Raw genomic sequence first — 57,671 nt, forward strand, 5'->3', positions numbered from 1 at the left:
CCGGGAGCGCCGAGCTGACCACCCATGACGTGGGGCTGGCCATACTCGGCCCGTTGCAGGAGCTCGACCTGGTCGCTTATCTGCGATTCGCCTCCATCTACCGGGCGTTCGACTCGCTCGACGACTTCGGCGAGGCCACCATTTCCTGGCGCGACCCGGCATAAGCGGATCAAACGCGCATCACGGGATGATAGTACGGGAGGAAATGACCTCTGAGCCGTCCGCTGGGAAGTATGATGCGGCCACGTGCCGACCGGGGGGAGGCAACGATGCACGAACGTCTTCATCCGTTACTGGGCGTCAGATTGCTTTCCGGCGGCCCGAACACCACCCGGACCGCAAACGCACGGGTACGAGCTCTGTCCGAACGACAAGGCGATTCCGCCCCGTTGGGGGGGCCGTCGGGAGAACCAGCGGACGTCCGCCCCTGCACGGAGATCGCTGGGGCGGCACGTAGACGCCCTCTGTGGGACGTTGCGATGAAACGTACGGTCTACGTCGTCTCGGATCAGCGGGACAGGGATTGCGTCCTGAAAGTGGTGACACCGCTCAAGGATGCGGACTTCGACGTCGTGCACAACGAGGCCGTGGGCGTGGGCGATTCGTTGATCGGTACTGCGACCAGACATCTCAGCGGCGGGGTTCCGGTCGTTCTGTGCGCCACTGTGTATGCCGTCGCCTTCAAATGGGCCAGGAAGATCGTCGAAGCCGCGCACGCCATCGACGACAGCAAGGTCTTCGTGGTGGAGATGGTTCCGGGCCTCGATCTCGACCGCTTCTCACTCGGGACGGTCCACGCCCGGCATTACGAGGATCCCTCCCTCGAAAGCTTGATAGCCGCTCTGGATGCGCATTTCCCGAAGGAGGCCGCTCCGTCGGACCCCGCGCAACCACAAGACGCCGTGGACTACATGGACCAGACCACGTCGTCGACCACCCCGAGTATCGAAGCTCTTGCCGAGTTCCGTGGCCAGTTGCGGCAGGACATCGCCGCGGCCTACCCCAAGAGCCTGAGCGCCGCGGAGTTCCTTCGATTTACCTCCCTGGTCCGCGAGGACAGGCTCACCAGGGTCGGCGTGCTCATCGTTTTCGAGTCGGTTGAAGCAGCGTTCGATGACGTTGCGTTGGCGGTAGATCTGCCGGTCGAACGTTGGCGGTCGCCCGCCGCGGCGGCCGCGGTTGTGGCGGTGTCGCTGCTGGTCGGTCTTCTCCGGGATGGTCTGCGCGATGCCGCGTTTGCGCAGCGGGCGTGGAGCGGTGGAAGGAGCTATGGGAGCAGGACCGCCGCTTCGAGCCCCTCCAGGACGCCGTGGGCCGGATGGACACCCGTGCCGCCGGCCACGCGGACGCCGTGACCATTCTGCGGCGGCACGGTATTCCGGCGGTCAGCTGCGATGCCTGCGGGCATGCCGTAACGAACCGTCACCCTGCTTGGCGCGGTATGTGGGTTGACTTCCAGGGCGATAAGTACGGGCCACTGTGTCCCGCGTGGGATGACTCAGCCCTGGAGACGGAAGACGAACTGGACAGCCTCGCCATCGGCGGCCCTCACCAAGTCGATGAAGCGGCCCTGAACACACGGTAGGCGCAGACCAGCCCAACTCCCACGCCCGTGCCGCCGGTCCCCTCCCCGCTGGCCGACGCCTCCGGAGGACGCTCGGCCGCACTGCCGACCGCGTCGGCGCGGTGAATGCGGCGAGCCCAATTCGCGCAGACGGCCACCTCGGAACAGGGCATTCCAACTGGCGGTGAGGGAGGCGGCCAGCAGGGGCACCTCGGCGCGGAAGTCGGGCCGGGTAAGGCGGGCGCCGGCCATGCTTCACAACAATCAGCAGTGATCAGCACCCTAACCAGCGGCCTGGGTGTCCCAGATCGGACTCAAGGGGGCCGCCCTCCACTCGGCCGGGTGATGACATGGCAAGGGCGGAACCCTCCCAAGACGCCGGGCGTAGGGCCGTACATGGACCCCAATAACGAGGCGCACGTGGGTGAGTCCGGCCTCCTGGTCGTCGACGTGGCGGCCGCCGACGACGCCACCGCCGTCACCTTTCAGCGGCTGCTCGTCGAACGGTGGGCGACGGCGGTAGCGGAGCGGACGACGCGGGATGCGGGGGAGCCCGGCGTCCGGCTGCGCTGCTACCTGGACCTGTCCCAGACAGTCGGCTCATAGCAGCGGGGCTTCTGTCAGCGCCCAGTGCTAACCCCTCGCCCAGTGCCATCTACCAGGGGATTCACCACGTCGTCAGCCCAACCGCCGTACCCCAAAGGCAAGTTGAAAAGGGGTCCCTGGCTCCAGCATTCCTTTGCTTAGTCAAAGAATTCGATGGTTGTCGATCCGGTCCCCCCGGACGGTCCGCCGCCCTATGCTGATGGTTCGTCAACAACACTGTTGATGCGAGGTTTCGCACGCATCGGGGGACGCGGCGTGAGTACCACACCACCGCACGCCAGCGAGGCGACCAGGCTGCTCTGCGCGGGCACCTACCTGGATCCGCGGTACCGCGACCAGGTCATCGAGCAACTGCATCTCAACGAACAGCGGATCGTGGCGCCCTCGCTGGGCCTGGACGCGGCCCGCGTCCTCGCCCACGCCCTGCGCGCCCGCCGCCAGGAGCTGCTGTGGGCCGGGCTGATCCTGGGCTTGTGGGTGGTCGGGCTGCCGCTGACCGGCGGACTGCTGTTCATATTCCTCGTGCCCAGCCTGATGCTCGCCCTCGCCTCCCGGATCCGGGGCCGTGCCGCGCAGCCGCCGCTGTACCGCTGGCTGCCCGCTCTCTGGCTCCGCTGGTCGGGCCGGTTCACTTTCGCGTTGTTCCTGCTCGTCACCCTCGTCGCCGCGTTCGGGGCCGGGAAGGAGAACGATCCGTACGACTCGTCGAGCGGCGACGTGGACGGCTGGGTCGACGGGCTGTTTCGCGCCCTGGCCGCGGCGGCCGGAGGTATCGAGGTCTGGCGGGCCTGGCTCGTGCTCGTCCTCTTCGCGCTGATCGCCCTGTGCATCGCCGTGCAGCGCGGCCGGTTCGCACGCGCGCTGGACGCCGAGCTGTCCCCGCGGCGCTTCCCGGACACGGCTGGCGACCCCGCCGAGCAGGACGAGTCGCCGCGGTTCCAGCGCCTCAAGGAGCGCATCCGGATCGAGCAGCACGCCCCGCTGGTCATGTACCACGAGCAGCGCCCCTTCTGCGGGGCCGGGCTCGCCTTCGACACCTGGGTGATCGCCGTCGAGCTGAAGCCCGACAAGGAGAAGAAGCAACTGCCCCTGAACAACCGGGCGATCCTGGAGAAGATCCGGCCGCTGCTCGAACAGCTGCGGCTGCCCTCGGAGTTCGCCGGGTATCCGGTCCGGGACCGGCTGCGTCGGCTGGAGATCGACGAGTGCGTGTTCCTGCCCGTCGAGGGGCTGCGCCGGCGCGAGGAGGCGCCGTACCACCCGCAGGTCTTCGAAGAACACCGGGCCCGCGCGGTCGAGGAGGGCGGCGAGCGCCGCCGGCACTTCCTGCGTGTGCGCGTCGGCGGCTGGGAGGAGGAGCTGGTCGTCACGGTGTTCGTGCGCGTGCACACCCAGGGCCGGATGCTGATGCTGGAGATCGCCCCGCATGTACTGCTGCCGGTCCGCGAGGACTTCAAGGACGCCGACCGCACGGCACACAACCACCGGCACAACAACGTGCTCGGCAAGGCCGTCTGGGCCCTGGTGCGGGTGCCCGGGTCCGCGGTGCGCTCGCTCGTCGTCCTGGGCCACTGGCTCGGCTCCGTGTGGCGGCTGCTGACCGGCGGGTACGCGGGCGCGCTGCCCGATGGTCCGGCGCTGTCGGTGCGGGAACTGGGCTCGGCGGAGGACTCGTCGCTCTTCCAGGGGATGGACCGCGCCCGCTACCTCCGGAGCATCCAGGACCGGGTGGCGAACGGAGTGACGACCGCGCTGGCCGAATGCGGTTACGAGACCGGCGAGTTCGTCCAGAGGGTCGTGCACAACTACGGCATCTACAACGAGGGCGACGTACACAACAGCAGTCTCGCGGCGGGCGACGGGGCCACCGCGATCTTCAACTCATGAGCGGCGGCACGGGAGTCGTGTCACGGGGCCGCGTCACGGAAGGAGGCGGGTATTGATGGCCAGGGACGAACCGGGCATCCACATCAGCGGCGGGGTGCACGGCAGCGCGTTCGCCGTCGGCAACCACGCGCGCGCCGAGATGAACCAGGGCGCGGCCGTCCCGCGGGACCAGGCCGCGGAGGAGCTCCTGATCGCCGTACGAGAACTCCGCGCGGATCTCACGAGGTTGCGGGCGTCCGAGGCCACGGCCGCCCTCGACAGGGCCCTCGCGGAGACGGAGGAGGAGATCGTCACGACCGGCCGGGCGGCGCCGACGCGACGTGAGCGGCTGCGTCAACTCCTGGACGACTCGCAGGCGTTGGTGGGTCTGGTCGCGTCGGCCGGGGCGGTGGCCGGGTTACTGGGGATGTAGGCCGGCCTGCTGCCGGCGCGGAGCGAAGGGGGACGGGATGGGCGGGGCGCGGTACTGGAACGACGAGACCCAGCGCTGGGAGGAGCCCGACGGCGGGGGCGGCTCGGCGGCGCCGACGGCACCGCCGCCGAGCCGGCCGGGGTATGCACCGCCCTCGCCGAGCGGGCCGTGGCAGGCATCGCCCCCGCCCCCGTCCCCGTCAGCGCCCCCGCCTCCTCCTTCGGCCGACTGGCCCGGAACCGGTGAGGGGAGCACTTGGCAGGGGCCGAGAGCCCACGACGGAGGCGACGGCGTCTGGTCGCCGGACGAGCCGATCGTCGGGCAGCCCGCGTTCGTCCCGGGACCGGCCCCGGCGGCGGCAACCGCCGGCTCGTGTGGTCCGTCGTCGGTGGAGCCGTCGTTGTCGGGGTCGCCGTGGCGCTGGTGCTGACGACCGTCGTCGGGGGCGGTGACAAGCCGTCGACCGCGGCGAGTTCGTCGCCGGTGGCCACCGTCTCGCAGCGGAGCGATCCGTACACGGCGTCGGAGTCGGCATCGGCATCGACATCGGCCGAGCCGACCGTGGGGGCGTCCGCCTCGGTGCCCGAGCTGGACGCCGGGTACGAGCTGTACGACGACCAGGAGGGTTTCCGCGTCGGGCGCCCCGTCGGGTGGTCGCGCACGACCGCGCCGTCACAGTTCGGCATCGCGGTCGTCACCTACGACAGCCCCGACCGCGAGCACCGGATCCAGGTGTACCAGGTGGAGGAGGCCACCCCGCAGGCGTCCTTCGACGAGTTCCTGTCCGACCGGGTCGGGAAGGCACCCGGCTTCCGGGAACCCGACCTCCAGCCCCTGACCGACGGCCGGTTCACCGGCCTGCGGCTGGAGTACCTCGCGAATTCCGTCAAGGACGCCCCCGACGTGGGCATCTGGCACGTCTACGACGCGCGCTTCGTCGTGGACGGCGGCGACAGGTTCGCGATAGCCGTCTACGGCCCGCAGGCGAACGGCGGCACGGACGAACTGGAACTGCTGGACACCGCGCTGGAGGGCTTCTGCCCACCACACGTCTGCGAGCCCGTCTCCCTGGACTAAAGAGTGCCGCGCAGGGAGCTGTGGCGGGCGCCGGCGATCGCGTTCCGGATCAGGCTCGGGTTGGCGAAAGCCGAACCGCCGGTTCAGGCGGCATGTTCCCACTCGTCCCGGCGTGGGTCTTCGTCGTCGGCCGGCGGGTCGTCGGCGTTCTTCTCGCAGGCTCGCAGTGCCGCCCAGGCGAGGGCAGCCGCACCGGTCAGGAACCAGGGGGTGGGCCAGGTGTAGGGCCACCAGGGGGTGCGGGGGTCGAGCAGGAGGTCGGCGGCGGCGGTCGCCATGGCGGTGGCGAGGCTCCAGCACAGCAGGCGGCCGGTGTACTGGACGGCGCGGGTGAGCCGGCCGGGCGTGGTGCGGCGTGGGCTGCGCGCGCGGCATGCGGGCGTGGGTCTGCCCGGATCGGTCATCGCGGGAAAGTCCTCTGCTCGAGCGGCGGCTGCTGCCGCGGATGCGGTCGGGCTCACCGGACGCCGTAAGTGTGCATTCGGTGAAGTGCCGTGCACAGGGGCGTTCTTGGGGCGGGCGCGGCCTACGAGACAACTTTCCTCTCGGGATGTTTCCGCATGAACCAGGACACAGTGTGTCGTCTCTTATGGTCGAAGTCGCAGTCGAGCGGACTGAACTTGTCTGGAATCCGGCGGAAAGAGGCAGGTCGGAGTGCTCAAAGCAGGGAAAGGAAGCGCTTTCAGTCAAGTCGCCTGTCACATCCAAGGCTGGAACTGAGTATTCCTCAGGTTTTGGGCGCAGGTTCGTGCCCGCTTGCCCTGTTCTGGCGTTCTGAAGAGGTAGGGCCGATTCCGGCCCGTATCAGAACGCGTTCGGGGGGCACATAGCGCCGTTTTGTGTGTCTCCTGTGACAGCTTGTGCGTCGTCTGTGACCGCTGGGGTCACGGTTTCTGACTTCCTGTGGGGGGAAGCTGATGCAGTCACGTGCTGCGCGCACGCCTTCTCGGCATGCCCGGAGATCATCCAGAACCATCCTCACCGCCGCCATCGCCACCGCGGCTTTAGTCGTGGCCGCCGCACCCGCTGTGGCGGCCCCGTCCGAACCCGAACTGCCCAGGCAGGAAAGCCCGTGGACCAGCCCGACGAAGGTCGACAAGCCTGCGACGCCGACGGGCGTGACGAAGGCCCCGGCCTCCGAGGCGGAGGCCGGGGTGCCGGCCGAGGTCTCCGCTTGGCGGGCGGCGCAGAAGGCCCGCACCACCGGCACCGCGGCCTCGTCACGCAACGCCGCAGTGGCCACCCCGTACCTGCCGGAGGGGCAGGGGCAGGTGCCCTGGCACCGCATTCTCGACACCCGCCTCGACGATGCGCTGGTAGCGCGGGTGAACCTGTCCAACGGCAACCTGATGCTGGCGGCCACCGACTTCGACATCGCCGGCGTCGGCCACAAACTCCAACTCGCCCGCACCTACAACTCGTTGGAAGCCCCGTGGGGCAAGGTCTCCCAGCACTGGTGGCAGGGCTACGAACGCTACCTCCAGGTCAACGACGGCGAGGTGGACGTCTTCGACGCCACCGGCGACCTGCTGCGGTTCACCGCGAAGACCGGCGGCGGCTACACCACCCCCACCGGCTACTCCAAGGACCTGACCAAGAACGCGGACGGCACCTACACCCTGACCGACCGCAAGTCCGGCAGCCGCGACACCTACGACGCCAACGGCACCCTGACCAAGGTCACCGACAAGAACAAAGGCACGATCACCGTCGACCAGCACGACGAGACCGGCGAGCACAAGGGCTTCAAGCTCACAGAGACCCGCTCCGGACGCTGGATCGACCTGGTCAAGACGTACCCGAACCAGTGGCAGGCCAAGGACCACACCGGCCGCACCGCCGTCTTCGACCTCGACCCCTCCGGCTATCTGGCCAAGGTGACCGATACGGCGGGCAAGGCCACGGCTTACGGGTACGACGGGGACGGCCGGGTGACAAAGGTGACCACCCCGGAGGGCACGGTCACGGTCTTCACCTACGACGACCACAACCGCGTCACCTCGATGCTGCGCGCGACGGAGTCCACGAGCAGCGGTCACACCGGCCCGACGTGGCGCTTCGACTACTCCGCCGCCCCGGCGGCCGCGGGCACGACGACGGTGACCGATCCGGACGGCGACGACACGGTGTACACGTACAACGCGGACGGCGAGGTCACCAAGGTCACCGACCCGCTGCAGCACTCGCGCCACACCAAGTACACCAACCACCTGACCCAGACGGCCACCGACGCCATGGGCACGGGCGCGGACGGCACCGGCGGCAACGTGACGACGTACGGCTGGGACTCCCGCAACAACGCCACCTCCGCCAAGCTCCCGATGGGGGCGACGGCGTCCGTGACCGCGTACCAGTCCGTCGCGGGCACCGACCTGCCCAACGACTTCACCAGCGCGGACGGGCGCAAGGACAGCTTCACGTACGACACCAACGGCAACACCATGTCGGTGACCAGCTCAGGCACCGCCGGCGCCACCCGCTCGTACACCTACAACAAGGCCACCCCCACCTGCGGCGGCTTCGAGGGGCAGCGCTGCACCGCCAAGGACGGCAACGGCAAGACCACCTCCTTCACCTACGACGCCAAGGGCAACCTGTCCAAGGTGACCCCGCCCGCTCCGCTGGGCACCACCACGTACACCTACGACGACCTCGGCCGCGTCGACACGGCCACCGACGGCCGCGGCATCAAGACCGTCTACGTGTACGACACCCGCGACCGGGTGAAGAAGGTGTCCTCGACGAACGGGGCCGTCACCTTCGACTACGACGGCGACGGCAACCTCAAGTCCCGCACGGACGCTTCCGGTACCACCGGCTGGGACTACGACAAGCTCAACCGCGAGCACGTACGAACCCTGCAGAACGGCGCGCAGACCGCCCTCGCCTACACGCCAGGCGGGGACGTCGACCACTACACCGACCCGACCGGCAAGACGGACTACACCTGGGACAAGGCCGGCCGCCTGGACTACCTGACCGACCCGGCCGGCAAGAAGACCGACTTCACCTACGACAACAACGACAAGCGCACCACGACCATCTATCCCGGCGGTACCACCCAGTCGTTCACCCTCGACAAGAACGGCCGCCCCTCAGCCATCAAGACCACCTCGGGCACGACGACGCTGGTCGACCTCGCCTACAGCTACGCCAGCGCGGGCAAGGACACCACCAAGATCCGCACCCGCACCGACAACGCCACCGGACGCAAGACGAGTTACACCTACGACAGCCAGGAACGGCTGTCCTACGCACTGGAGGCCGACGCGGCCGGCGCCCGCACGGCGTCCTGGCTGTACTGCTGGGACAAGGCCGGCAACCTCACCGCCCAGGACGGCACCGCCACCACCTGCCCCACCACCCCCACCTGGACCTACAACGACGCCAGCCAGCTGACCGCGCAGAACGGCTCCACCACCGGCTGGTCCTACGACAAGGCCGGCAACGAGACCGCCGGCGGACGCACCGCCGCCACCGCCCGCAGCAACGAGACGTGGACGGATTACAGCCAGCTGTCCGCCATCACGCACGGCGGCACGAACCACGACCTCGTGCACGCCGGAACCGATAACTCCGAGCGTACGAAGCTGGGTTCGACGTGGTTCCACCACACCGCGCTCGGACTTGCGTCCACGACGACCAACGGCGCCGACACCGGATTCATCCGCGAACCTGCGGGCACGCTGAATTTTATGACGACTGGGGGGAAGTCCTACTACTACCTCACCGACGCCACCGGCAACGTCCTCGGCCTGGTGGACGACGCGGGCAAGCGCACGCACACCTACGCGTACGGCCCCACCGGCCTGCCCCGCGGCACCACCACCGAGGCCATCCCCCAGCCGTTCCGCTACAGCGGCGCCTACCTCGACCCGACCGGCCTGTACAAGATGGGCCACCGCTACTACGACCCCCAGATCGGCCGCTTCACCCAACCCGACCCCTCCGGCCAGGAACCGAATCCCTACCTCTATGCAGGGGGCGACCCGGTGAGCAACAGCGACCCTTCGGGTCTGTTTTCCCTCGGTGGTGCCCTGGAAGTGGCGGGTATTGCCCTAACGGTCGGCGCACTGGCGGCCTCCGGCCCGCTGGGAATCGGTCTCGGCCTCGCGGCGGCCGGTACGGACGTCGCCGGTGCGGCCGTCAGCGGGGCGTCCGGTTCCGAGATCGCTGGGGTGGCCGTAGTCAGCGCCTTCACACTCGGTGTCGGAGGCGGCGCCAAGGCCCTGTCGAAGGGGAGCGCGGTCGCCGGCCGAGCCGCCACAGGTGTGGACGCTGGATACGCGCTCCTCGGATATGGGGCCAACAAACTGATCACGAGCTAAGGAGTCAGCACTATGACCTTTGCGGCGGGCGGGGCGAGCAGCGGCAGCGCGGTGATCAGCGTCATCTTGGGCATCGTGTTCATCGCGGCGGTACTGCTGGTGGTGAAGGCGAAGAACCGCAAACGCTGACGCAGCAGTCCCAATCGGTCACTGCGGGGGAGAGCGTGGATCAACACTCTCCCCCGCGGTCTCGCCTTGGAGGGCTACGTCGCTGTGTGGTGGCTCAAACGCCGCACTGGCCATGGTGACTGACCACGAACTCATCAAACGAAAGCGTTGATCTGCGGATCTGCGCAGAATCGGGGAAGGCTGACAGGTTCGCAACCGTACGCAACTTTTGCGGGCTGGCTGTGGCCATCATCTGTGCACCTGTCACATCCTGACCTGCTCGACTGGGTCGGCCTGTCTTTCGGCGGGCACGCAGGCCATCGCCCTACTGCCGACGTCCGGCAGCCGGCCGAGCTCGTGACCTTGGACTCCGATGACGACGCGCCCAGCCGGATAGCTCCGGGTCACCCTGGCTCGGTAGTACTCCGTTGGGAGGCGGCCGCGCTGGTGTCGGCCGCCTCCGGGCGGCACGCTGCGTCATGATGAGTGGGCACGGCTCTCAGGCGAGCCCCGTGCCGGCCATCGTCCGATCCGATGTGCCGGGCGCAAGGAGCGTAGGACTGCACCGGCCTGTCCCAGAACACCATTTGCCTCGTTGAGCGTGACCTCCTTTCGTGTTCGACGTGGTTCCACCACACCGCGCTCGGCCTCGCCTCCACGACGACCAACGGCGTCGACACGATGCGGTTGATCGGCAGGAGTGTGCCGTCGAGGATCACGAATGCCTCCGTCGATGGGACCCGGATCGCTTCGGTCAGGGTGGGCGCGAGAGTTGCCAGGAGTTCGACAGCCTCGGTGGCATACCGGTCGGCGGTCGTGGTTCCGATACCGAATCCGGCCGCGAGCTGGGCAAGTGCGAGCAGGGCCTGGCGGACGGGGTTCAGACGCCTCCAGCGGGAGCCGATCGCGCGACGGTGCTGCGGCAGACGGGCGGACAGGAAACGCAGGGTAGAGCTGGACACGTCGACGTCCGACGGGTAGGCAAGCATGCGAAGCCTCTGGTGGAGACGGTTCTCTTGGTCGAAAGCCCATCTACCAGGGGCTTCACCACGTTGTCAGCCCAAACGTCTTGCTGCTGCTGAAAGTTGGAAAGGGATCCCTCTCTGCCTGGGTGGCTGGTATGTTGGAATTCTGTCGCTGACGGTACATCAGCTTGATCCTTTACAGCACTTGTGCACTAGCCAAATGAACAGCTACGGCGACGGTTCGGAGGGCACCATCTATGAGTCCAGATGAAATGCGCGCAAGGATTGCAGAACTGACTGCCGAGGCTGCGACCCTGAGAGAATTTGCGGAGGCTGCAGAACGGGGCGAGCACGACGACGAACAGCGTATTGCTTCTAGTGTTGCGCGAATGCTCCCCATCCCCGAGGCGAAGAAAGGACTTTTTGGGGGAGTAAAGGGAAAGAGCCGACAGGAACAAGAGCAGGAGTGGATTGAGCAGGTTCGACAGGTTCAACGGAGCACTCTCGCACTACGGGCGATCAACCGAGTGACCGAAGAAATCTATCCGGAGATCCACGAGTTGCAGTTCAAGCTCTCAGGTCAGTAGCCAGGGACGCCACAGACCGTTCTCGAAGGCCACGAATATCCAACTGATCAGCTCGGCGCGCTCGGGATCCACACCGACCTGGGGCATCGACCAAACCGAACCGCGATGCCACAACCGCCTCCCACCCCTGAACTACAGTCAGATCAGCAGGTAAGGGTAATTGGGGTAAACCCGGGTGGTGCACGAGGTTGACAGATCATCGAACCGGCGACCGGGGATCACCCCGTCCCATTCTTCGGCAGGGTCAAGCCGAAACGCCGAGGCTAGTCCCGCCAGTCCCACCCGTGCCGGCCGAATAGGTACGAATCGCAACGCTCGAACCAGAGGATGGAAACCAAAGATGGCACTTGAAGGCTGGATCGAACCGCGGAGTCATTACAAGGCAACGGGACAGGTCAGTGGCGGCAAGATGACTGGCGCGACCGTGAATGATACCAACGGGAGCACGATCGATCGGAACGCGACCTTCGATTCGAAGGATGCTTTCTTCAGTTGGGCGAGGAAGCGGGCTGGTATCAGCTAGGCCATGCCGACACATGGAGCCGTGAGCCGGGTTGGCGATCGAGCTAACCCGGCCCTTTTGTTAGTTCAGCGTGGTCGTGCCAGGGGGCCATGCACGGGTGACGGCCAGTGCGAACTGTCGTTGCTCCTTAGGCCACCACGTGCCAACCGGAGCAGACAACACTATCTCTACTTGCCAACTCGTGAGTGTGATCCGGGTGAACGCCGATTCTGAGCTTGTTCTTTATCTACCAAAATCTTCCGGGCTTGCCGATCAGGGCCCCGACGTTTTCCTGGCTCGCACGGACTTGGGTGTTGATGCCGGCGGCGTGCCCCAGAAGTAGGCGGCCATGCGCGGTTGGACGCCGGGCAGATCACGCTCAACGCCGACGGCCGCCAGCTGATCGCCTATCCCTGGTCGACAACCGTGGACGCGGTTCTGGGAGACCTGCTGTTCATCGACGGGTTCAGCTATGTACGTGGTTGGGGAGCAGAGCCGGTACAAGAAGCTCGCGGGCGCTGCCGGAAGCCGAGCACTGTATCTGGCGGCCGCCACTGCGCTCGCCGTCGTGGCGGAGGTACGGGCCGCGGCCTTCCTCGAAGCCAGGAGCCAGCCAGCCACCGCCACAGGCCTGCCGCTTGCGTGAACCGGTCCGGTCCCGCTCGGACTTCCCGCAGGTTCTCACCGGAATCCCCAGCTCACAGGAGGGTGATCAGGAGAGCGAAGGTCAGAAGCGCTGGCTGTTGCAGGGCCTGATCGGTTGAATACATGCCGTTCATCCCCGCTGCCTTCCGCTCCGCGAAGCCCTTCGGCCTGATGTGCTCCAACCAACCAGCGCACCGGCCATCGGCGATCGAAGAACGTGTGCGTCACTGCGGACAGAGCGAACCCTGCGGCCAAGACGGTCCAGGACATCTGGAGCGGAATAACGGCCGAGACCAGTGCCAGCGTCACGGCCATTACCAGGTGGTACTGGGCTACGTGTCCCCGGCACGCGCCCCAGCCCCGCTGCGGGCTCACGCCGTCGGCGACCTCGGCCGCCGACGGCGCCGCCTTCTCCTCGGCCTGCTGGTCAGTCTGCCCGATCACGTGGTCCACGAGGTTGTGACCGACGGAGAGAACCGCCCACACCGCCCCGAAGGTCGCCAGGGTCGCCGGCGAGCTGCTCGATGGAGGTCATCGGGCACCTCCTGCCGTCAGGAGACCGTGGTCCAGAATCAGGGCATGGACGTCCCCAAGCTCCTGGAAACCGCTTCCCTGCTGGTTCCTGAGAAGATCGCCACTGAGAACGACATCACGGTGAGCGACGTCTGGGAGTACCTCGCTCACGACGAGTGGGAAGTGGCCCTCGATCTGCTGGAAGAACTCGGCGACGTCCGCCCGCTTCCGCTCAGCTTCTGGGAAACCCTAGCCACCGCTGCCGAGCAGATGCGGCTGGAGAAGAGCGCGGCCTGGTGCCACTGGCGCGCCTTCGAGACCCGCCACGGGATTCTCCGAGCCGACCTCACCCTCCGCCCGGCCACCGAAGCGCGACGACAGACGCCCATCTCTGGCGCTGGCGTCCTGCGACCGATGTGGGACATCGGCCACCGGACCGCGACCGGCGAACCGGTTCTCAACATTGCCCGGCTCTGGGTGGAGTTCATGCCTCTCCTGGAGCCCGGGGAACATGCCTCGGTACGACTCGCGCCCCTGGACCCCGCGCAGTGGCAGCACCTTCAGCCCGGACAAGTGATCACCATGCACGAGGACCAATCGGTGGCAGGCACGGCAGTTGTCCTGGAGATCCAGCGTCCCCCGGCCCCGTTCGCCACATAAGAAGGAGCGCAGTCGACTCGTGCCGTTGGTGCAGAGAAGGTCAGTCAAGTACGTGCCGTTCAGCCCGGCCGTCTGCAGCTCCGCGAAGCCCGTCGACCCGGTGTGCTTCGTGTCGGTAGGCTCGGATATTCATCTAGGTGGCCTAGCGCTTCAGGTGGTGTCAGTGGGCAAGGGCAGACTGAGCGCATGACCGCATCTCGCAGCGTTTCTACCGATCAACCCCGCTAGCGCTGCGTCCATGTCACCCCCGGCGGTGAAACGCCGTTAGCTCTCGAATGCCCTCTCCAAGCGCCGGCACAAACGCCGGGCCACGCTCTTGTGGCCTGCTCTGGCAGGTTCGTTGGGCTCAGGCACAGCTCCTGTTGTAGCAGTGCGCGCGTGCAGGGACTGCCAATGCTGCCGTGCGTGGCAGCGGAGCGCCACCGGTGCAACGAGGCCGCTGCCCCGCCACAGCCCCGATCAGACGGGCGAGTCCAGGGAGCGTCAGCAGTACCCGATTGCTGCCGCTGGAAGGCTCCTTGACACGCCAGTTCGGCGTGGACCCGCTGCGGCAGGACGTCGGAGGAAGCCCACTGTCTGAGACACGCTGAGGCTGAAAGACCCGTACTGTGTACGGGACACATAACGCAGTCGACAGCCGTGTCGTCGAGCAGCTGCCGCCCCTCTTCCTCGATCGTCGGGAACGCGGCTGTCAGGTCGTTTCCGTTACGGCTGCGCACGGCGACGTGGCCGTCGGCCCACCGGTCGGCCAGCGCCCGGTGGCAGTGCCATTTGGGCTGCGTCGCGTGGACCGCGGGCAGCGCCGGGTCGCTGACCGGCACGGCGCGCATCGGCTGGGGGAGGACCTGGCGGGGGACGGTGAGGGCATGGTCGACGTGTTCCATCCCCAGCACCGTGGGACGGCACCCTGGCCCCGGACGGCCGATGCAGATCCTCTGGGGGATGCTCGCCCCGGCTTGGGGGTCTGGATGGCTGTATCACGCCGGGCGGTGAAGAACCGGGGGTGGACCGGGGACCTCCGGCCGCCCTGTGCCCGCGGGAGGGCCCGGCATTAGAGTGCCCGTATGAACAGGCAGGCTCCGACGCTGGAGGATGTCGCGCGGGAGGCGGGGGTCTCCCGCGCCACTGTGTCGCGGGTCGTGAACGGCGTGCGCAACGTCGATCCCAGCATTCAGGAGCTGGTCCGCAGTGCGATCGAGCGGACGGGCTACACGCCGAACCGGGCCGCGAGGGCGTTGGTCACCCGGCGCACCGGGGCCGTGGCTCTCATCGTCTCCGGTGCGGGCGACGCCTTCGCCAGCCGCGTGTTCGCCGACCCGTTCTTCGGCCGTGTCGTCAACGGCGTCGTGGGGTATCTCCGGGCGCGCGCGATGCAGCCGGTGCTGTTGTTCGCCGAGTCGCAGGTGGCCAAGGAGCAGGTGGTCGACTACGTGCGGCAGGGCAGTGCGGACGGTGCGCTGGTGGTGTCGGTGCAATCGGACGACCCGCTGCCGGACATGCTCCTGGATGCCCGTGTTCCCACGGTGCTGTTCGCAGGTCCTGCCCGGTCGGCGCCGGTCAGTTGCGTCGACCTGGACCACTACGCGGGCGGACGCCTGGCCGGAGAACACCTCCTGGCTCGGGGCTGCCGCCGTATTGCGGCGATCAGCGCTCCGCTGGCTCTCAGGGCCGGGCGGGAGCGCCTTGCCGGATTTCGCGATGCCCTGGCGGACGCTGGGCATGACAGTCCTCCGGTGGCCGAGGGCGTCTTCACGCTGGACAGCGGGGCGGCGGCCATGGCCACGCTGCTGCGGGATCACCCTGCGGTAGACGGCGTGTTCGCGGCCAATGACCTGATGGCCCAGGGCGCCTGCCAGGTTCTGCGAGAACTGGGCAGGCGCATACCGCAGGACGTCGCCGTCGTCGGGTTCGACGACTCGAGCATCGCCGTGACGTGCCGGCCGCCGCTGACCACGGTGCGCCAGCCGGTGGAGGACATGGCGGCGGCCATGGCCAGGATGCTGGACGAGCAGGTCCAGGGCGCCTGTACCGAACCCCGTAGCCTCGTCTTCGCACCCGAACTGGTCGTACGCGAGTCCGCCTGACCCGGCACGCGTTCCGCCGGGCGCAGATCGGGCGTGGCCCTGCCGACGGGTGTGCCTTCGCGGCAGCCGGCGGCAGGGCCATGCCCGGTCGGTGCGGTCAGGTGAGGGACTCCCGGTGGGCGCGGATGATCTCCGCGTAGCGCAGGCCGCTGGTCTTGACGGTCCGGGTCTGGGTCGCGTAGTCGACGTGGACGAGGCCGAAGCGCTTGTCGTAGCCGTAGGCCCACTCGAAGTTGTCGAGCAGGGACCAGGCGTAGTAGCCGGCCAGGGGTGTGCCCTTGCGGACCGCCCGGGCGCAGGCGTTCACGTGCTGTTCCAGGTAGCGGGCCCGGTCGGGGTCGTGGACCTCGCCGTCGGGGCCGACCGTGTCCGAGAACGCGGAGCCGTTCTCGGTGACGTACAGCTTGCGCACCCCGTAGTCGTCGGTCAGACGCAGCAGCAGGGCCTCCAGGCCGCCGGCGTCGATCTGCCAGTCCATGACGGTGCGCGGTACGTCGGGCAGCCGGACCTCGCGGGCGTGCGGGACGGGGCCATCGGGGTCGTCGGTGACGGTGGCCGGGAAGTAGTAGTTGAGGCCGTGCCAGTCGAGCGGCACGGCGATGGTCTCCAGGTCACCGGGGCGCTCCGGGAGGTCCACTCCGTACAGCTCGCGCATGTCGGTGGGGAAGCCGCGGCCGTAGACCGGGTCGAGCCACCAGCGGTTGGTGTGGCCGTCCATGCGGGTGGCCGCCGCGATGTCCTCCGGGCGGGTCGAGGCGGCCTCGACGGTGGAGTGGTTGGTGACGAGGCCGATCTGTGCGCCCGGTGCCGCCGCGCGGATCGCCTGGGTGGCGAGGCCGTGGGAGAGCAGCAGGTGGTAGGAGGCGTGCACGGCGGCGGTCAGGTCGGTGAGGCCGGGTGCCATCCGGCCCTCCAGGTGGCCGATCCAGCCGGAGCACAGGGGTTCGTTCAGGGTGGCCCAGTGGGTGACGCGGTCGCCGAGCCGGCCAGCGACGACGGAGGCGTAGTCGGCGAGGTGTTCCGCGGTCTCGCGCACGGTCCAGCCGCCGCGGTCCTGGAGCGCCTGTGGAAGGTCCCAGTGGTAGAGGGTGACGTTGGGTGTGATGCCCGCGTCGAGGAGACCGTCGACGAGCCGGTCGTAGAAGTCGAGGCCGGCCGCGTTGACCGGTCCGTCGCCGCCGCGTATGACGCGGGGCCAGGCGATGGACAGGCGGTAGGCGTCGGTGCCGAGTCGCTTCATCAGGGCGATGTCCTCGGGCCACCGGTGGTAGTGGTCGCATGCCACGTCGCCGTGGTCGTCGTTGTCGACCTTGCCGGGGGAGTGGGAGAAGGTGTCCCAGATCGACGGTGCCCGGCCGTCCTCGGCGACGGCGCCCTCGATCTGGTAGGCGGAGGTGGCCGTGCCCCAGGTGAAGTCGGCGGGGAAGGCGGCGAGGTCAAGCGAGTCGGACACAGAGGGCCTCTCTCGGGTGGTCGGGCGAAGCAGGGCGATGTCGAGACCGCGGCGGCTGCCCCTCCACCGCATCGGAGAGCGCTCTCCCAACAGTCCGACGAACGCGCTCTTTCCGTCAAGTCCCTCCGTCCGCCGGCGAGGTGAGGGTCTTGGGCAGCCGGAAGGGGCCCGGCGACACCCGTGCTGAGCGGGTGGCCGGGCCCCTGGGAACCGGCAGGTCAGGGCAGCCGGTGGTCCGCGTTCAACACCGCGCCGCGCTCCGGGTGGTTCTGGTCGTAGCCGCGCGTGTCGCACTGGAGGCCGCCCACGATGCAGTGGTCGACCAGCGCCTTGAGGGTCCGCTCCTCCCAGGCGTTGAAGAAGTCGTAGTGGAAGGAGTAGCCGCGTCCACTGGCCAGGCGGACGTCGCTCATGTCGCCGTTGACCGGGAAAGCCATCTTGAACTCGATCATCGGCAGGGCGACCGGGTGGGAGGCCGGGCACATGTTGTCGTTGGTGCCGGGTTTGACGACCGTGTACGCCATGTGGCTCTTGTGGTCGGGGGTGTCGAGGTACTTGCCGTCCCAGCAACTCGGCGCCTGGAAGCGGATGTTGAGCTGGACGTCGGGCCGACTCGGGCAGCTCGCCGGGAAGTCGACGTTGAAGAAACTGTCACCGCATTCCCAGCCCTCGACGAACCCCTTGTGGCTGCGGAACTCCTGGGCGCTCTGCATGGGGTCGCCGACGACGAACCGCAGTCCCGTGGGGAAGGGCCGCACGCTGGTGTAGTCGGTGACACCGGCCTTGTAGTAGATGACCTGCGGGCCGACGGGGAGGATCTTCTTGTCCCCCTTGTACAGGGACGGCATCCAGTACGCGGAGGCGTCGGCCGGTGCGAGGCAGGTGGTGTTGCCCCCGTAGAGGCTCGATGTCGTGCTGCCGGCGTTGGTCGTCGTGTTGCCCATGAAGGTGTGGTCGTGGGACTTGCCCGGCTGCCCCGGGTACACGATCGGGTCGTCCGGCGCGGTGTGCGTGACGGAGCAGTTGGCCTGGAACTCCTTGTGGTAGCGCGGCGGAGGTGTGGCCGTGGACGGGGTCACTCCGGTGACCTGGGGCACGGCCGGTATGTATCCGTCGCCGTCGGGGTCGTCGGCGGACGCCTGGTTGGACACCGCCATGGTGTGCCCGGTGTGAGTGCCGGCCGAGGCGCTACTGCCCGGATCGGCCGCGGTGGCGACCGTGCCCAGGCCGAGGATCACGGAGAGGAGAGAGCCGCCGACAAGGAGTGTGGGGAGTCGTTTTGAACGCCATCTCATGGAGGGCCTCCAGCCCTTGGGTGGGGAGGGTGGGGACCCGGCAGGGGGCTGAGCGCAGCCCCCTGCCGGGGTTTGGCGTGGTGCGTCAGCTGTAGACGCCGAACTCGTGCAGCGAGTAGCCCCAGCCGGTGCCACGCGCCGTCAGGTGCAGTCGTACGTGTCGTGCGGTCGCCGCGACGTCGATGGTGTCGATGTCACCGTTGCCGGTCGTAGTGGTGTGCACCGTGCGCCAGGTGTTTCCGTCGTCGGACACCTGGACCTCGTAGGACTTGGCGTAGGCCGGGTCCCAGACCAGCTGCAGCTTGCGGATGGCGGTGGGGGCGCCGAGGTCGACGCGGATCCACTGCGGATCGCTCCAGTCGCTGGCCCAGCGGGTGTCGGCTCTGCCGTCCGTCGCCTTGGCGGGCTCGCACGGGCAGTCGCCGTACGACGCCTGGAAGGAGGAAGCGGTGGTGGGCTTGTTCAGCGCCACGTTCGTGCCGGTGACCGGTGGGGCGACGACCTTGACGGACTTCGTCTCGATGCCGGCGTTGCCGTGGCCGTCCTCGGCCTGGATGTACACCTTCCACACGCCGAGCTTCTCGGGGGCCGTCACGGCGAACGTCCCGGTGCCGGTGGAGCGCCACTTGGCCTCGACCAGGCGCTTGTCGCCGTTGGCGTAGTTGCCGCTGAGGAAGACCTTGTAGGTGATCGGGTCCCCGTCGGGGTCGCGGACGTCGGCGCGGACGGTGAACTCTCCGCCCGCCGGGGCGGACGAGGCGGGGCTGACGGCCATGTTCGTGATGACCGGGGGCGTGTTGTCACCGCTGGTCGATCCGGTGTAGGCCCGCTTGACCGCGTAGTAGGACAGTCTCTTCAGCCCGTCGGGCACGAGGTTGAACCAGATGCCGCCGAAGTCGTGCTCGACGCCGTAGTGGAAGAGGGTGGCGCCGAGGGCGACGCCCCGGTGCCCGGTGACGCACTCCCAGGCTTTGGTGTAACCCGCGGCCTTCTGCACGTCGGTCGGCTCGTCGGGGATGCCGTTGGCGTCGTCCGGTACCTCCCACTCCCCGGCCGGTCCGCCCTCGGTGATGATGTACGGCTTGGTGTAGCCGCCCTCCTCCCAGTCCTCCTGGACGCCGCAGATGTCGCCGTAGGAGTTCATCGAGTACAGGTCGAGGTCGGGCGCGTTGCGCTTGTAGTACGGCCAGGCTCCGGTCCAGGCGTCGGTCGAGGTGACGGGGTGGTCCGGGTCGATGGAGTGGATCTTCTTGGCGACGTCGTTGACGAAGCCGGTGTAGGCGTTGCGCTGCGTCTCCAGCTCCGTGCCGCTGTAGCAGTTCTGCAGGCCGAGGACCGACTCGTTGCCGACGTTCCACATGAGGGTCGCCGGGTGACTCTTGTACGCCTCCACCCACTTGGCGAACTCGGTGAGCATGTTGTTCTTGTACGTGGTGTCGGTGACGTAGTTGACGCAGCCGCCGGAGCCGGGGCCGCCGCCGGGCTGCAACCAGAAGCCGTTGACGACGCGGATGCCGTTCGCGGCGGCGCTGTCGAGCAGTGGCTTGGTGCCGCCGTCGGTGCCCCAGGTGCGGATCGTGTTGACGCCCATGGACTTCACGTCGGGCATGTACTTCGGGGCGTCCGCGATGGCGGGACCCCAGGTCAGGCCCTTGACGGTGTACGGCTGGCCGCCGACGGTCAGTTGCCAGTTCCCCTGGGAGCCGGTGACCTTGACCGCTCCTCCTCCTCCTCCGGCGGGCGGTGTGCCGTCCGTGGTCCCGTATACCTGGAACTCCCACAGGGAGTAGCCGTAGCCGCCGGAGCGTTCGGTGCCCAGCATGCGTACGTAGCGGCCGGCGCCGGAGACGGCGACCTCGTCGGTGCCTCCGTCGCCGCCGGTCACGGTCTTCAGGGTGCGCCAGTCCGTGCCGTTGTCGGACGCCTGGATCTGGTAGCTCTTGCCGTACGCGCCTTCCCAGGTCAGCACGACACGGCTGAGGTCGGCGCGCTGTCCGAGGTCGACCTGGAGCCACTGCGGGTCGCTCCACTGGCTGGCCCAGCGGGTGCCGGTGAGGTTGCCGTCGACGGCCGCCGAGGCTGCGTACCCGGCGCCTTCCTGGGAGGAGGCGGTGGCGGGCTTGCCCTGGGAGAGCAGGGTCTCCGCGGCCTGGGCGGACGGAGCGGTCAGGACGAGCGACGACGCCAGCAGGGTGCCGAGGGCGAGCAGGGGCACGCCGGCACGGCGGCCGACTGGTTTGCGATACGAGGAGGCTCTGAACACATCTGCTCCTGGCGGGTTGGGGAGAGCCGATGGGACGGGGCTGTTGGAGCACCGCGTGATGGCCCTTCCGGGCCGGGTCGCGGGGATGTCATCCGGCCCGGAAGGGAGTTGTGGTGGCTCGGTCAGGGGTAGGACACGACGGTGGACGGCACGGTCGAGGTGCCGGCGGGCACCGTGGAGGCGCCGGTGTCGTTGATGACGTGGTTGTAGTGGCCCATGCCGCCGAGGGAGACCACGAGGAGGCTGTGGAACTTCACCCCCGGTTTGACAGGCGTCTTGAAACCGTGGTCCTGGCGGATGTTCGGGTCGACGTTGTAGTTGCAGTAGCTGCCCAGGCCCCATGCCTCGTGGGTGTTCACCGAGTCGTCGACCCGGTAGGCGGCGTAGCCCTTGGTGTCACCGTTCTGGATCGCGGCCTGGTTGGGCGCGTCGTACGCCTTCTCGTTCTGGTAGAAGATCGTTCGGCCGCGTTCGCCGTACCACTCGACGTCGTACTTGTTGAAGTGCTCGACGAACAGGCCGGTGGCCAGCACGTCGTCGCCGTTGACACGCACGCCGTAGTCGGCCCGGTTGGTCTCCCAGCCGACACCCTCGCCGTGGTCGGCCCGCCACACCCAGGTGTGATCGATGATCGTGTCGTCGCTGTTGACGACGATGCTGGTGGTCGCCTTGCCGGCACCCGCGCCGCCGATGCGGACGTAGACGTCCTGCACGGTGGTCGGGTTCGCGGCGTGGTCGGCGGACGCGCCCTGCGGGCCGACCTCCAGCAGGGTCGGGGAGTTGACCGGTCCGGCGTCGATCAGGAAGCCGGCGAGCCGCACGCCGTCGACGTCGGCGACCTTCATCGCGGTCACCCCGTTGTCCGGGATGATCGTGGCCAGGCCGAGGCCCAGCACGATGGTGTTGGCCCGGTTGACGTTGATCGTCTGGTCGACGTGGTAGATGCCGGGGGTGAACAACAGGTGCAGGCCCTGGGCGAGTGCGGCGTTGATGGTGGCGGCGCTGGCACCGGGCTTGACGACGTAGAACTTGCTCAGCGGGATCGACTCGCCCTGCGGGGTGCCGCTTGCCCAGGTGGTACCGCGGGCGTTGGTCCGCTTGGCGGGGGCGAAGACCTTGTACTCGGTGCCGTCCAGGTAGAGGAAGGGCTTCTCGCGGGAGATCGGCGTCGTGTCGAGCGTGGTGTAGCGAGGCTCCGGGAAGCTGGTGGCCGGGGCACCCTCGACGCCGGAGAAGACCTGGTTCCAGACGCTGTTGGACCAGCCGCCGATGGAGCTGTCGCGGGTGTACCACTGCTGCTGCGAGTAGTTGCCGACCTGGCCGTCGATCTTGCTGTCGGCGATGTAGCCGCCGCTGGCCCAGCCGTAGCCGTTGGGAGCGAGGTTGAGACCGCCCTTGACGTGCATCCGGCGGAACGAGGCGGCCTGTGAGACCGCCCAACGATTGGTACCGCTGACCGGGTTCACGGCGAGGTTCTCCGCGGCGCGCCAGAAGTTCTGGGTGGCATTGCCGTTGAACCAGCCGGCGTCGACGGTGACGTCACCGTTGATCGTGGTGTCGTCGGGGCGCAGGCCGAGGCCGGCGATCTGGGTGTAGAAGCCGATCTGGGCGTTGAGGTTGTTGTAGGTGCCCGGTTTGAAGAGGAAGGCGTGTCGGCCGGAGCCGAACTGCGCGGACTCCTGCGCATTGAAGACCTGGTCCAGCTTGGCCTGGATGCCGGGCGTGGACGGGTCGAAGATGTGGACGTTCGGGCCGAGGTCGCCGCCGCCGGGGATGACCGGTCCGGGATCGTCGCCGGTGGTGCCGTACACCTTGAACTCCCAGAGGGAGTAGCCGTATCCGGTGGCGCGGACGGTGCCGAGCATGCGGACGTAGCGGGCTGTGCCGGAGACGTTCACGGTCTCCGTGCCGCCAGTACCTGTGGTGGTGGAGTAGGCCGTCGACCAGTCCGTGCCGTTCTGGGACGTCTCGATGCGGTAGGCCTTGGCGTAGGCGGCCTCCCAGCGCAGTTCGACCTGGGTGAGGGAGGCGGGGGCGCCGAGGTCGACGCGGATCCACTGCGGGTCGGCGGCGGCGCTGGACCAGCGGGTGCCGTTGTCGCCGTCGACCGCCGCGGTCGCCGGGGTGCCGTAATGCTCCTGGCTGGAAGCGGCGACCGGCTTGCCCTGCGACAGCAGCACAGGCGCGGCCTGGGCCTCCTTGGCGGGGGCGAGGGCGAGAAGGGTGGCGGCCAGTGCGGTGACCATCACGCCGACGAGGCCGCGGCGGCGGCCGGGTCTGCGTGGCAGCGCCGCTGGGGGTATGCCGACTGTGTGCATGAGGAGACTCCTCGACATGGGACTGAAACGGGAGAGCGCTCTCCGGAACCTTGCCTGTCACGCCAATCGCGGTCAAGGTTCCGGACACGACTTTTCTTTTGGCTTTCATTAAGTGCGGGTGCTTGGGGGGACGGACTCCCTGAGAGGCACCGGGGCGCGTCTCAGCGTTGCGGGAGGAGGGGCTTGACCGTGCCCCTGAACCCGCGCAGCATCCGGTCGGCGCTCGCCCGCTTGGCCGAAGGGAGGGGAGATCAGCCCGCTCACCCGTGGGCCTGGGCGAGCGCATTGGCGCGTCGAGCGTCGGGCGCCTCGGCGGCGAAGGTCGTGCTGTGCAGGCCGGACCGTGGACGATGCCGGTCGCCGCGTGTGCGACCAGGGATCGGGCGATCCAGGCGATCATCTGGAAGCCCGCCCGAGATCGGTAGAACCGTGGTCGTCTCCGGAGTTGATCACAATTCAGGTGCCCGAGCATGACTGGCGTCCGGGCGGGACCGTCACCCTCCCCGCCCCTTCTGCTAAATCAGGCCCAAGTCCTCGCCAATCAGAACCCTGGCAGCGGCAGTTTGGGCACGTGCGGACGCCGCAGGCGCTGCCCGCGTCGTATCCGTGCAGAGTGAACATCTCCGGCCACGGGCGGCCCACCTCGTGGGAGGCGCTGAGCCTGGCATCCTCCACAGCTTCACCGCGTTGCCTTCGCTGACCTCACACCGGCCCTCGGAGTGAGTGTGGCGGCGGAGCCGGTGACCACGTCGACCAGATACACGACCTCACCCGCGGTGCAGGAACCCGTCGACCTCGCCCCCGGTGGCCGACTCGTCTTGCTGGTGGACCGGCTCGCCATGGTCTGACACACCGCCCCGACGCCACACAGCCGGGTCGACGCCGCCCACTGATGGCCCGAAACATAAGGGTGCCGTCACCGAACCCCCGGCGGTGGCGCGCCCAGGTGCGCATGGCGTCTGCTTCGTGCTCGTTGTCCCGGACGGTGATCAGGCTCAGGTCGAGGTGCAGGCCCGCCGCGAGCGCCATCTCGAGGCCGCGGGTGAAGCGGTCGAATCCGCTGCGGCGGCGCGTCATCTGGTCATAGGTCGCGCCGTACTGGCTCAGTGTCAGCTTGGTCGGCGGGTGGGTGCGCAGCAGGTTGAGGATGCGGTCGCTGTGCAGCCGGGGAAGTCGGGGTTGATCAGGGGCTCCCCGGCCCTCCAGGCCGCGTGACCAAATTTGCCACCCAAACCTGCACCAGACCCCTGTCTTTTGCGGCGTCGAGCACGCGCCAGAACGCTTCGGTCTCCATGGCGGCCTCCTCCGCATGTGCGCGAAGTTTGAAACTCAAGGTCAGCTTGTCGCGCAACTCCATCAGGGACTGATGTAGTCGCCCCACCAGAAGGTTGCGACGTAGGCCCGTCCAAGTGCCTCGCCGCCTCGCCCGCCCCTGATGTGGACGACGATCAACGCCAGGACGAACCAGGCGGTGAAGCATCCCGCGACGATCAAAGTCCACCGTGGACCTGAGGCAAGAGCGATGACGATCAAGGCAATGATCGTCAGGGCCAGTCCGATGTGGCCGTCGCTGATATCCGTGCCGGGCTTGTTGCCGCCTGCCATGGGTGCCCCTGCTGAAGATCGCGTCGTCCTGCGTCCGAGCAGCTTACGGGGCTCTGCCTGTACTGTCGGTGCCGCTTGAGCGACGGGGCCTGGTGCCCTTTGGCAGGCTCACGGGATCCGCCTGGACCTCATGCACGGCACCCGTCGCGTGGCCACCGCCACGCTGGAAGTCTCCCCGCAGCTGGCCGACGACTGCGCCTCGGCCAGGCCCGGGGCGGCGGCAAGCAGGGCCAGGCGGCACCCCTCCGACGGGCGTCGACTGCCTGACCACCGTCAGCCATAGGACTCGAGCGCCAGCGCCAGGGCGAGCAGGAGCAGCAGCAGCTCAATCACCGTGCCACCCCCCATTCGCAGCTCGTCGGGCGGGGTATGGCACGGCTCGTACTGGGAGGTTCACCCATTGCGGGTCTGCTGCTCCTTCATCACTCACCCGCCCCCGGGCGCGGGGGCGGAACGTCTTCGGCGGGAGAGGAAGTCTCCTTCACTTAACGGCAAAGGGCCGCTAAAGTCCTTGGGGGTGGCTGGCCACAGCACGTTTCTGGACTTTTCTGTTCCCCTTTTGGTCGTCGCTGTGCAGAGCTGCGGAGGGACGGGCTCAGTCCCCGACGTGGATGCCGGGGCGGCGGTCGGGGTCGGGTTCGTTCCTGCGGATGATCTCCCGGGTGACGGGGGCGGTGTCGCCGCGCCCGAGGAGGAAGTAGCGGATCATGTGCACCAGGGGGCTGCCTTCGGCCCAGGCGAAGTAGCAGTGCGGCCGCACACCGGTGCCGTCCCGCAGGGCCAGCAGGATTGCGGCGATGGCGTTGGGCGCTGCCGGGGCCTGGGCGCGCAGGATGCGGTAGCCGTCGACTTCGACGCCGTGGACGGTGAGGGTCTCGCTGAAGTCGGACGGGTCGACGACGTCGATCTCCAGGAAGAGCACGTCGGCCGGGCCGGGTACCGGATTGGTGCCGCGCTGTTCGCGTTCCTTGGCGCTGTATTCGGCGGCGTCGCCGGCCTGGCGGCGGTTGGCGATGATGTTGATGGACTGGTCGTGGGCGAGGGTGTCGCTGATGAACCGGCGGGCGGTCTCGTCGAAGACGAGGCGGTCGGCGCGCAGCTCGGTGGTGCGCGATACGCGGGAGACCAGTGACACGGCGATGATGCCGAGGATGAAGAAGCCGGAGATGGCGATGCCGTCGGGCTTGTCGACGATGTTGGCGATCAGCGCGTAGAACAGGACCGCGGTGAGCGCGGCGAACCCGGTGGTGGCCGCGCGCCGCCGGTGGCGGGCGACGAAGACGGTGACGGCGAGGGCGCCGGAGACCATCATCGCCAGGATGCCGGTGGCGTAGGCACCGGCCTGTTTGTCGACGTCGGCGTCGAACGTGATGGTGATGATGATGCATAGGGCGGTGTAGACGAGGACGACCGGGCGTACCGCGCGTCCCCATTCGGGGGCCATGCCGTAGTCGGGCAGGTAGCGGGGCACGATGTTGATCAGCCCTGCCATGGCGGAGGCGCCGGCGAACCACAGGATCAGGATGGTGCTGATGTCGTAGACGGTGCCGAACGCCTCACCGACATGCTCATGGGCCAGCCAGGCCAGGGCGCGGCCGTTGGCGGCGCCTCCGGGCTCGAACTCGGCTTTGGGGATGAGAACGGTGGCAACGAAGCTGGCGGCGAGCAGGTAGACGCTCATGATGAGCGCGGCGGTGGTGAGGAGCTTGCGGGTGTTGCGGATGCGGGTCTTGAGACGCTGTTCGGCATCGGCGCCGTCGGCGGCCACCAGCGGCATCATGCTCACACCGGTTTCGAAGCCGGACAGGCCCAGTACCAGCAGGGGGAAGGCCAGCAGGGCAGGGCGGGCCAGATCACCGAAGCCGCCCAGGTCGGTGAGGGAGCCGGTCCACGCCGACCAGGCGTCGGGATCGGTGAGCACATGCGCCACGCCCACGCCGATGACGATGGCGTTGAGGGCGAGGAAGACAACCACCAGGGGGATGGCCACCTTGACCGCCTCGCTGAAGCCCAGCAGGAACACTCCGCCGAGAATCAGCAGCAGCGCTACCGTCATCGCGACCTCATGGCCGTGCAGTACTGCGGGGAAGAAGGGGTTTTCCACCACGTGCACCGAGGCGTCCGCTGTGGACAGCGTGATGGTGATGATCCACGAGGTGGCAACGAAGCCGAGCAGGACCAGCACGAACAGCTTGCCCCACCAGAACGGCAGCAGATCCTCCAGCATCGCCACCGACCCCGCACCGTGTGGGCTTTCCTTGGCCACCCTGCGGTACATCGGCAGCATCCCCAGCAGCGTCAACGCCACGATCAGCAGTGTCGCCAGAGGAGAAACGGCTCCTGCGGCCACGGCGGCGATCGCCGGTACGTAGGCCAAACTGGAGAAGTAGTCGACACCGGTCAGGCACATGACCTTCCACCAGGCATGCGGCTCGGCATGACTCTCACCGGCCGCGGGTCCCACCGGCTGCACTCGGTGACGCAGCAGCCACCGTGCCGCTCTGCCTGTCGGCTCGGCCCGCAAGGCGGGACTGTCCACCGTCTCCGGCATCACCGGCCGGCTCGCCTCACTCATGTCCCCGTTGTCCTTCCGCTGCTTGATCACTGAAATGGCACTCGGAGCTGCCAAGGGCACCAGCGATCATCGCGTATGCGGCACCGGATCCCTCATCCGGTACTGAGGTGCACCTGAGTGAGCCGAGGGCGGCTGGTCATGCCATTTGCTGCAACGCAGGACGCGGTGCGCCCTGGACGCACGACACGCCTTCGGTGCCCTCGACGGTCACCGGCCCGCGCTCCTGGCCGTGCACGACGCCGTCGACGACGGCATCGCCTACCGAGCGGAGCTGTCGGTCCGTGTCGATGGCCCGGTCCTGTCCGGCGACCCGATCCTCCAGCAGGAGGCCCAGCTGCCGGACTCATGGTGGAACGACCTTGCCGGGACGCTGGAGAAAGTGGCGGCCGTCGACACCGGCCGCGTCGCCGTACGGCAGCAGTACGTGGAGCGGGTCATCCCCGAGTTCGTGGGCATCCCGGCCCCGGCCGTCTCCTGCTGGACAACAGCCCATGCGGATGTGCACTGGGCGAAGCTCACCGAACTGGTGAGCCTGCTGGACTGGGAAGGATGGGGCAATGGCCCCGGAGGGGTTCGACGCCGCCACTCTCTACGCCTACTCGCTACTCCAGCCGGACACTGCCGCCCGCGTCCGCGCCGTCTTCCCCGTGCTGGGCAGTCCGGTCGGCCTCGCCGCCGAAGCGACCGTGTGCGCTCAGCTGCTCCAGACCGTGGCCCGCGGAGACAACCTGGTTATCGAAGGACTGCTTCGGAACGGGGCTGGGGAACTCCGCCGCCGCTGAGCCCGCGCGGTCGCCCCGACCATGAGGCCGACCACGCCGGGGCGACCCCCGACTTCGGCCCCGAGTGGCGTGTCGAAGTGACACAAGATTCGAACAAGCGATCTAATACCGGTATGGACGAGACCGACTTCCCCGACGACCTGGTGCAGACGCAAGCAGCCTGGAACACCACCTACCAAGCGCTCGCCGCACCCCGCCCCCGCGACACCACCGCCCTGCGCCGCCGTCTGCTGCGCCTGTCCGTACGGTTGTGGTGGCACCCCTACTGGGAAACCGTCCCCTCGGCGCCGGCGGCGCGCTCCGAGCTGCGGCAGCTGGCCCGCGCCCGGCGGGCCGTCCAGGCGGCGTGACCGCATGCCTGGGTCGACCAGGAGCACGGGGGCGCGCCAAGGGTTGCGCCTATCTGTTGCGCTGGATGTTGCGCGGCCCGCAGAACCGTCCCCGTGTCCTCGCAGGTCACCACGCGGTTTTTCCGTGGTCGGCCGCTGACATCCCCGTTGCGGCCGCTCTGCCCATGTCCCTTGGCTGGTGTGAAGGAGGAAGGCATGGGCGGCGCGGCCGCGGCCGGGGATCGGGGCGCGCTCGGCCGGTTGCGCGTCGGCCGGGGCCGCCGCGCCTCGCCGCCGTCAGCCGGGCGGCGGAGGCCGGGACGGAAATCGCCGGCGCCTCGACCTGGCTTCGGGTCAAGAGACCGACCTCCTGCCGGAGTTCGACAATTGGCCGTGGCCGGGACGGGCCGTCCTCTCGCCGATCCGTGGGGACGCCACGCTGTGGTTCACCGGTGACGAGCGAGGCCACTGCCCGATCTTCCGTCGCGACGCGGACGGCACGATCACCCGCCTGACCGCCTCCGGCGCACACGCCTCGCTCTGCGTGTCGCCCGATGGAACCACCCTCTATGCACTGCGCAGCACGATCGACAGCCCGCCTCGAGTGGTCCGGCTGGACGCCGTCACAGCCGATCAACAACCCGCCTTCCTTAGGGCCCCCGGCGACCTCGACCCGCTTCCCGGCACGCTGGCCGAAGTGCACGTCGAGGCGGACGACGGTTTCCCGTTGCGCGCCTGGCTCGCGCTGCCCGAGGGTGCGTCGGCCGGGCACCCAGCGCCGCTGATCATCGCCCCGCACGGTGGACCACAGATGTCCTGGAGCGCCTGGACGTGGTTGTGGAACCCATGGCCGTTCACGGCCCGCGGCTACGCAGTGCTGCTACCCGATCCGGCGCTGTCCACCGGCTACGGGCAACGCATGCAGGAGCGCGGCCGGGGCCAGTACGGCGGTCAGCCCTACCGTGATCTCATCGCGTTAGCGGACGCGGCGCTGGCACGCGACGACCTCGACGCGACCAGGACCGGCCTCGCCGGCTGGTCCTACGGCGGCTACCTGGCCAATCGGGCCGCGACCGTCTGCCCACGAACGAGCGCCTGGAGTTCCTCGGGGACTCCGTGCTCGGCCTCGTGGTCACGGACACGCTGTATCGCACCCACCCCGACCTGCCCGAAGGCCAGCTGGCCAAGTTGCGGGCCGCGGTGGTCAACTCTCGTGCGCTGGCGGAGGTGAGCCGTGGGCTCGACCTGGGCGCCTTCATCCGGCTCGGTCGTGCTGAAGAGGGTACGGGCGGCCGGGACAAGGCATCCATCCTTGCCGACACCCTCGAAGCGGTGATCGGCGCGGTCTATCTCGACCACGGCCTGGACGCAGCCTACGAATTGGTGCGCCGCCTGTTGGACCAGCTGGTCGAGAAGTCCTCCAACCTCGCCGTCGGTCTGGACTGGAAGACCAGTCTCCAGGAGCTCACCGAGACCGAAGGCCTCGGCGTGCCCGAGTACCAGGTCTCGGAGACCGGCCCCGACCACGAGAAGACCTTGACTGTTGCCGCCCGCGTCGGAGGCGTCTCGTACGAAACCGGCAGCGGCCGCAGCAAGAAGGAGGCGGAGCAGCAGGCCGCCGAATCTGCATGGCGGTCCATCTGGGCCGTCACGGATGAGCGAGCCAAGGCGGCGGAGAAGCATGGCGACATTGGGAGCCAGTGGCGGTCATCTTCGTGACAATGACGTTCTGTCAGTGCGACGTTCCCTTCCATGGAGCCGCACCCATCCCATTTCGCGGGCGAGTTCTATTTGCTCGCAGCCGATGAAGCGGCCCACGCGACCTGTTCGCCTCCGGCACCGTCTCAGCTTTTCCTTCGATGGGGCTGAGGCCCTCGGGACCTGCAAACTGTCTGCAGGTCAGTATGCGGCAGGAACCAGGCGACCTCACCCGGATGGAGGTCACGCTGGACAGCCCGTCGTCCGAATCGACAAGGCGCGGGTGCCAGGTGTGTGAAGACGGCAAACCGTCGGTGACGGTGTCGCCGCCGACTTCCATGACCAGTTCGGGTTCGACCAGAGTGACCGGCGGGCCCGGTGATCGGTGGCGGCCAGCCGAAGTTCACTGGAGGTGGCCGACGTTGTCGGTGGCACGGGTCGATCAGCTGGAGAGCGGTATCGTAGTGGCGGTCGTTTCATGCCGGAAACCCGAGGAGGGGCGGGCGTGTTGTCCGCCGTTGTTGACTCTCGACGAGCAGGAGACCGGGCCTGTCGCCTTGGTTCTCGATGTGGACGTGCGGGATACCGATGCTGGGGCCCGGCAGGATGCGGCGCATCCGGGGCTCCAAGAACACCATCGACCCCAACTCCTCGTCTCCCCTGCCAGCTTGGGCGGACTTCGCCCGTACACCGCTCAGGACTGACCCTGGCATGATCGGAACGATCTTTCGGAGCGACGACGTGTCCAAGGAGCACCGGTTCGAGTACTGGTGCGAGTTGATGCACCGGGCGATCGCGCCCAGTCACATGAGCAGCCGGTTCGCCGGTGACTTTTGGGCGCAACAGCGACTGCTGGAGCTGGGTCCGGTGTTGGTGTGGCCGACGTCGCACCTGCCGACGGGTTTTCGGCGTACCGAGAAGCTGGTGCGGCAGTCCGATCCGGAGATGTACCACCTGTCACTGGTGCTCGGCGGCGGCCTGGGGTTCGAGCATGCGGGGCGGTCCGACGCGTACGGGCCGAGCGACCTTTGGGTGAGCGACACGTCACGGCCGTACGAAGTGCACCCGCCGGCCGACGGATGCCGCCAGGTGAACAGGGGGGTGGGCGTGGACTTCCCCAAGGCACTGGTGCCCCTGCCGTCTGCCCGCATTCAGCAGCTGCTGGGGCGGCGGCTGCCGGGTCGAGAGGGGGTGGGTGCCCTGCTGACGGGCTTCCTCACCGGACTGGAGCAACAGGCCGACGTACTCCAGCCGTCCGACGCGCCCCGCCTCGGCACCGTCCTGATCGACCTGTTGTCTACCTGGTTCGCGCAGGTGCTTGAGGCGGAAGACGCGCTGCCCCCGGAAACCCGCCAGCGGGCGCTGACGACGCGCGTACGGGCATTCATCCGTCAGAACCTGCACGACCCGGGGCTGTCACCGCCCGCGATAGCCGCCGCACATCACATCTCGCTGAGCTACCTGCACCAGATCTTCAAGGACGACGCTCCCGGTGAAACGGTCGCGGCCTGGATCCGCGACCTGCGCCTCGAGGGCGCCCGACGCGACCTGGCGGACCCCAACCTCGCCTCCACGCCCGTCCACACCATCGCCACGCGCTGGGGCATGGTCCGTGCCTCCGACTTCGGGCGAGCCTTCCGGCGCGCGTACGGAGTGTCGCCCATGGAGTACCGCGCACGGATATAGCGAGGGCGGCGCGCGATCGGTGGGGATGAGCTGATGCGTAGAGCGCAGGTCCACATGAGGGGACTGTCTCGACTGCTTGCTGGGCAGCCCCTCCACGCAGCTTCCTCGGCCGGCTCGCGCTCTTCGGCAGCAGGCTGCGCCGGGGACGGCTGGGGTTCGCGTGACCTTGTGAATTGAAGGGCCCGGACAGACCGGAGCCCGCACAAGAGGGTGTTCACGACCCCTCGTACAGCGTGCCAGAGGCTCTTCGAGCACCGTCCCCGTCAGTACCGCCGGTCGGGCAGCGGCTCGGCGTTGTTGTCGCTCTGGGGGAGGCGCTCGACCGGCTCGGACACCGGTCCCGCACGATCGTCACGACGAAGTCCACGTTGCTACTCCCGGGCGGAAGGTGAAAGCGGTGTTGGCCTGGCTGCAGGCACCTTTTCCACTGTTGGCAGGCGCCTCTCCGGCGTGGACGCATTGCATAGGAAGCCGTGGACGGAGTGCGCACCACAGCTGTTCAGGTCCATGGCAACGTTGATCATGCGCAGCCCCTCGCCCCCGGATCACCCAATCCGTCCGAGAGGCAGCGCGCGATCAGGTGATCACAACACCTTCCACCCAGCACCACCTCTCCGCGCGCCGGGGAGGTTGGCATATGCAATACATCTAAGGGGATCCCATGCGCCGCAGAGTTGCCAACGCCACTCTCACCGCTCTTGCTCTCGCAGCAGGTTCTGTCATGGTCAGCGCGCCGACCGCCTCGGCCGTCACCTACTGTGACAGTGCTGGCTTCACCGCCTCGAGCGAGCCCATGCATCGGTGTACCACGCTGACCAACGGCATCCTGGCCATCAAGCAGGCTTCGAGCGGCATCATGACCACCGAGTACTACAAGGAGAGCGGATCTGCCGTCTCCATCAAGCTTGGTTACTCGCGCTCGGGGACCAGCCACTACGCCAGCGCCGTCTCCATTAGCTCGGGCCAGACGAAGTACCACACCTGGTCGCTGGGGGAAAGCGCCTACTGCTCGAACATAATCGGCCTGATGAGCGCCACTGGCAGCACGTACCAGACGCCTACCTCGCACTGCTGAACCAGAGCCTCATAGGCCCCGCCTGCCAGGGCGGGGCCTTTCCCCCAGTCTTGACCTGACCATGCAAGGAACCGCGCCGTGTTTTCCGCGATCTTCCAGCACCACATTGGCTATTTGGCCGTGTGCACATTGATCGGCCTCGTTTGCGGCGGTGCAGCGTGGACGCTAGCCAATAAACGAAGGAACCCTCACGGCGTATGGTGGTTCGGACTCGCCTTTGTTCTCACCGGCGTCCTCGGTGTCACGTTTATGGGCGCCGGCTCGGCCAGCGGCGCATGCGTCCTTAACCATAGGTTCGCCGAGCCCTTCCTCACCACGCAAGGGTTGTGGAACCTTGCCATGATGGTCCCCGTTGGCGCATGTGCCCTCTTGGCCATCCGTCGCCCGCTACCTGTCCTGTTCGGCGTCATCGCACTGCCCCTGGCCATTGAGTTCACTCAGGCCACCGTCAATGGCCTAGGGCGCGTATGCGATAGCTCAGATGCCGAGATGAATATTGTCGGAGGTTTGATTGGGCTCGCCATTGTTGCAATTGTCCTCGCGATCCGCCACTCGCTCGCCTGGGAAGCGGGTATAAAAGGGACGTTGATTGCCTTCGCGGCACTGCTCCTCTTGGGATCGGGATTCGCGCGTCCGATGCTCGACCTCACGAACGTTGACGGCACAAGCCTCGCCGGCACAGACTCCGAGCAGAAGCGGGCCGTTGAGGCCGCCGTGAAAGAGGCATTCGGTGACCGTTACAAGATCGGGCAGCTGTACGAGCAGCCGTGTGGGGACTCCTCATGCACCAACATCATCTTCCACCTGCACAGCCGTGAAGAGGAACACTCCGAAGACTTCGGCACTGGCAGCCTTTCCTGGCCGGACAAGAAGCACCTGAACGTACAGCTGGAGAACAGCGACCGGTCTACCGTTATGGGATACCCGGTGGAAGGCGTGAAAGTCCCCTCCAGCGATGCAACAGCCTCTCGTATCACGAATTCGTACGCCCAGCGAAAGTATCCGTGGGCGATGGGTGCGACCATGACAGAAACGGTCCCCGTGGGTGAGAAGGCCGAACTTGGCTGGATCACGGCCTGGAGATGGACGCACAACAACGTTCTGATGCCCAGGATGTTGGACGTTCAGGTAGACAGGGCCGGACGTGTATCTCAGATTGACGTCACCCTTGGCCCGACCCGGGCAAAGTTTCCCAAGGTCAAACTCGACGCCGGGCAGGCCGAAAAAGCAGTAGACAAAGCGGTAGCGGCACAACTTCGATCCAATGGAAAAACTGGCGCAGAATGGCACAGCAAAGCGGTCACTGTGAAAGCAGTCGAGCAAGACGGTGCTTTGCTGCCGAATTGGCTTGTGAACGTGACGTGGCCCAGCAGCGGAAGGGGCGAGGCTCCGCAGGAGGCGGCAGCGGTTGACGTGTACCGCGTGAACGCCGTCACCGGCCAGGTGTACGACAGCGGCGGGCACCTTCTCAAGACCAGCTGACTCTGCCGTTGCGATGCGCAGCTGTCCTGGTGAGGGCGAACAACTCCCCCAACCAGGTGCGGCGGTCATACGGTGAGTGAGCGTTTTCAGCGTTGACGCTCCAGGGTGAGGATGGCAGCGGCGATGACCGTCATGCGGTTGGGGCTGCAGCGGGCTCCGCGGAAGACGCGCCAGGACTTCAGTCTCGCGACGCTTCGTTCGACCGGTGCTCGTGCCGCATGCCGCATGCCGCATGCCGCATGCCGCATACTGCGGCTGCCCACCATCCGGTCCCAGTTCACCGGCGGCGGCCCGACCACGACCAAGACCGTCCGGGTGTACTGGCTGCAGCCCTCAGACGTTAGCGTCCTAGTCGATGGTGATGCCCAGACCGGGCGCGGCCAGGCGGTGGATGTAGCCGTCGCGGAACGTGAAGGGCGTGGTGCCGGCGAGGTGGTCCAGCAGGCCGCTGCTGTCGCCGTAGCTGATGCCCAGTGCCTGTTCTTGGATGAGGAGTCGGCGATCGCGAAGTCGAGTTGCAGGCTGGCCGCGAGCGCGATCGGGCCGAGCGGGCAGTTCGGGGCCACCATGCGGTCGTACGCCTCGGTCATCGCGGCGATCCGGCGGGTCTCGGAGATTCCGCAGGCGTGGCTGATGTCGGGCTGGGCCGCCTGTAGCGCAGAACAGAGCCCAGGTCTGCGCGGTCACCGGCGCGCTGGGCGCTCAGTTTGATCGCGGGTCGTGCTCAGCAGAGCTCGCCAGCGCGGTAGCTCGGTGAACGGCACGACCAGACACAGGAGAGTCACCGTTGCGGCGATCCACGTCCCCCACAGTGCCCACGCAGACGCTGCCGCCGCCACCAGATGGAGCACGACCAGCAAGATGGTGACGATGCCCGGCACCGCAACGGGCGCGTCTGCGCCGGGCCGGTCGCCCGGCGTGCTGAAAACGGCAGGCAGCCCGATCAGCAGCAGAACGGCGCCGATCGCCAGCGGGACGGAGTGCGACCACAGAGCCCACGGGCTGCCCACCCAAGCAATTACCTCAGCGGCCACGCGCACGCCGCCTCGGACATAGTCGTGCCCCGGCCGTTGCGTCCTGGTCCTCACGGTGCTTGATACCTGTGGAGGGGATGGGGAGGGATCGGTGGCGGCCATGTCATCCTTCGGAGGCGCGGTCAGGAGGGTCGGCCTGGAAGCCGGCGATCAGGGTGTCGATGAGAAAGTGGAAACTCCGCGTGACATCGCGGGGCATCTGAAAGCCGGCGGCGGCCTCAAGGGTGACGAACCCGTGGAGTGCTGATCGCATCGCCCGTGCGGAGTCGACCACGCGCGCGTCGGGCAGGCCGAAACCGGCGAGGACGTCGAGCAGCACCTGCAACGCCTCTTCGCTGACGCGGCGGTCCTCCTCGTCATCGGCTGCTGGCGCGGGGACGGTGGCGGCGTAACGGCCGGGATGCTCCAGGGCCCAGCGGCGGTAACTGTCGGCGAAGGCCCGGACAGCGTCCGGACCGGAACGGCCGACGGACTCCCGGGCCAACTGATGGGCGAATTCGCGCTTGGCCTGGACGGAGATACCGTGCCGCAGTTCGTGCAGGGAGCCGACGTGCTTGTACAGGGACGGCGGCCGTACGCCGAGCCTGTCGGCCACCAGGCCCATGGTCAGACCCGACAGACCGACCTCGTCGGCGAGGGCTGCTCCCGCCGCGACGACGGCGCTCTTATCGAGGCCCGCCCTAGGCACGGACGTGTGCTTCCAGGAAGGCCAGCATCAGGGACACCGTCTCCTCGGGGTACTGGTCGTGCGGGTAGTGGCCGGCTCCCTCGACCATTGCGAGTTCTCCGACACCGGCCGGCATCGCAGCCACGATCGCCTCGCCCTCGGCGCGCGGATCGACCCAGTCGGGGTCGAGCGAGCCCTGCACGATCAGGGCGGGGCACCGTACGTTGCCCAACTGTGCGCCGGCGTCCGTCGGCGCCGACTGTCCCATCTTCTGCAGCGCCCGCATCCGGCCGGTCTCGCCCAGCATCGCCTCGATGCGGGCCAGCCGGTCGGTCCAGTCGGCCGGCTTGCGGCCCGGGTAGGCATGGTCGAGATAGCGAGACCACAGTCCGACCCTTCCGAAGAGGCTGGCGCCGAGCAGTCGGAAGGCACCCTGGCGGTAGCTCTTCGAGCGGAAGTCGCCGAGCTTGATCGACTGCGCGCGAGTGAAGGGGCCCAGCTCGATGATGCCCCTGACCAGATCGGGATCGTGGGCGGCCGCGATGGTGGCGGCGCCGCCGGAGATCGAGTGGCCCACCAGGACGGCCGGACCGCTGTCGATGTGACGGATCACCGCGAGCAGATCGCCCGCGATGTCAGTGCGCGAGTAGGAAGGCCATTGCGCGCTCGACTCGCCACAGCCCCGCAGGTCGACCGCGGCCACTCGATACCCCGCCGCCACTAGACGCGGCATGACGAACCTGTACGCCGTGCGACTGTCCCCCATGCCGTGGGCCAGGACGACCAAGGGGCCTTCTCCAGCGGCCTCGTAGGCGATGGTGCCGCCCGGGACGGAGACAAGCTCAGTCATGACATCTCCCTGCTCGTTAAGCGCAATAGCTATAAGCTAATGCGACTAGCTAAAAGCTAATGTACATAGCCAACAGTGTCAACCCTGGCCGGGTACCGGGTGAGAGCGAGCGAGAGGAAGGTCCAGCTCAGTTCGAGGTGGAGCGCCTGGACACCTTCGACGTCCGCGATGACGACGATCCCGAACTGCACGAGAAGATCAAGGAGCTGCACCGTCGCCGCAACGAGCTCAACCCCGAGGCCGCCGGAATGCTTGCCGACTCGCCCGCCTGATCCGTACCGCCAACCTGGCCGCACTGCGCATACGGTGCAGACCCTGCTGCCGACCCCGTTGGTTGCCGCGGTATCCACGTCCCCGGCCACACGGAGTGCCTCGCCCACCTGGCCGACGCCGACCGCGACGCCTACCTGGCCGGCCTGACTCCCGGCGCCAGCATCGACCACCGGGGCACCACCTTCACCGAACCCTCCTCAACGCCCTACTCAACGCCCTCCGTGACCCCGCAACCAGTAACGCCCGCGTAGGCGCCGCCGGTTTCGACTCGGTGATCTTCGAGGGCTCTGCCGGGTTCGGCTCGGCGATCTTCGAGGGCTTCGCTGGGTTCGGGTCGGCGACCTTTAAGGGCTCCGCCGGGTTCGAGTCGACGACCTTCAAGGACACCGCCTGGTTCAGGTCGGCGACCTTCCAGGACGTCCGTAACCGCGTCAAGCGCTGAGCGCTCTGGCCCGGCTCAGCCAAGCCCTGTGGACGGTGTCCGAACCGTGTCGCCGGCTGATGCCTCCGGAGCGGAGGGTCCGCCGGTGGCGAGCCAGCGGTCGACCCAGGCGGGCACGGGGAGGGCGAGGTGCTGCTGGGCCGCGTAGATTGCTGGACGGTGCTCCTGGATCCATTTCAGTCGGTCGCCGCGCCGCCGGATCGCGCGGACTTCCAGCGTTCCTGGCTGACGGGCCGGGCCGGCGGTGATGGTGGTGCACTGGTCGCTGCAGCCGGGTGGCAGATGGCAGTTGCATGCCTCGTCCACGGGAGCGAGGGGCAGGCCCCATCCGGGCGCTGCGAGCAGCGCCGTCAGCCGTCGGTGGCCGGTTGCGCCGTCACCTGCGGCGAACGTGGGGTCGATGACCCAGCGCTCGCTGCCGCCACGTTCGCGGTCGCCGAGCCAGCCGGTCACGGCCAGCGGCACTCCCAGAGTGCGGATCAGGCCGATCCGCCGCAGCAGCCCGCTGGTCAGCCAGGCCGAGGCCGCAGCGCCCCGGCGGCCTTGCCGCCGGGAGGGACGCTCGGCCGGGTGCCACTGGTCCGGTGCCTGGCGATGACAGGGCGTCATGCCGTAGGGGCGCAACCGCTGGTCCGCAAGGTCGACCGCGCGCAGCCACTCCTCGGGGTCCAGACCCGACAGTGTGACGGAGGCGGAGGTGTCCAGCACGCGCAGCACCACGTTCTCGCCCTCGATGCGGGCACGGGCCCCGGGCACCCCCAGTACGTCGCCGTGCTCGTCGGCGCGCGGCAGCAGCGTCCCGGCCAGGTCCAGGGCCTGGGTGTCGTCCGGGTAGTGCCGCTCGCTGGGGCTGGTCTCGAAGCGGATCAGGAGGCGGTCCGGGCGGGGGTCGACGTATTCGATGCCCCACGGGTGCACGGTGGTGATCCGGCGCCAGGCCGGTGCGGCCATCACTCGGGCCTCCAGCAGGAGCTGGTCGGCGTCCGGCTGTGGGATCAGCAGTGTGCCGGGTGCGGCGGCCTCGACCCGGCGCAGGGCGGACTGCCAGGGCAGCCCGGTGTACAGACGCAGCAGGACAGCGCGACGTTCGATGGCGGTTGTCTTCACGACTCGAAGCCCCTCAGCACCGCGGAGCCGTCCCGACACAGCGCGCGCGGCAGAGAGCCACGAGGAACATCCGGACCATGCGGCGGTGCCAGCCGAGTTGGCTTCTCCACGACGTGCTCGATGTCGGGTCGGGCACAGGGCAGGGGCCCCGCCGGGCCCGCTTCGGATTCCACCACCTCGACAGCGGCAGGCCCTGGATGACACGCCGCTGTGTCGCCGGATTGCCGCACCCGGGCTTTCAGCCGGACGGCCTCTGACGGCGAAGCTGTGCCAGCCGTCACGGGTGTGCCTGACCGAGCGCCATCGCCGTCGCTCCACTCTCGGATCCACCCAGCCTCCGCCTCTGCGCACGACGTCCTCGTGCCCTACCAGGACGACCCCCATGAGTCAGGAATTTCAACTCCCGCAAGACGACCTATTCACACGTAGCGTCGATGAACGCCCGCTGCATCTGGTCCGGCCCATCGATACGGACCGGCCCAGCTGGGCCGCCTACGATGACGACCGCTACATGGGCACTCTTCACGCACAGACCGACCTCGACACAACCTGGAACGTTCAGTCGACACGCGAGCGGCACCTCCGCCTCGACGACGCCGTGCGCGCCCTGCGCCGCCCGCAGACGCCTTGCAGTACATGGCCGCAACCGCCGACGGCTGACGCGGTGGCTTGAGCCGGTGGAAGGTCCTCGCACCTCCCCAGCGGTGTCAGTGCTCTGCGGAATCATGGTCGTATGCGTCAGAAGAAGCCTCGTGTGACATCTCCGTTCGACTTCTTGGAGCGATCGGGAGTGGCCGACGTGCTGCGGTCGCCCGTTGTTGCGGCGATAACGCGGCCGATCAACGTGGGGACGGGCGTTCAGAAGGTGATTGACCGGATCGCCGAGCAGAACTCGCTGACAGCGACCGTTGGCATCAGGGTTGATGTTCCGGTTCTACGGACCAGCTACCTTGGTCGAGGTATCGACCTGCACGCTCGGCAGAGCGCCTGGGCGCGAGACATCCTGGGGCCTGGCCCGTTCGGAACAGCGTTCTTCGACGCGGGTATCGCTGATGCGCTGAGGCGTACCACCGCCCGAACCGCACGCTTCGACCGTATCGGCCAGGGATTCATCACCTCCGTGCCATACGGCGTCGACGCTCGACTGCCGAACCTCTTCGGAAACCTGGTGCGTCCGCTGTCACCAGCGGTCCCAGGACTCGCCGAGAGGCTGGCGGAGCTGCTCTTTCCGCCCAACCTGCAGGGTTTTGACGAGACCGAGTGGCGACAGCTCATCGACATGGCGACGACGGACGGCATCGGCCTCATGTGGGCGCCGAGCAGGCGACATCTCCGTGCCCTGCTCGACGCACCGGACCGTAAAAGCCGGTACTCCTACTTGTATGCCCAGCGTGAGGCACTCTTCGTCGAGATCGCTGATGGCCTCGACGAGGTCCAGCAGGAGGACTTGCAGGAACTGGCTTGTCTGGGACAGCGTGCCATCGATGCGGCGCGCGCCGACCTGTGGGAAGCAGCCCTGTCGTTGGCCACTGATGTCATCTATACCGCGATGGAGACAAAGGCACTGCACTGGTACCGCGACGAATTCAAGGACGTCGTCGACGCTACCGGTGGCAAGATCGGCCAACGCGGGCCGGGCAAGGCGGTGACGTTCGTCATCAGCCATGCGCCGCTACCGCCACGGAGTGTCGGCATCTTCGAGCTACGCGCTCATCTCGTAGTCCGGCCGCTGTCGGAGACCTTCGTCGACAGCACCACCGTGCAGGGGAAGCACAACCGACACGCGATCTGCCACACCGCCTCGTACACCTCGATCCGGCAGGAGTACCTGGTCCCAGCACTGCTAAACATGCATGCGCTATTGCGAGGCCTCGACGAGAAGATGACCGACGACGAGATCGACGAGGACGATTGACGCTGCGCACCCCGCTGCTTTGGAAGCGCCGGGTGGTGCCATCGACCGCCGATGTCACAGCCCGACGCCGATGGCGGCTTCCGCCTATGGTCCGTCGGCGCGGCGAGCATCGGCTCCGGCAGGATCCACGTCATTGCGGCGCGGACTGGCGAGACGGTCGACGGCGGCCGAGGCCTCGAGGGCTTCCTGCTCGGCCCGGCCCAGCGCTGCCGAGGCCGCTTGTTGGGTCTTCTCAGTCTGCCGCTGCTCCTGGTCGGCCCGCTGGAGATCCTCGCGTGCTCGCTACAGCAGCCTTCGCTGCGTCGTGCTCTGCGCCCCGCTCACGCAGAAGCGCCTCGGCTGCTTCAGCGGTTTCGCGGGCCTGATCAAGGTGCTGCTGGTGCTCGCGCTGCCGACGCGCGAGCTCCGGATCCGGTGTCGTGGGAAGCCCGTATCAGTCCTGGACAGATGACGGTGAAGCCGGGCCCGGATCAGTGCCGGAGTCCTACGCTGAAACGCAGCACCGCGGCGTGCTTTCGGGGGGACACGATGAACGCGATCGACATGCCTGACAAGGCACCTGCCAGCACGTCAGAGGGTGTGTGGTTCATCAGTCATGCGGGTGCAGATCGTGCGTGGGCGGAGTGGATCGCCTGGCAGCTTTTGGACGCCGGGTTGCAGGTGGAGCTGGACTGCTGGGACTGGGGTGCGGGCGATAGTTTCATCGCAAAGATGAACGCCGCCCTAGGGCGGGGCCGGATGCTGGCCTTGTACTCGCCGGCCTACTTCGAGCCCGAGCGCTTCACCACGATCGAGTGGGAAGCGATGCTGGCGATGCGGGAGAAGATCACCCCGGTCCGTATCGCCGACGTCACCCCTCCGCCTGTCCTGCGGCCGCTGATTGCCCCGGACCTGTTCGGTCTCGACGACCACACCGCCCGCGAAGCACTGTTGCGGGCCATCAGCGGCCCGTCCCGCCCGGGAACGGCGCCACCGCGGCCGCCGGGGATGCTGTCCCGGGACGGCGGCCCCGGCCCCCGCCTGCCGGGGAGCCTGCCCAGGGTGCGGAACCTGCCCGCCCGCAACGCTGCCTTCACCGGCCGCGACAGCCTCCTGGTCCACCTGCGTGAGGCGCTCGCCTCCGGCCAACGCGTAGCCGTCCAGGCCCTTTATGGCCGGGGCGGGGTGGGCAAGACCCAGCTCGCCCTGGAGTACGCGTACCGGTTCGCGGGCGAGTACGAGTACGCCTGGTGGATTGCCGCGGAGGATGCGGCCCTGATCCCGGGTCAGTTGGCTGCGCTCGCTGCCCGGATGAATCTCGCACCCCCGAGTGTCCCGCCTGCTGACGCGGTGGAGCTGCTGCTGGCGGAGTTGGGGGCGATACCACGGTGGCTGCTGGTGTTTGACAACGCGGAGGATCCCGCCGCTCTGGCCCCGTTCCTGCCGGGCGGGCCGGGGCATGTGCTGATCACGTCCCGGAACCCGAACTGGCGCACCCGCGCTGTCCCTCTCGACGTCGACACCCTCACCCGGGCCGAATCGGTGGCCTTGCTGCGCGCGCAGGGCGCGGTGGTTTCCGATACGGAAGCCGACCGCCTGGCCCACCTTCTGGATGATCTGCCGTTGGCGCTTGTCCAGGCGGCGGCGCTGCTCACGCGGGGTCTGTCGGCGGCGCACCTGGAGGCTGAGCTGGCCCGCAGCATGGATGAGGTGCTAGCGGAGGGGTGTCCGGATGACTATCCGGTGTCGCTGGCCGCACAGGTCCGCCTCACCACCACCCGCCTGGAAGCTGATCACCCGGGCGCGGCCGCTGTAATGGCCGCGCTGGCGCTACTGGCTCCCGAACCCTTCCCCTTGACCTCCTGCGCAGGCCACCTGTCCGAGCAGACCTCCCCGCTGCTGAGAGAGGCGCTGGCGTCCCGGCTGGGCGCCGCAGGGGTGGTGGAGTCGATCGCCCGGCACAGCCTCGCTCGCCCCCAGAGCGGCAGCGTGCAGCTGCACCGCCTGACCCAGGCCGTCCTGGCCAACCAGCTCACGTCCGCCCCACGCAAGGGCGCGATGCGGGATGCCGAAGCTCTCCTGGCAGCGGCCTTCCCCGGAGACCCGGGGGAGCCGCGGTGGTGGCCGGCCTGGCAGGTGGTGCTCCCGCACGCGCTGGCCATCGACCCTGCTCGCCTCACCACCAGCCCGGGCCGGGACGTGGTGTGTGCGGCGTGCTGGTATCTGATGGACCGCGGACAGCCCCGCCCGGCCCGGGAGCGGCTGCAACAGTTGTACGACACCTGGCTGCAGCAGTTGGGCCCCGACCACGACGACACCCTGTGGGCCGCCAACTATCTGGCCCGCGCCTACCACGACACCCAGGACCCAGAACGCGCCCGCTCCCTCGACGAAGAAACCCTCGCCCGTCGCCGGCGCCTCCACGGCGACGACGACCCCGACACCCTGACCAGCGCCAGCAACCTTGCCACTTGGCTGTGGGCGTCGGGACGCCATGAGGAAGCCCTCGCCTTGGACGAGAGGACGCTGGAGGGGCGGCGTCGGGTGCTGGGGATGGAGCATCCGGAGACGCTGCGCTCGGCGTCCAACCTGGCGATCCGGTTGGCAGTTGCGGGGCGGGTGGAGGAGGCGGTGGTCTTGGGTGAGGAGACGCTGGGGGTGCGGCGTCGGGTGGTGGGGGTGGAGCATCCGCACACGCTGCAAACGGCGTCCAACCTGGCCAACCATCTGGCGGCTGTGGGTCGGGTGGAGGAAGCGCTGGCCTTGGGGGAGGAGACGCTGGAGATACAGGGCCGGGTGCTGGGGGCGGAGCATCCAAGCACATTGATCGCAGCGTCCAACCTGGCGGGCCGGCTGGTGAGTGTGGGTCGGGTGGAGGAAGCGCTGGCCTTGGGGGAGGAGACGCTGGAGATACAGGGCCGGGTGCTGGGGGCGGAGCATCCGGAGACGCTGCGCTCGGCGTCCAACCTGGCGATCCGGTTGGCGGCTGTGGGGCGGGTGGAGGAGGCGGTGGTGTTGGGTGAGAAGACGCTGGAGGCGCAGCGTCGGGTGATGGGGCCGGCGCATCTGGACACGCTGACTACAGCGCCCAACCTGGCAATCTGGCTGGCGGCTGTGGGTCGGGTGGGGGAGGCGGTGGTGTTGGGTGAGGAGACGTCGGAGGTGCAGCGTCGGGTGTTTGGGGTGGAGCATCCGGACACGCTGCTTACTGCCCACAATCTCGCCGTGGATCTGCGAGATGTGGGTCGGGTGGAAGAAGCGCGTGTGTTGGGGGAGGAGACGTTGGAGCGTCGGCGTCGGGTGTTGGGTGAGGATCACCCTGAGACCCGCCGTACGGCCAACTGGCTTGCACGGCTGGTCAAGGGGCAGGGAGAGTTACGCGCTGGTGGGTGAAGTCTGTGTCATGTTCTGCCGTCCCGTACCCCCTACCAGCGCATCTGTCCAGGAGCGGTTTTTCTGATCAGTAATGGGTGGTCTGGCCTGCACTGATCAGTTTGCGGTGCCTCGGTGGGCGAGGGCTGCAGTGTGCCAGTGGCTGCAGAGATTGTGGGCGCTGTGCTGGATCAGCGGCCTGGAGTCCGCCGCCCTAGTGGTGAGTCGCTCCCGCGCGTCGGCCCCTTCCGATATCGGAAGGGGCCGACGCCCTTTTCGGCGACACGAACGGGTGCTGAGACCGGAGATATGGGATGCACTTCCCCACGGATCCAAAAAGTCGTGTATACGGGTCTTGGGCCCGTCTCTCCTCTCCAAAGGAGAGTTGGGCCTTCGTCCTGTCTGGACTCGGCCGACTCCTCCTCAGGGGTGGACCGGGTCCGAGGTGGGCCCGGAAAGTGTGGGGCCGGCCCGCTGGATGTGGAGTCGAGACGGGCAGGCCCCCGGACCCAAGGGGCCCTAAGTGAACGTAACCGCCAGCCACGCGACTGTCCTCGTGACGTGCGTCGCGATAGTGATCGGTTGCTTGGTGTACCGCTGGACAGAGCCGACGCCTGGCACCGCTTCTCCTGCCTCCAAAGGTGAGCGGCTCGGGTGGGCTGTAGCGGCAGCTGCGGCGGTCATTGTGATCGGAGGCTTCCTCGCGTCTGGCATCGACATTGAGGTCCCCACGGGTCCGCCGGCCGCCGGACCGTCGTCGACACCGACGGCTTCCTCGATCCCGTCGCACTCGCCCACGTTGCCGACCGCTCCTCAGAAATGATGTCGGCTCGCCCCGGCCCACTTGGTCGGTCACACCTCCTTCTGGTGCAGGAGGAGGTGTCGGCGGGCACGCGGGCCATACGCTGGTGCGCAGCACGGGGCGTGGTTTCGGGGGACACGATGAGCGTGATCGACGGGTTCGGCAAGGCATCTGACGGTACGTCGGACCGGCGGTGGTTCATCAGTCACGCGGGGGCGGATCGGGCGTGGGCGGAGTGGGTCGGCTGGCAGCTCCTGGACGCCGGCCACCAGGTCGAGCTGGACTACTGGGACTGGGGCACCGGCGACAACTTCGTCCTGAAGATGAACGCCGCCCTCGAACGCGGTCGCCTGCTCGCCTTGTTCTCCCCGGCGTACTTCGAACCGGAGCGGTTCACGACCCCGGAGTGGACCGCGATGGTGGCGATGCGGGAGAAGATCACCCCCGTACGCATTTCCAGGGTGGATCCGCCGGCGATCCTGCGCCCGCTGCTCAGCCGGGACCTGTTCGACCTGGACGCGACAGAAGCACGCAAGGTGTTGCTGGAAGCGGTCAACGGACCGGCCCGGCCGCAGACGAAGCCGCCCTTCCCCGGCACCCACAGCGTGTTACGGCAGGTCGGCGCCAGCGGCCCCCGCCTGCCCGGCAGCCTGCCCCGGGTACAGAACCTGCCGGCCCGTAACGCGGCTTTCACCGGCCGCGACAACCTCCTGGTCCACCTACGCCAAGCCCTCGCGTCCGACCAACGCGTCGCGATCCAGGCCCTCCACGGCCGAGGCGGGGTCGGCAAGACCCAGCTGGCGATCGAGTACGCCTACCGGTTCGCCGGCGAGTACGAACTCGTCTGGTGGATCACGGCCGAAGACTCGGCCCTGATCCCCGGGCAGCTCGCCGCTCTCGCCGCCCGGATTGGTGCCGCGCCCGCCGGCACGCCTCCTGCCGAGGCGGTCGAGCTGCTGATGGCAGAGCTGGGAACGATGTCGCGCTGGCTGCTGGTCTTCGACAACGCCGAAGACCCCAGCACCCTGGCCCCGTTCCTGCCCGGCGGCACCACCGGCCACGTCCTGATCACCAGCCGAAACCCCCACTGGCACACCTACGCCCTCCCCCTGAACGTCGACACCCTCGCCCGCACCGAATCCATCGCCCTGCTCCGCGCCCAAGGCGCCGACCTCTCCGACGCGGACGCCGACCACCTCGCCCACACCCTGGACGACCTCCCCCTGGCGCTCGCCCAAGCCGCCGCCCTGCTCACCCGGGCCCTGTCGGCGGACGATCTGACGGCCGAACTCGCCCGCAGCACGGCCGAGGTGTTGGCCAAGGGCCGCCCGTCGGGGTATCCGGTGTCATTAGCCGCGCAGGTCCGCCTCACCACCGACCGTCTGGCAGCTGAGCATCCGGGTGCTGCCGCTGTGCTGGCCGCCCTCGCTCTGCTGGCTCCCGAGCCCTTCCCCCTGACCTCCTGCGCCGGCCACCTGCCCGATCAGACCTCTCCCGCCCTGAGCGAGGCCCTGGCATCGCGGTTGCGTGCTGGGGGTGTGGTGGAGGCGATCGCCCGGCACAGTCTGGCCCGTACCCAGAACGGCACCGTCCAGCTGCACCGTCTGACCCAGGCAGTGCTGGCCGACCAGCTCACCCCAGCCCAGCGCGAGCAGGCGGCACTGGATGCGGAAGCTCTCCTGATCGCGGCGGCCCCCGAAGACATGATCGATCCGGTGGGGTGGCCGGTGTGGCAGGTGCTGCTGCCGCACCTGCTGGCCGTGGACCCGGCCTCCCTCACCACCACAGCAGGACGGTGGGCGATGCGTGGCGGGTGCTGGTACCTGATGGACCGCGGCCAGCCCCACCCCGCCCGAGGCCGCCTGCAGCTCTTGTACGACACCTTGTTGCAGCAGCTGGGCCCCGACCACGACGACACCCTGGGGGCCGCCAACGACCTGGCCCGCGCCTACAACGACACCCAGGACGCAGAACGCGCCCGCGCCCTGGACGAAGACTCCCTCCACCGCAGCCGACGCCTCTACGGCGACGACCACCCCGACACCCTGGCCAGCGCCACCAACCTCGCCAACCGGCTCAGGGCGCTGGGGCGGTACGAGGAAGCCCTGGCCTCGCGCGAGGAGACGCTGGCGGGCCGGCGGCGGGTGCTGGGTGAGGATCATCCCGACACCCTGCGGACGGCGTCCAACTTGGCCCTCGATCTGGCGGCTGTGGGTCGGGTGGAGGAGGCGTTGGTGTTGGGGGAGGAGACGCTGGCGGGTCACCGTCGGGTGCTGGGTGCGGAGCATCCCGACACCCTGCGCACGGCGTACAACCTGGCCCTCGATCTGCGGGCTGTGGGTCGGGTGGAGGAGGCGGTGGTGTTGAGGGAGGAGACGCTAGAGCGCCAGCGGCGGGTGCTGGGTGTGGATCATCCCGACACCCTGAGCACGGCGTCCAACCTGGCCGCCATTCTGCCGGATGTGGGTCGGGTGGAGGAGGCGTTGGTGTTGGGGGAGGAGACGCTGGCGGTGCAGCGGCGGGTGGTGGGTGTGGAGCATCCGGACACGCTGCGTACGGCCTCCAACCTGGCGATCCGGTTGGCGGCTGTGGGTCGGGTGGAGGAGGCGGTGGTGTTGGGGGAGGATACGCTGGCGGGCCGGCGTCGGGTGCTGGGGGCGGATCACCCCGACACGCTGCTCACCGCGAACAATCTGGCCGTGCATCTGTGGGATGTGGGTCGGGTGGGGGAGGCGCGTGTTCTGGGTGAGGAGACGTTGGAGCGTCGGCGTCGGGTGTTGGGTGAGGATCATCCTGAGACCCGTCGCACTGCCGCGTGGCTGGAGAGGCTGGGTAAGGGGCAGGGAGAGCCTGGGTCGAGAGAGTGAACCCGGTGACGCGTTCCTCCCACCCTCGGCGTCTACCAGCGCATGCCGAGCGCATCTAGATCCGCGCGTCGCTCGGGGCTGAGCTTGGCGGCCCGGCGTCGGGCGTTGGAGATGAACGAGCCCAGCCCCAGAAGCTCGCCGTCAACGTCCTCGCGATGCTGTCGAGGCACGCGAAGATGCCCCTCACGGGTGTGGAACTGTCGGGCTGCGGTCATGTTGCGTTCCCAAAGCTCATCCTGTGACCGCCGCGCCGGCCGGAGTTCCTGCGCCTGCTCGGGGTCCACACCCAGGCTTTCCAGGAGGTACTGCTGGGCGGGAACGAGCCGCTCCCACCCGGCCACCTGCCCCGCGATCCACACCCCGAGATCCTCGCCCTGGACGACAACGTCTCCCGGCCGGGCCGGGAGCGTCCCGCCTGCTTGCACGTGGGCGAGGAGGAGCCGGTACGAGCGTTGCCAGGTGATCTCCCACCCTTCGGGTGCCCACCCGGGGTCGATCTCGTTGAGGGCCTCCTTGCGGCTCTCGGAGAGCTCCCCGGCATACGAGACGCCCTCTTCGCCGTTGGCGCGGCGTGCGGCGTTCTCACGCGCCCTCTTGGCTGCCTGACGAGCGTTCTTGAGGAAGACCCCCAGGGCGAACCCGTCCCACACCACGGAGGCGGCGGGTAGGAGGTGGCCGTGGACGTCGGCGTAGTCGCGGGCGACGGCGAGGCCGGCCTCCCACGCGGAGGCATGCACCGACCACACCATGCCCAGCGCCTCCAACTCGGCCACGCGCGAGGATTCCAGGGTCCCGGCCGCGTAGTAGCGGCGCTGATCCGCCAGCCACACCCCCAGCGGATGATTTGCGCTGCCGTCCCAGCCCTCCGGACAGACGAACGTGTACGGCACGCAAAGTTCGGTGCTGCCCATCTCGCGCAGCCACCGGGTGGCGGCCTCGATGCCGCGCAGCCAGTAGGCACGTTCAGGGTCGATCACCCGTAGCTGCACGAACTGGGTGAGCACAGCGGGGTCTCGTTCTTCGCTGAACCGCAACACCCCGGCTGCCCGGGCCCCCACCGGCGGCACCAGATCCTGCTCCTGGCCCTCGTCGTCCTGGCCGTCGACATCGTCCTCGAAGCCCTCACCGCCATCGTCGTCGGACGGTCGACTGCTGTTGCGCAGGCGGGGATCGGCAAGAGCCTCGATCGTCTCGGCATCGTGCGCTCGCAGGGCTGTTATCTGGGGGTGGGTTGGGTGTGAGGGACGTTTGGTATGCCTCCGACCTGGGGTCTGCGGCGTTTCGGGTGAAGGGGCTTGCAGGGTCGAGGGAGGCGCTCGAACTGATTACTGCGGAGGGGGATGTTCCTGCCGCCGAGTCCCCCTGATCTTCGGAGGAGTGCGCGCTTGAAGGTGCGCAGCGGATGCGCTCTCCTGGAGATGGGCGAGATGACCCAGGGGGTGGGCTGAGGCTGGCCTGTGCGCCCAAGCGTAGGGCCTGCGCGAGCTCTGAACAGTTTCGCCCCCATCTGGGGCTGGACGCGCTCTACGATCTGTAGTCCAGCTCTAGGGGGGGACATGACTGACCACAGTGTTGCGTCGGTACGGGTATTACGCAGCCGGTTGATCGACTCCGGTGTGCCGAGCGCCAGCGAGCACGTAGATGTCACGTCGGAACAGAGGTTGGACGAGGTACGCGGGCTCCTCATTGACAGGTTCCGCGCGAGCTCTACCTTGACCGGGATTGCTCTGCGTGTGGATGGTCAGGAGATTGGTGTTGCCACCCGTCGTCTTGTCCTTGCTGAGCCCGGAACTGCCGGGGACCAGCCGCCGCTCGGATCCGCGGACCATGCCTCCTTGCCAAGCTCGTCCCAGCGGTTCATCGCGGTCCGGTTCGTTTGCACGGCTTCCGGATGCGGATCCACGGCCCTTCGTTCCTTCTATGACGAGCGGGCGATTCCCGTGTGCGGTATCGCCGCGCATGGTGCGCTTGTGGTCCAGAGGTGAGTCTCCACAGGGCGCTGAAGCCCCCGGCGGAGGTTGGAGCGGGTCGCCGGTTCTTCCTTATTAGTTACCTACCGACCTGCGCGGCGATGATCTTTCTCCTGTTCCTGGTCTGGGCCGGGGCCCGCGGGTGGGCTGCCCCGGTAGGAGGCGGCCTGGACTTCCGGCGTGCTTGGAACACTGCCGGGAACTTGGGAGTCGGCGAGGTGGTAGCCATTGGCCTGGGAATCACGCTTGGCGCGGTGCTCCTGCATCCTCTTCAGCTGGCTCTCGTCCGGGCCTTGGAAGAGGGCTGGCCGGTGTGGCTAGGGTCCGGACTTGCCGAACGCCGCCAGCGTCGGCGCAGGCAGCGGTGGACTGACGCGGCGCAATTGCCGCAGAACAATCCTGGGCTGCTGACCACTGAGCGGATTCAGCGTGCGGGAGAAGCCGGGTATCAGTTACGCCGGCGCTTTGCGCTGCCGGACCATGTGATCCGTCCTACGGCACTGGGTAACGTGCTCGCTGCCACGCAAGACAGTGCTGGACGTGCTTACGGTCTGGATGCGGCGGTTGCCTGGCCGCGGCTCTACCCGGTACTTGGCGCTGATGTTCGTGCTCTGGTGGACGACCGGCGTGACAGTTTGGACACAGCGGCGCGGATGGCAGCGGCGATGCTGGTGACTGCTGCGGCTTCGGCCGTGCTCCTGGCTCGCTCGGGCTGGTGGCTGGCTGTGGTGTTCGTGCCGCTGGGCCTGTCTCTGCTTGCCTATCGCGGCGCCGTGCATGCCGGGCTCGCCTACGGGGAATCGGTGCACGTCTCCTTCGAGCTGCACCGCTTCGACCTTATCAAGGCGCTATGTCTGGAGCTTCCGACCCAGCAAGCGGCCGAACGTGCCCTCAACTTTGAGCTCAGTGACTTCTGGCGGCAAGGCGTGCCGATCGATCCGGCCCGGGTCTACAAACATGACGGGAGCACACCATGACGAGCCCTGCAGCGGCCGTGCCGCTGCTCCCATACAGTCTGCTCGTCGGGCAGCAAAGACTGCGGTCTGCGCTTCAGATCGCTTATGTAAATCCCGCGGTGGGCGGCGTCCTCGCCACCGGTCACAGGGGTACCGCCAAGACAACGACGGTCCGCGCGTTCAGCTGGATGGTTTCCGGGAAGCTTCCGGTGACCCTGCCGATCGGGGCGACAGACGATCGTGTGCTTGGTGGTTGGCAGATCAAGAAACTCATGGACGGAGTTGCCGAACCAGAGGACGGGCTGCTGGTCGAGGCGGCGGGGTCTGAGTCGCGGATCCTGTACATCGACGAGATCAATCTGCTCGACGACTACCTCGTGAACATCATTTTGGACGTTGCTTCCACGGGTGTTCTTCACGTGCAGCGCGAAGGCCGCGCCCAGGAGTTGCCGCAGGTGAAGTTCAATCTCATCGGCACCATGAACCCCGACGAAGGCGGATTGCGGCCCCAGCTCCTTGACCGCTTCGGCCTCATGGCTGAGGTCGTTCCGGAAGATGATCCCGACCAACGCCTGCGCATCATCGAGACGGTCCTGCGCTTCGAAGCTGAACGTCACAACCCAAAGTCGCAGTATCTCGCGCAGGCGATAGCGCAAGACGCAACCATGAAGGCAGAGCTGGAGGCCGCCCGAAACCGGCTGCCCCAAGTGGAGTACGCCCCGGGCACCCTCAACTACTGTGCCCGCCTGGCTGTCGAGTTGCGCGTGGTTGGACACCGGGGGGACCTCGTTCTCGGTCACGCAAGCCGTGCGCTTGCGGCGATCGACGACGCCAAGATCGTCACCCCCCGACACGTCCAGCAGGTGGCCAGGGCGGCGCTCGCCCACCGTCGCACCCTGGGCGACTCCGGTTCCCTTCCCGAGTGGACGGCCGAAGAGGACGCTGTGGTGGAAGAGCTACTCCCCGACAACGCGAGGTAGCCCGTGGCAGAGTCTCCCTCACAGGCGCTTACGCGGGTACTGAGCCTGATCGACTGCATGGCGGCCGACCATTACCTCGGCGGGATGATCCTTTTCGATCTGGATCCCTCGCTCCTCCTTGAACTCGGATACCTCCTCGCCGAGCGCCTCGGCCACGAGACAGCCGACGAGAACACCCCCGGGGGTGTCGTAGTTGTAGGGGCTGGCACGATCGCGGATGACCTGTGGCTGCACGCCGTCCCCGAGCACGCCGGCTTCGCCCTGCGCCCAGGCGTGCTCGTCGAGGACGATGGCGGCCCACCTCCCGTCGTAGTGGTCCCCGATCTCGGACGAGCGAGCGCGCCTGTCATCCAGGCAGCCGTGACCTGCCTCAACGCCGATACCGCGAGTGTGGAACGCCTCGGCCACAGCTTCCACTGGCAGCCTCGGGCTCGATGGCTGACTTCCCTGCGGCGCAGCGCGGCAACTCACCTGTCGCCCCACCTACTCGATCGCTTTGCCCTCCGCGTGGACGCATCCGGTGTTCGTGCGGACCTGCAAGCTCTGCGAAACGCAGCTGCGGCATCCGAAAATGAGCGCTCCCTGCTCCGCGCTGCCGCGTCTTTCTCCGCAGCTCGCCGGATCGAGGCTTCCCTGTCGCGGGAGGCCGCCCAGCTGGTCGTATCGCTCATGCCTAGCAACCCGAGTCGACGACGTGATCTTGCGCTGGCTCGAACCGCTCGCGCACTCAGTGGCAGTACATCGGAGATTTCGGCACAACACGTGCGTGATGCGGCAGACCTCCTCGGAATCACCGCCCTCACCAGGAACGACCCCAGGTCGGCTGCTATCTCGACATCCGGCACTCTTCCCGCTGGCGGTGAGGGAAATGAGGAGCCCGAGACCCCGGAATCCCGCCGGGTGGTCGACCCAGGGCCTGCCCAACCACTTCCCGGCGAGGCCACACCTGCCTCACTGCCCAGCTCATCGCCATATCCCGAGGACGCCCCCGAAGCCGTTGCCCCGTTCGCGTCCCTGCGGTCCGTATACCAGCCCGCCTCAGGAAACCGGGCAACGCACAGCCACGCAGCGGGCGTGCGGCCCGCCCGCACTGTTGGTGCTCTCGCCGTCGTGGCCACGCTGCTGGAAGCTGCGAAGTTCCAGGCTGTCCGGCAAATCGCAAACTCATCGCCAGGTAACCGCAGACTCGTAGTCCACGCTACGGACCTGCGCGAGTACCGTCCGAGCAAGCAGAGCAACTGGGGCCTCGTGCTTGTGGTCGACCACTCCTCCCGCGCGCCACAGGTCGGCACGCCTGCCCTGGCACCCTTCCTTCGCTGGGCACACCGGCAGAACGCCGTCGTGTCCGTCATCGAGTTCGGCCACCAGGACACCGCAGACGAACTGGTCGCCGAGCACTATCGCGCGACTTCCGTGCTCGACCCACGAGTCCCCATCTCCCTGGCCAGAACCCCAGGGCTGGCCAGCCCCCTCGCGCACGCTCTTGACCTTGCAGTGAGCGACCTACGCCGCTACAGGCGCAACCGCGACGGAGTGCACGAGGCAGTCCTCGTGGTCATGACCGATGGCCGGGGCAACGTCCCCCTCACCGCGAGCCTGCTGGGACAGCTCCCAGCAGGAATCAGCCGCGAGGGAGTGGCGGACGCACTCGCAGCCGCGGCCGCGGTTCGCAGACTCGCTCGCGTACGACCGGTCGTGATCGCTCCCGAAACCCAGGTGTACCCGGAACTAGCCGCCGACCTGGCAGATGCGATGGGAGGCCAACTCATCACCGCAGCCGCCCGCACGAAACGCCCTAGGGCGGTCCAGAGCCGATGACTTCGCCTGACCCCAGCGCACAGCACAGCGTGCCCAGCATTCGGTCGTTGCTCAACGCCGACACCGACGCCCCCTACTCGCACCAGCAGAGCCGCGCATCTGCCGAACCACTTCCGGATGATGTGGTGCCGGCACCGCCTCCAACCCCATTCGACCCCACGTCGACTGGCCTGGGTGCCTCACTGCCGTCCGACGTAGCACTCCTGTGCGTCACCAGCGCCGCCTCGGCTCACGGGCCAGCGCTCTCTCTCAATTGGCACCAAGCAGGTGCTACAGACTCTGCCTTGCCCCGTGAGCCGCTTGTGCCCGAACTTCCTGTGCATAACATTTCATTGGCCTCGATGGTGGCCGAAGCAGGCGGCGGGCCGAAAGAGGAAAAGCCCTGGCAAGACGCCTACTACGAGATGATGAGCTGCTGGTCGGCTCAATACGAACTGCTGCACTGGATAGCCGAGCTGATGGCTAAACGCAGCCCACGCCTCATCGTCTGGGACAACACCGCTCACAACATTCCCTGGGAACTTGTCTATCATGACCCACCCTGTGGTGAGGCTGGCTGGCTAGGAGCGCTAATTCCAGTCATCCGCTGGACCAGCATCCACGACGGAGCAAGAGTAGGGCGCCTCCCGCTCGGCGGAAGGGCTAGCGACGGCAGTCTCCTGATGCTGGAGGACGAGTCGCTGCGCGGCAATGAAGAGCTCTTCAGCGCCTACCGTGCTGAACCGGTCTACAAGCGAATCGACGATCTACTGCATCGCCTAAGCCAACCTGCTGACGCCTTAGGGCTGTTAATGATTCGATGTCATGGCATTTACTCGCCAGAAGCACGGTATTTCACCCTCGGCGGCATCAGCCTGAACCGGCTGATGGGATTCCCAATGTCTGCCCTCCGGAAATCCGGCACGCCGATCCTGCTCAACGCGTGCAGCTCGGGACGGGCGATCCAGGACGTCAGAGGCGTAGGGAAGCCTGTGCGCAGTTTCGTAGAACTCTTTCTTCGGAAGGGCGCAGACGCCGTGATTGCAGTATCCGGTGACATCGACGTCGACCACTCAGACGATTTCGCCTCCCGACTTTTGGCAACCGCGGGAAGCCAGCCCACCAATCTTGCTGAAGCCCTCCAACAGCATCGGCACTACTACGCTCACAAGACCCGCGAACCTTCTGCCGGGGAAACGGACATCCGCAACGAAGAACATTTCCAACGCTTCTTTGCAGCCTTCCTCTACCTCTACTACGGCCACCCCGACGCCACCGTGCGTATCCGGCAGCCCGGCGAGGGAGACACCTGATGAACGAAGCAACAGTACCGCTGCTCCCTATGGTGAGTTGGCCACGCGAGATGCAGGCAGGCCGCCGCTACCTCGTGACTTTCGACGTACGACTGGATGACACCAGTCTGCCCTGGCCTTATTCCCAAGAAGAATTCGCGATCGGATGCATGGTAGAAGGCAGCATCGGAATCACAGTTGAGTCTCTGGGTGCAACCACGGTGATCCTCCACCGCTTTGGCGGAACATACGGCCCTGCCCGATTCCTGGCACATGCCGAAGAAGCACTTATGGACGACTCGGCACACCTCAGAATCACCATGATTACCGAGGGTGGAGTTCCGTTCCGATCTATCGACCTTCCCGTTTGTAGCGCGACGCAGGAGAACCCAACGGACATCACCATCGACCTGCGCAGCACAACGACCAAACCAGAAAAGAGCAAGCATGCACCCGAGCCCACGGCGAGGGCACCTATCTCCGTGCCGTCGGCAAAGGCAAGCGAGGGCCCGTGGTTGATTTCTCATGCATGGGCCGATCGGGCCTGGGCTGAGTGGGTGGCCTGGCAGCTACTCGACGCCGGCCACGAGGTTGAGCTGGATTACTGGGATTGGGGTACCGGTGACAACTTCGTCCTGAAGATGAACGCTGCGCTTGAGCGGGGTCGGATGCTGGCGTTGTTCTCTCCGGCCTACTTTGAGCTCGAGCGGTTCACGACGCCGGAGTGGACGGCGATGATGGCGATGCGGGAGAAGATCGTCCCGGTCCGTATCGCCGAGGTCACCCCGCCTGCGGGCCTGCGCCCGTTGCTTGCCCCGGATCTGTTCGGTCTGGACGAGCATGATGCCCGTGAGGTTCTGCTGCGTGCGGTGAAGGGTGCTGTGCGTCCCACGACGCCGCCGGCGCGGCCGCAGGAGATGCGGTCCCGGACGGGCGAGAGCGGCCCCCGTCTGCCCGGGAGTCTGCCGCAGGTGTGGAACCTGCCGGCTCGCAACGCGGCGTTCACCGGTCGCGACAGCCTCTTGGTCCACCTGCGCCGAGAACTCGCGTCTCGTCAACGCATCGCGGTTCACGCCTTGTACGGCCGCGGCGGGGTGGGCAAGACCCAGCTGGCAATTGAGTACGCGCACCGGTTCGCCGGGGAGTACGAACTCGTCTGGTGGATTGCGGCGGAAGACCCAGCCCTGGTCCCCAACCAACTCGCCGTACTTGCCGTAGGGATTGGCGCCGCGCCCGCCGGCACGGCGCCCGCTGCCGCGGTCGAGCTGTTGCTGGGCATGCTGGGAACGATGTCGCGTTGGCTACTGGTCTTCGACAATGCCGAAGACCCAGAAGAGCTCGTGGCGTTCCTGCCCGGAGGCCCTGGCCATGTACTGATCACCTCCCGCAATCCTCATTGGCACACCTACGCCCTCCCTCTGGACATCGACAGCCTCTCTCGAGCCGAGTCGGTGGCACTGCTGCGCGCCCAGGGTGCGGTCCTCGTCGACGAAGATGCCGACGCTATTGCCGCGGCCTTGGATGATCTGCCGTTGGCACTTGCGCAGGCAGCGGCGCTGCTGACCCGGGGGTTGTCGCCGGCGGATCTGAAGGCGGAGCTGATGCAGAGCCTGGCGCAGGTGATGGGCGAGGGACCCCCGCCCGGCTACCCGATCGCCTTGGCGGCGCAGGTCCGTCTGACTCGTGCCCGCCTGGAGGCCGACCATCCGGGTGCTGCCGCCGTGCTGGCCGCGCTCGCGCTGCTGGCTCCCGAACCCTTTCCCCTGACCGCCTGCGCGGGCAACCTGCCTGATCAGGCCTCCCCCGTCCTGAGCGAGGTCTTGGTGTCGCGGCTGCGTGCGGGGGGTGTGGTGGAGGCCATCGCCCGGCACAGCCTTGCCCGTGCCCAGAACGGCACTGTCCAGCTGCACGGTCTGACGCAGGCGGTGGTGGCCGATCAGCTCGCCCCGTCCCAGCGCGAGCAGGCGCAACGGGATGCGGAATCCCTCCTGACCGCAGCTGCCCCCAAGGACGCGTCCGATCCGGTGGGGTGGCCGGTGTGGCAGGTGCTGCTGCCGCACCTGCTGGCCGTGGACCCAGCCTCCCTCACCACCCCAGGAGGACGGTATGCGCTGCGTGGTGCGTGCTGGTACCTGATGGACCGCGGCGAGGCCCGCCCCGCCCGGGAGCGTCTGCAGCTCCTGTACGACGCCTTGTTGCAGCAGCTCGGCCCCGACCACGACGACACCCTGAGAACCGCCAACGACCTGGCCCGCGCCTACGACGACACCCTGGATCACGAACGCGCCCGCGCCCTGGACGAAGACACCCTGGCCCGCCGCCGACGCCTCTACGGTGACGACCACCCCGACGCCCTGGCCAGCGCCAGCGGCCTTGCCATTCGGCTTCGAGCGCTGGGGCGGCTCGAGGAAGCTCTCGCGCTGGACGAGAAGACGCTGGAGACGCGCCGTCGGGTGTCGGGGCCGGAGCATCCGGACACGCTGCTCGCGGCGGCCGGACTGCCCGTCCACTTGGCGGCTGTGGGTCGGGTGGAGGAGGCGGTGGTGTTGGGGGAGGAGACGTTGGGGGTGCAGCGTCGGGTGTTGGGGGTGGAGCATCCGGACACGTTGCACACGGCGTCCAACCTGGCCGTCCGGTTGGCGGCTGTGGGTCGGGTGGAGGAGGCGGTGGTGTTGGGGGAGGAGACGTTGGGGGTGCAGCGTCGGGTGTTGGGGTCGGAGCATCCGGACACGCTGGCCACCGCGAACAATCTGGCCGTGCATCTGCGGGATACAGGTCGGGTGGAGGAGGCGCGGATGTTGGGTGAGGAGACGCTGGAGCGTCGGCGGCGGGTGCTGGGCGAGGACCACCCCGATACCCAGAGGACTGC

Annotated in this window: 38 protein-coding genes and 6 pseudogenes (1 of these 44 running past the window's edge); 26 read left to right on the forward strand and 18 right to left on the reverse strand. The window is 67.8% G+C overall.

The features are described 5' to 3' along the window. Positions 1-1,088 precede the first annotated feature (1,088 nt). Positions 1,089-1,250: pseudogene (locus ACZ56U_RS38365) on the reverse strand (IS5/IS1182 family transposase); the annotation flags it as partial. A 710-nt stretch (positions 1,251-1,960) separates the two neighbouring features. Between ACZ56U_RS38365 and ACZ56U_RS38370 the strand changes: the two are divergent. The 4 genes from ACZ56U_RS38370 (at position 1,961) to ACZ56U_RS38385 (ending at position 5,546) form a co-directional block, all read left to right on the forward strand. Continuing rightward, a complete protein-coding gene (locus ACZ56U_RS38370; protein ID WP_469088571.1) occupies positions 1,961-2,170 on the forward strand; it encodes a DUF6207 family protein in 210 nt (69 codons plus the stop codon). A 255-nt stretch (positions 2,171-2,425) separates the two neighbouring features. Further along, the gene (locus ACZ56U_RS38375) at positions 2,426-4,057 is read left to right on the forward strand and encodes a hypothetical protein (RefSeq protein WP_469088572.1); all 1,632 of its coding nucleotides are present in this window, start codon (positions 2,426-2,428) and stop codon (positions 4,055-4,057) included. Between the two features lie 55 nt (positions 4,058-4,112). Next, the gene (locus tag ACZ56U_RS38380) at positions 4,113-4,469 is read left to right on the forward strand and encodes a hypothetical protein (RefSeq protein WP_469088573.1); all 357 of its coding nucleotides are present in this window, start codon (positions 4,113-4,115) and stop codon (positions 4,467-4,469) included. A gap of 372 nt (positions 4,470-4,841) precedes the next feature. Further along, positions 4,842-5,546: a hypothetical protein gene (locus ACZ56U_RS38385; RefSeq protein WP_469088574.1), complete on the forward strand. Its 705-nt coding sequence runs from the start codon at positions 4,842-4,844 to the stop codon at positions 5,544-5,546. 83 nt (positions 5,547-5,629) lie between these two features. Here the strand turns inward: ACZ56U_RS38385 and ACZ56U_RS38390 are convergent, their stop codons facing one another. Further along, positions 5,630-5,950, reverse strand: a complete 321-nt coding sequence (locus ACZ56U_RS38390) for a hypothetical protein (RefSeq protein ID WP_469088575.1) — start codon at positions 5,948-5,950, stop codon at positions 5,630-5,632. Between the two features lie 513 nt (positions 5,951-6,463). Between ACZ56U_RS38390 and ACZ56U_RS38395 the strand changes: the two genes are divergently transcribed. Further along, positions 6,464-9,874 carry an RHS repeat-associated core domain-containing protein gene (locus tag ACZ56U_RS38395; protein WP_469088576.1) on the forward strand — a complete coding sequence of 1,137 codons (3,411 nt, stop codon included), beginning with the start codon at positions 6,464-6,466 and terminating at the stop codon, positions 9,872-9,874. Positions 9,875-10,656: 782 nt separating this feature from the next. On the opposite strand, the pseudogene ACZ56U_RS38400 reads toward ACZ56U_RS38395, so the two are convergent. Then, positions 10,657-10,971 (reverse strand): annotated as a pseudogene (locus ACZ56U_RS38400) (IS5/IS1182 family transposase); the annotation flags it as partial. A 233-nt stretch (positions 10,972-11,204) separates the two neighbouring features. On the opposite strand from ACZ56U_RS38400, the gene ACZ56U_RS38405 reads away from it, so the two are divergent. The 3 genes from ACZ56U_RS38405 to ACZ56U_RS38415 all read left to right on the forward strand — a co-directional run bounded on the left by ACZ56U_RS38405 (position 11,205) and on the right by ACZ56U_RS38415 (position 15,938). Further along, positions 11,205-11,534 (forward strand): hypothetical protein, encoded by a 330-nt coding sequence (locus tag ACZ56U_RS38405; RefSeq protein WP_469088577.1) that lies wholly within the window; start codon positions 11,205-11,207, stop codon positions 11,532-11,534. 1,726 nt (positions 11,535-13,260) lie between these two features. After that, on the forward strand, positions 13,261-13,854 hold the full coding sequence (locus ACZ56U_RS38410; RefSeq protein ID WP_469088578.1) for a hypothetical protein: 594 nt from the start codon (positions 13,261-13,263) through the stop codon (positions 13,852-13,854). 1,064 nt (positions 13,855-14,918) lie between these two features. Then, the gene (locus ACZ56U_RS38415; RefSeq protein ID WP_469088579.1) at positions 14,919-15,938 is read left to right on the forward strand and encodes a LacI family DNA-binding transcriptional regulator; all 1,020 of its coding nucleotides are present in this window, start codon (positions 14,919-14,921) and stop codon (positions 15,936-15,938) included. Positions 15,939-16,035: 97 nt separating this feature from the next. Here ACZ56U_RS38415 and ACZ56U_RS38420 read toward each other — a convergent pair whose 3' ends face one another. From ACZ56U_RS38420 to ACZ56U_RS38450, 7 genes are all read right to left on the reverse strand, one after another. Next, a complete protein-coding gene (locus ACZ56U_RS38420; protein ID WP_469088580.1) occupies positions 16,036-17,391 on the reverse strand; it encodes a GH1 family beta-glucosidase in 1,356 nt (451 codons plus the stop codon). 218 nt (positions 17,392-17,609) lie between these two features. Beyond that, positions 17,610-18,686 (reverse strand): DUF1996 domain-containing protein, encoded by a 1,077-nt coding sequence (locus ACZ56U_RS38425; RefSeq protein ID WP_469088581.1) that lies wholly within the window; start codon positions 18,684-18,686, stop codon positions 17,610-17,612. A gap of 85 nt (positions 18,687-18,771) precedes the next feature. Beyond that, positions 18,772-20,949, reverse strand: a complete 2,178-nt coding sequence (locus ACZ56U_RS38430; protein ID WP_469088582.1) for a discoidin domain-containing protein — start codon at positions 20,947-20,949, stop codon at positions 18,772-18,774. A 122-nt stretch (positions 20,950-21,071) separates the two neighbouring features. Then, positions 21,072-23,267 carry a discoidin domain-containing protein gene (locus ACZ56U_RS38435; RefSeq protein ID WP_469088583.1) on the reverse strand — a complete coding sequence of 732 codons (2,196 nt, stop codon included), beginning with the start codon at positions 23,265-23,267 and terminating at the stop codon, positions 21,072-21,074. Between the two features lie 1,183 nt (positions 23,268-24,450). Further along, positions 24,451-24,624 carry a hypothetical protein gene (locus tag ACZ56U_RS38440; RefSeq protein WP_469088584.1) on the reverse strand — a complete coding sequence of 58 codons (174 nt, stop codon included), beginning with the start codon at positions 24,622-24,624 and terminating at the stop codon, positions 24,451-24,453. Then, positions 24,624-24,872 (reverse strand): hypothetical protein, encoded by a 249-nt coding sequence (locus ACZ56U_RS38445; protein ID WP_469088585.1) that lies wholly within the window; start codon positions 24,870-24,872, stop codon positions 24,624-24,626. The genes ACZ56U_RS38440 and ACZ56U_RS38445 overlap by 1 nt, the downstream gene beginning before the upstream one ends. Positions 24,873-25,467: 595 nt before the next feature. Next, positions 25,468-27,447 (reverse strand): APC family permease, encoded by a 1,980-nt coding sequence (locus tag ACZ56U_RS38450; protein WP_469088586.1) that lies wholly within the window; start codon positions 27,445-27,447, stop codon positions 25,468-25,470. 557 nt (positions 27,448-28,004) lie between these two features. On the opposite strand from ACZ56U_RS38450, the gene ACZ56U_RS38455 reads away from it, so the two are divergent. The 7 genes and pseudogenes from ACZ56U_RS38455 to ACZ56U_RS38485 all read left to right on the forward strand — a co-directional run bounded on the left by ACZ56U_RS38455 (position 28,005) and on the right by ACZ56U_RS38485 (position 34,499). After that, complete coding sequence (locus ACZ56U_RS38455) at positions 28,005-28,229, forward strand: hypothetical protein (RefSeq protein WP_469088587.1); 225 nt, start codon at positions 28,005-28,007, stop codon at positions 28,227-28,229. A gap of 113 nt (positions 28,230-28,342) precedes the next feature. Further along, positions 28,343-28,579 (forward strand): hypothetical protein, encoded by a 237-nt coding sequence (locus tag ACZ56U_RS38460; RefSeq protein WP_469088588.1) that lies wholly within the window; start codon positions 28,343-28,345, stop codon positions 28,577-28,579. Between the two features lie 790 nt (positions 28,580-29,369). Continuing rightward, a pseudogene (locus tag ACZ56U_RS38465) lies at positions 29,370-29,621 on the forward strand (prolyl oligopeptidase family serine peptidase); the annotation flags it as partial. A gap of 14 nt (positions 29,622-29,635) precedes the next feature. Further along, a pseudogene (rnc, locus tag ACZ56U_RS38470) lies at positions 29,636-30,277 on the forward strand (ribonuclease III); the annotation flags it as partial. Positions 30,278-30,967: 690 nt separating this feature from the next. After that, positions 30,968-31,942 (forward strand): helix-turn-helix domain-containing protein, encoded by a 975-nt coding sequence (locus ACZ56U_RS38475; RefSeq protein ID WP_469088589.1) that lies wholly within the window; start codon positions 30,968-30,970, stop codon positions 31,940-31,942. Between the two features lie 661 nt (positions 31,943-32,603). Then, positions 32,604-33,017, forward strand: a complete 414-nt coding sequence (locus ACZ56U_RS38480; RefSeq protein WP_469088590.1) for a hypothetical protein — start codon at positions 32,604-32,606, stop codon at positions 33,015-33,017. 78 nt (positions 33,018-33,095) lie between these two features. Beyond that, positions 33,096-34,499, forward strand: coding sequence for a VanZ family protein (locus tag ACZ56U_RS38485; protein WP_469088591.1), 1,404 nt, complete (start codon positions 33,096-33,098; stop codon positions 34,497-34,499). 86 nt (positions 34,500-34,585) lie between these two features. On the opposite strand, the pseudogene ACZ56U_RS38490 reads toward ACZ56U_RS38485, so the two are convergent. The 5 genes and pseudogenes from ACZ56U_RS38490 to ACZ56U_RS38510 all read right to left on the reverse strand — a co-directional run. Next, positions 34,586-34,717, reverse strand: a pseudogene (locus ACZ56U_RS38490) (IS5/IS1182 family transposase); the annotation flags it as partial. Positions 34,718-35,044: 327 nt separating this feature from the next. After that, a pseudogene (locus ACZ56U_RS38495) lies at positions 35,045-35,134 on the reverse strand (hypothetical protein); the annotation flags it as partial. Positions 35,135-35,182: 48 nt separating this feature from the next. Next, positions 35,183-35,635: a hypothetical protein gene (locus ACZ56U_RS38500; RefSeq protein ID WP_469088592.1), complete on the reverse strand. Its 453-nt coding sequence runs from the start codon at positions 35,633-35,635 to the stop codon at positions 35,183-35,185. Between the two features lies 1 nt (position 35,636). After that, positions 35,637-36,221, reverse strand: coding sequence for a TetR/AcrR family transcriptional regulator (locus ACZ56U_RS38505; RefSeq protein WP_469088593.1), 585 nt, complete (start codon positions 36,219-36,221; stop codon positions 35,637-35,639). Then, positions 36,214-37,050: an alpha/beta fold hydrolase gene (locus ACZ56U_RS38510; protein ID WP_469088594.1), complete on the reverse strand. Its 837-nt coding sequence runs from the start codon at positions 37,048-37,050 to the stop codon at positions 36,214-36,216. Before ACZ56U_RS38510 ends, ACZ56U_RS38505 begins: the two co-directional genes overlap by 8 nt. A 137-nt stretch (positions 37,051-37,187) precedes the next feature. On the opposite strand from ACZ56U_RS38510, the gene ACZ56U_RS38515 reads away from it, so the two are divergent. Together ACZ56U_RS38515 and ACZ56U_RS38520 are read left to right on the forward strand one after the other, a co-directional pair. After that, positions 37,188-37,322, forward strand: a complete 135-nt coding sequence (locus tag ACZ56U_RS38515) for a hypothetical protein (protein WP_469088595.1) — start codon at positions 37,188-37,190, stop codon at positions 37,320-37,322. A gap of 272 nt (positions 37,323-37,594) precedes the next feature. Beyond that, positions 37,595-37,765 (forward strand): pentapeptide repeat-containing protein, encoded by a 171-nt coding sequence (locus ACZ56U_RS38520; protein ID WP_469088596.1) that lies wholly within the window; start codon positions 37,595-37,597, stop codon positions 37,763-37,765. Between the two features lie 15 nt (positions 37,766-37,780). Here ACZ56U_RS38520 and ACZ56U_RS38525 read toward each other — a convergent pair whose 3' ends face one another. Beyond that, positions 37,781-38,872 (reverse strand): hypothetical protein, encoded by a 1,092-nt coding sequence (locus ACZ56U_RS38525; RefSeq protein ID WP_469088597.1) that lies wholly within the window; start codon positions 38,870-38,872, stop codon positions 37,781-37,783. A gap of 382 nt (positions 38,873-39,254) precedes the next feature. On the opposite strand from ACZ56U_RS38525, the gene ACZ56U_RS38530 reads away from it, so the two are divergent. From ACZ56U_RS38530 to fxsT (ACZ56U_RS38545), 4 genes are all read left to right on the forward strand, one after another. Continuing rightward, complete coding sequence (locus ACZ56U_RS38530) at positions 39,255-39,545, forward strand: hypothetical protein (RefSeq protein WP_469088598.1); 291 nt, start codon at positions 39,255-39,257, stop codon at positions 39,543-39,545. Between the two features lie 60 nt (positions 39,546-39,605). Beyond that, positions 39,606-40,787, forward strand: a complete 1,182-nt coding sequence (locus ACZ56U_RS38535; RefSeq protein ID WP_469088599.1) for a hypothetical protein — start codon at positions 39,606-39,608, stop codon at positions 40,785-40,787. Positions 40,788-41,315: 528 nt separating this feature from the next. Continuing rightward, complete coding sequence (fxsT, locus tag ACZ56U_RS38540) at positions 41,316-44,159, forward strand: FxSxx-COOH system tetratricopeptide repeat protein (RefSeq protein ID WP_469088600.1); 2,844 nt, start codon at positions 41,316-41,318, stop codon at positions 44,157-44,159. 921 nt (positions 44,160-45,080) lie between these two features. Next, the gene (gene fxsT, locus ACZ56U_RS38545) at positions 45,081-47,807 is read left to right on the forward strand and encodes an FxSxx-COOH system tetratricopeptide repeat protein (protein WP_469088601.1); all 2,727 of its coding nucleotides are present in this window, start codon (positions 45,081-45,083) and stop codon (positions 47,805-47,807) included. 32 nt (positions 47,808-47,839) lie between these two features. Here fxsT (ACZ56U_RS38545) and ACZ56U_RS38550 read toward each other — a convergent pair whose 3' ends face one another. Then, the gene (locus tag ACZ56U_RS38550) at positions 47,840-48,811 is read right to left on the reverse strand and encodes a helicase associated domain-containing protein (protein WP_469088602.1); all 972 of its coding nucleotides are present in this window, start codon (positions 48,809-48,811) and stop codon (positions 47,840-47,842) included. A 1,169-nt stretch (positions 48,812-49,980) separates the two neighbouring features. Between ACZ56U_RS38550 and ACZ56U_RS38555 the strand changes: the two genes are divergently transcribed. Both ACZ56U_RS38555 and ACZ56U_RS38560 read left to right on the forward strand, forming a co-directional pair. Beyond that, positions 49,981-50,754, forward strand: coding sequence for a hypothetical protein (locus ACZ56U_RS38555; protein WP_469088603.1), 774 nt, complete (start codon positions 49,981-49,983; stop codon positions 50,752-50,754). Continuing rightward, complete coding sequence (locus ACZ56U_RS38560; RefSeq protein WP_469088604.1) at positions 50,751-51,713, forward strand: AAA family ATPase; 963 nt, start codon at positions 50,751-50,753, stop codon at positions 51,711-51,713. The genes ACZ56U_RS38555 and ACZ56U_RS38560 overlap by 4 nt, the downstream gene beginning before the upstream one ends. Positions 51,714-51,731: 18 nt before the next feature. On the opposite strand, the gene ACZ56U_RS38565 is transcribed toward ACZ56U_RS38560, so the two are convergent. Next, complete coding sequence (locus ACZ56U_RS38565; protein WP_469088605.1) at positions 51,732-52,121, reverse strand: hypothetical protein; 390 nt, start codon at positions 52,119-52,121, stop codon at positions 51,732-51,734. A gap of 702 nt (positions 52,122-52,823) precedes the next feature. Between ACZ56U_RS38565 and ACZ56U_RS38570 the strand changes: the two genes are divergently transcribed. The 3 genes from ACZ56U_RS38570 to fxsT (ACZ56U_RS38580) form a co-directional block, all read left to right on the forward strand. Continuing rightward, entirely contained in the window at positions 52,824-53,531 is a 708-nt protein-coding gene (locus ACZ56U_RS38570) for a hypothetical protein (protein WP_469088606.1), read from the forward strand. Positions 53,532-53,833: 302 nt separating this feature from the next. After that, entirely contained in the window at positions 53,834-54,823 is a 990-nt protein-coding gene (locus ACZ56U_RS38575) for a CHAT domain-containing protein (protein ID WP_469088607.1), read from the forward strand. Continuing rightward, positions 54,823-57,671: the 5' portion of an FxSxx-COOH system tetratricopeptide repeat protein gene (gene fxsT, locus ACZ56U_RS38580; RefSeq protein WP_469088608.1), read on the forward strand. Its footprint extends 55 nt past the window's final position; only the first 2,849 of its 2,904 coding nucleotides appear in the window; it begins with the start codon at positions 54,823-54,825; its stop codon lies off the right edge, out of view. Before ACZ56U_RS38575 ends, fxsT (ACZ56U_RS38580) begins: the two co-directional genes overlap by 1 nt.

The sequence above is a fragment of the Streptomyces sp. NPDC034103 genome, assembly GCF_055575395.1.

Bases quoted from the DNA above. Each gene is read 5' to 3' on its own strand.
- ACZ56U_RS38370 (WP_469088571.1), top strand. From the start codon at position 1,961: ATGGACCCCAATAACGAGGCGCACGTGGGTGAGTCCGGCCTCCTGGTC.
- ACZ56U_RS38380 (WP_469088573.1), top strand. From the start codon at position 4,113: ATGGCCAGGGACGAACCGGGCATCCACATCAGCGGCGGGGTGCACGGC.
- ACZ56U_RS38390 (WP_469088575.1), bottom strand. From the start codon at position 5,950: ATGACCGATCCGGGCAGACCCACGCCCGCATGCCGCGCGCGCAGCCCA.
- ACZ56U_RS38395 (WP_469088576.1), top strand. From the start codon at position 6,464: ATGCAGTCACGTGCTGCGCGCACGCCTTCTCGGCATGCCCGGAGATCA.
- ACZ56U_RS38405 (WP_469088577.1), top strand. From the start codon at position 11,205: ATGAGTCCAGATGAAATGCGCGCAAGGATTGCAGAACTGACTGCCGAG.
- ACZ56U_RS38410 (WP_469088578.1), top strand. From the start codon at position 13,261: ATGGACGTCCCCAAGCTCCTGGAAACCGCTTCCCTGCTGGTTCCTGAG.
- ACZ56U_RS38415 (WP_469088579.1), top strand. From the start codon at position 14,919: ATGAACAGGCAGGCTCCGACGCTGGAGGATGTCGCGCGGGAGGCGGGG.
- ACZ56U_RS38425 (WP_469088581.1), bottom strand. From the start codon at position 18,686: ATGAGATGGCGTTCAAAACGACTCCCCACACTCCTTGTCGGCGGCTCT.
- ACZ56U_RS38435 (WP_469088583.1), bottom strand. From the start codon at position 23,267: ATGCACACAGTCGGCATACCCCCAGCGGCGCTGCCACGCAGACCCGGC.
- ACZ56U_RS38440 (WP_469088584.1), bottom strand. From the start codon at position 24,624: ATGGAGTTGCGCGACAAGCTGACCTTGAGTTTCAAACTTCGCGCACAT.
- ACZ56U_RS38445 (WP_469088585.1), bottom strand. From the start codon at position 24,872: ATGGCAGGCGGCAACAAGCCCGGCACGGATATCAGCGACGGCCACATC.
- ACZ56U_RS38450 (WP_469088586.1), bottom strand. From the start codon at position 27,447: ATGAGTGAGGCGAGCCGGCCGGTGATGCCGGAGACGGTGGACAGTCCC.
- ACZ56U_RS38455 (WP_469088587.1), top strand. From the start codon at position 28,005: ATGGCCCCGGAGGGGTTCGACGCCGCCACTCTCTACGCCTACTCGCTA.
- ACZ56U_RS38460 (WP_469088588.1), top strand. From the start codon at position 28,343: ATGGACGAGACCGACTTCCCCGACGACCTGGTGCAGACGCAAGCAGCC.
- ACZ56U_RS38475 (WP_469088589.1), top strand. From the start codon at position 30,968: ATGATCGGAACGATCTTTCGGAGCGACGACGTGTCCAAGGAGCACCGG.
- ACZ56U_RS38480 (WP_469088590.1), top strand. From the start codon at position 32,604: ATGCGCCGCAGAGTTGCCAACGCCACTCTCACCGCTCTTGCTCTCGCA.
- ACZ56U_RS38500 (WP_469088592.1), bottom strand. From the start codon at position 35,635: ATGGCCGCCACCGATCCCTCCCCATCCCCTCCACAGGTATCAAGCACC.
- ACZ56U_RS38510 (WP_469088594.1), bottom strand. From the start codon at position 37,050: ATGACTGAGCTTGTCTCCGTCCCGGGCGGCACCATCGCCTACGAGGCC.
- ACZ56U_RS38530 (WP_469088598.1), top strand. From the start codon at position 39,255: ATGAGTCAGGAATTTCAACTCCCGCAAGACGACCTATTCACACGTAGC.
- ACZ56U_RS38535 (WP_469088599.1), top strand. From the start codon at position 39,606: ATGCGTCAGAAGAAGCCTCGTGTGACATCTCCGTTCGACTTCTTGGAG.
- fxsT (WP_469088600.1), top strand. From the start codon at position 41,316: ATGAACGCGATCGACATGCCTGACAAGGCACCTGCCAGCACGTCAGAG.
- fxsT (WP_469088601.1), top strand. From the start codon at position 45,081: ATGAGCGTGATCGACGGGTTCGGCAAGGCATCTGACGGTACGTCGGAC.
- ACZ56U_RS38560 (WP_469088604.1), top strand. From the start codon at position 50,751: ATGACGAGCCCTGCAGCGGCCGTGCCGCTGCTCCCATACAGTCTGCTC.